The following is a 40678-nucleotide window of genomic DNA, read 5'->3' as shown; positions in this document are numbered from 1 at the left end:
CCCCCCCCCCCCCCCCCCCCCCCCCCCCCCCCCCGCGGCCTTCGTCGCCGGTGCCGCCCGTGTCGCGTGTGCCGGTCGCCACCGCTCAGCCCGCCGCCTTGACGTACCGTCCGAGCGCCATGATCGGGAACACGATCCGGTACATGTGGTACTTGATGTAGAAGTCGCCCGGGAAGCCGGTGCCGGTGAACTGCGGTTCGTCCCAGCCGCCTTCCTCGTTCTGATGCTCCATCAGCCAGCGGACGCCGCGCTCCACCGCGGCGCCGCGCTCACCGGCCGCGAGCAGCGCCATCAGCGCCCACGCGGTCTGCGAGGCGGTCGAGTCGCCCTTGCCGGACCACGACGGGTCGACGTACGAGCGCAGGTCCTCGCCCCAGCCGCCGTCCGGGTTCTGGATGCCGTGCAGCCAGCGGACCGCGCGGCGGATCGCGCTGTGCCGGGGGTCGACGCCCGCGAGCACGAGCGCCGGCACCGCGGCACCCGTCCCGTAGATGTAGTTCGCGCCCCAGCGGCCGAACCACGAGCCGTCCGCCTCCTGGTTGCGCAGCAGCCAGCGCACACCCTCGACGACCTGGTCGCGGTACTCGGCGCCGGACTCGGCGAACATCTCGACGATGTGCGCGGTGACGTCGGCCGACGGCGGGTCGGTGACCGCGCCGAAGTCGCAGAACGGCAGCTTGAGCGGCAGCCCGGCGGTGTTGTCCGCGTCGAACGCCCCCCACGCGCCGTCCTTGCTGCGCATGCCCGCGGTCCACACCTCGGCACGGCCCAGCACCTCGCGCATGCGCTCGGTGTCCGGGTGGGCGGCGTACCGCAGGGCCATCACGACCTCGGCGGTGTCGTCCGTGTCCGGGTAGTAGTCGTTGGCGAACTCGAAGGCCCAGCCCCCCGGTTCGAGGCCGGGGCGGCGGACCGCCCAGTCGCCGTACTCGCGGACCTCCTCGTCGAGCAGCCAGCCCGCGGCCTTGACGACCTGCGGGTGGTCCTCGGCGACCCCGGCGTCGCGCAGCGCCACCAGCGACAGGCCGGTGTCCCACACCGGGGACTGGCACGCCTCGAAGCGCCGCACGGTGCCCTCGTCGGTGTCCTCCCAGATGGTGAACCCGTCGAGACCCTTGATGCCCTGCGCCATCACCGGGTGGTTGAGCGGCATGCCGGTCAGGTGCAACGCGATCAGCGAATAGACCCACGGCGGTTGGATGCCGCCCCAGCCGCCGTCCGCCTCCTGCCGCTCGATGATCCACTGCTTGGCGCGGCGGACCGCGTGGCGGCGGACCGGCATCACGGGGCGCTTGGAGTAGACGTGCAGGACGCGGTCCAGCGCGCGGAAGAACCGCGACCACGGGTCGTCGGCCACCGGCTTGGCGGCCACCGGGCCGGTCGGCTTCAGCTCGTCGAGGCCGAACGGCGCCGGCCGGACCGGCCGCAGCGAGCTGACGATGGTCAGCGGGACTATCGTCTGCCGCGCCCAGCACGCGAAGTCGTAGACGTTGAGCGGGAACCACTTGGGCAGGTAGATCAACTCGGGTGGCATGACCGGGAGTTCGTCCCACGACCACCAGCCGAAGAAGGCCAGCCAGAAGCGCGTGAACACCCGGCTGTGCGCGACGCCGCCGTTCTCGCGGATGTACGCGGCGGCGCGCCGCATGTGGTCGGCGTCGACGGAGTCGCCGGCCAGCTTGAGGGCGACGTACGCCTCGATCGTCGTGGAGAGCTCCGCCGGCCCGCCGCGGAAGGACGCCCAGGTGCCGTCCTCCCGCTGGTTGGCGCGGATCCACCGGGCGGCCTGCTCGGTCTGCTCGGCGGTGCGGATGCCGAGGAACTCCCGGAACAGGAGGTCCTCGGCGTCCATCGTGACGTTGGTCTCCAGCTCGCCCTTCCACCAGCCCGTGTCGTCCTGCAACGACAGCAGATGGGCCACGGCGCGGTCGAGCGTGTCCTTGGCCCGCTCCGGCGCGTCGGTGGATTCGGTCTGGACCGTCACCGTCATCTTCACAACTCCCGAGTCGTAGTGAATGCCGCCAGGGCCGCCAGGTCGGTACGCGTCACCTCCGGGATGCCGAGTCCGTCGAGGCTGCCGAGCGCGCGCTCCAGGTGTCGCTGCGCCTCCACCTCGGTTCGGACGCGGCCACCCGCCTCCTCCACGAGCCTTGCGGCCAGGGCCAGTTGATCCTCCGTCAGGTCACCGGGGGTGGTGTAGAGGTCGGCCAGCCGGTCCGCCGCGGCGCCACCGGAGGTGAGCGCGGCGACCACCGGCACCGACTTCTTGCGCTGGCGCAGGTCGTTCCATGCGGGCTTGCCGGTCACCTCGGGGCGGCCCCAAATCCCGAGCAGGTCGTCGACGGCCTGGAAGGCGATGCCGAGGTGGTGGCCGAACGCGTACAGCCGGTCCACGGTCGCCTGCTCCGCACCGGCGAGCGCGGCGCCGATCGCGCTCGCGCAGGCGAGCAGCGCACCGGTCTTGTTGCCGGCCATCGACAGGCATTCCTCGACCGTGACGTCCATGCGCGTCTCGAACGACAGGTCCTGCGACTGGCCGTCGATGAGCGCGGCGGTGGCGTCGGTGAGCAGCTTGGCGGCCCGGTCGCCCTGTCCGGACGACTCCATCAGCACCTGCTCGGCCAGCACCAGCAGTCCGTCGCCGGCGAGCACCGCGAGCCCGGGGCCGAACGCCTTCCAGGCGGTGGGCCGGTGCCGCCGCTCCTCGTCGCCGTCCATCAGGTCGTCGTGCAGCAGCGAGAAGTTGTGCACCAGTTCGACGGCGACCGCGCCCGGGACGCCGGTCTGCGTGGCGGCGCCGACGGCCTCGGCGGAGAGCAGCGCGAGCGCGGGGCGCAGCGCCTTGCCGCCGTTGCCGGGGACCGGCCGGCCCTCGGTGTCGGCCCAGCCCATGTGGTAGGCGGAGACGCGGGCGAGCGGCGGTTCGAGGCGGGCGACGGCGGTGCGGAGTGCGGGCTGCGTGGCCTCGCGGGCTCGGTCAAGTACAACGGGGGCGAGTGAGCTGTCGGCTACGGTCACGGTGTCGTCGTCCTCTCCGGGAAGGCACCAGATGGGGTCGTCGGCAGTACACGCCCGGGATCCAAGTCCAGGCTGGGCAGGGTGACGTGGGCCGCGGCCAGGCCGCTGCGGACAGCCGACTCCATGGTCGCGGGCCATCCGGTGGCGGTCCACGAGCCGGCGAGTGCGAGTCCGGGTAGTGCGGTGCGCGCGTACGGTCGGAGTCGGGCCGAGCCGGGGGCGGCTCGGAAGGTCGCGGTGCGCTCCTTGGTCACGACGAACTCCTCGACGCGCGCCGAACGCGTGGCGGGGAGCAGCCTTTCGAGCGCGGGCAGGAACCGGTCCCGGAGTTGATGCTGCGTCAGGTCGATCACGTGGTCGGCGGCGGACAGCGACACCGCGAGGTATCGGCCGCGTTCGAGCCCGAGATTGTCGCTGCGGTCGAAGACCCACTGCACGGGACTGCCGAGGCCGGCCGCGAAGTCCCCGGTGAACACCGGTCGGTCGTAGATGACATGCAGGTTGACGATCGGCGAACTCCCCAGTCCGGCAAGGACGGTGGGGTCGGCCGGGCGATCGTCCAGGAGCAGGGCGCCGGCGGGGAGCAACCGCGCGGCGTCCTCGTGCGGTACGGCGACCACGACGCCGTCGGCGTGCAGCGTGCCGCCGTCGGCGTCGACGGAGAACCCGCCGCCGGGCAGCGGCTCGACGGCGGCGACCCGGGAGCGGAGGCGTACGTCGACCTTCGCGTCCTCCAGCGCGCGCTGGGCGGCGTCGCCGTGCAGCTTCTGGAGCGGCACCTTGCTCCAGCCGATGTCGGCGCCGTCGTTGGTGTCGAGCAGCCCGGTGCGGAAGACCTTGGCGGCGACGGCGAGCGAGGCGTGCTCGGCCGTCAGGTTGATGGTGGCGACGCCGACCAGGTCCCACATCGCGGCGCGTTCGCGGGCCGTGACGCCGAACCGGTCGAGCCAACTGCCGAACGTGACCTCGTCGAGGCGCGGGTCCTCGGGGTCGAGGCGCTTGAGCGCGAGCGCCGCGACGCCGACCCGGGCGCGCCCGGCGAGGGTCAGGAAGGGGTAGCGGGAGAGCGCGGCGGACAGGTGCAGCGGCGAGGGCAGCGCGCTGCGGCGCAACCGCCCGGCGGTGCCCCAGGGGGTGAGGACGGGGACGTCGAGCCGGTCTTGCAGGACCGTGTCGCCCGTCGACCCGATGCGGTCGAGGAACCGGCGGTACTCCGTGCAGCAGCGGAGGAAGACGTGCTGTCCGTTGTCGAGCCACCGTCCGTCACGGCGGAAGGAGAACGTCGCGCCGCCGAGGCGCGGGCGCCCCTCCAGCAGCGTCACGGACGCGCCGGCATCGGCCGCGGTGAGCGCGGCGGTGATGCCGGCGAGTCCTCCCCCCACCACGATCAGACGACGTGTCATGAGCCCTCACGTACCCAGAAGATCACTTGGCCTACTCCCCCTTGAAGTGTTTTTCGTCGGAACGTGTTCCCCGTGTGAGGAATTTTTCCGTCGCGGACGTCACACTCCCGTCGCCCGTCTCGTCGGCACCGGCCGGGGGTGGGGGGGTCGCCCCCCGCGAAGACGCCGCGTCGGAACGTGTTCCCCGTGTGAGGAATTTTTCCGTCGCGAACGTCACACCCCCGCCGCCCGTCTCGTCGGCACCGGCCGGGGGTGCGGGGGTCGCCCCCCGCGAAGACGCCGCGTCGGAACGTGTTCCCCCTGTGGGGAAACCTTCCGTGGACGACGTCGCACTCCCGGTGCCGGCCTCATCGGAACCGGCCCGGGATGCGGGGGTTCCCCGCGGGCGGAGGCGCTGCGGCAGATGCGTCGGGACCGCCGCGAAGGCGGAGCGTTCGCCGACCGGGAGGCCCGAGAGGCCGCGTACCGCGATCTCGGCCTTCTCCCAGCCGGGGAGCGACTGGCGGCCGGTCAGCACGATCGACGGCTCGGCCACGATGCGGGTGAGCAGGCGCCGGTAGATTCCGGCCATCGCGCCGGTGCAGGCGGCGCTGCGCCGGTCGAGCAGCGGCAGCAGGCGCAGGCCCTCGTCGAACAGCCGCCGGGCCCGCTCGCCCTCGAAGCGCACCAGGTCGTCGAACGCCGCGCCCGGCACGAACGTGCCCTCCGGCTGCCAGGCGTCCTCCAGCCCGAACTTCGCCAGGTCCTCGCGCGGCAGGTAGACGCGGCCGTTCTCCTTGTCCTCCTTGATGTCCCGGAGGATGTTGGTCACCTGGAGTGCGATGCCGAGCGTGTCGGCCAGTTCCGGGGCCTGCGGCGCGTCCGCCGAACCGAAGATGCCGAGCGAGAGGCGCCCCACCGCGCCCGCGACGCACCGGCAGTACACGGTCAGTTGCTCGAAGGTCTGGTACTGCGTCTCCTTGAGGTCCATCTCGACGCCGTCGATCAGCTCGTCGAGCGCGGACAACGGGATGGGGTAGCGGTGCGCGGCGTCCGCGAGCGCGGTGCAGACGGGGTCGCGGTACGCGGCCAGGTCCTCCAGTTGGGCACGCATGCGCCCCAGCTCGGAGATCTTGGTCTCCAGCGGCAGGTCGCCGTCGCCGATGTCGTCGACCTCGCGGGCGAAGGCGTACACCGCGCTGAGGGCGAGGCGCTTGGGTTCGGGCAGCAACCGGATGCCGTAGTAGAAGTTCCGCGCCTGGTTGCGGGTCAGCCGCTCGCAGTACGCGTACGACGCGTCGACGTCCATGTGGCTCCTCACCGTTTCCGGGCCAGCACGCGGACGAGTTCCCGCAGCAGGCCGGCCTTTCCCGGCCGGGGGCGATGCCCCAGCACGTCGTGGTCGACGGCGGCGATCGCCGCGAGTGCGGCGCGTCCGCCGGCGGCGAATCCCGCGACCGCCAGGCGCTCCCGTCCGCGCAGCGAATCGATCAAGGGCGCACCGGCGCGGAGCAGGTTAGCCGCGCGCCCCGCCTCGAACGCAACCAGTTTTCGCAGGTGGGGGCCCGCCGAGGAGGCCGTCAGGTCGGCCTCGGCGACGCCGAAGCGGGCCATGTCCTCGGTCGGCAGGTAGATGCGGTCCTTGCCCAGGTCCTCGGCGACGTCCTGGAGGTGCTCGACGATCTGCAACGCGGTGCAGATCTGGTCGGACCAGGCGAACCGCTGCTCGTCGGCACGGCCGAACACGTACAGGACTATGCGCCCGACGGGGTCGGCGGACAGTTTGCAGTAGTCGACCAGGTCGGCGTACGTCGCGTAGCGCCGCACCTGCTGGTCCTGCCGGTTCGCGTCGATCAGCGCGACCAGCGGGTCGGCCGGCATGCGGGTCTCGGCGACCGTGGCGCGCAGCGGGCGCAGGACCGCGAGGTGCGGTTCGTTGCCGTCGAAAATGCGCTGTACGTCCTTCTCGACCTCGTCGAGCTGGGCGAGCCGGTCGCCGGCGGCCTCGTCGCCGATGTCGTCGACGAGGCGGGCGAATCCGTAGACCGCGAGCAGGTGGCGCCGGTGTTCGGGACGCAGCACGCGCGAGGCGACCGGGAAGTTCTCGTCCTTGGCCTGGGCCATCACCACCGCGGGGTCGACGACCGCGCGGTCCGGTTGTTCCCCGCCGCCTACTTCCGCAGCGTCGCCTCCGGTGTCATCGGGACCTGCCTGACCGCCGGAATTGCGCTCCATCTCTCTCCCTGGACTGCTGGGAACCGAAGTCCCGGGAGCATCGGATCGCGCCCCGGCTTCGATTCCAACACGACAGTTGGCCAGGAACTCGGCTTGTCCCGGTCGGTCTGACGGTTCAGCTTGCCTGATCACCGATGTGCCGATCAAGCACCGGGTTGACGCGTGTCAGCCCGCATCCGCGACTTTCCCGTGCCGAAACCCCGCCGTTATCCATGGCCACGGAACCCGCTATCCTCGGGCGCGGGCGCCTGTCACCCCCTTGGCTGTCAGGACGCCGGTTCCAGGGGCGTGGTTTCACCGGAAGCCCCGATTTTCCGCGGGTTGCCCGGCGTTCGGACCAACCGGAGGTTGCGATTCCGCTAATTCCGCCGCACGGGCAATTGGCGAAATAGGAATCGTTTTGTTGACGTATCGGGTGAGTGTGGTTCTCGACACAAAGTCGCCGCGCTACTCCGGGCACACGGAAGGCACGTCACCGCGGCAAGTCTTCGGCGCACGTCCCGGCGGCGGCCGACAGTGATCGACGGCACACCGGCAGGCCGGACCGATCTTCCCGGCAAAGCGGGACCTTAGCCCCTGAATACCGCCGCGGGCCGCGGTCATCCTGGGACACATGACCACGACACCCGCTCCCGTGCTCGAGGAGCTGACCGCCTCCGAGGCACTCCGCCTGATGGCCGGCGTGCCGGTGGGACGTGTCGTCTTCACCCAGGGCGCGCTGCCGGCGATCCGCCCCGTGCCCTTCTTCCTCGACTCGGCCGGTCCCCTGGACCCGGCCGCTCCCGTCGACCCGGCCGCCGCCGCTCCCGCCGCGCGCCCCGGCCCCGCCGCCATCGTCTTCCGCGTGATCGGCGACCGGCACCTCGCCGCCACGCTGCACAAGTCGGTCGTCGCCTTCCAGGCCGACGACTGCGACACCCAGCGGCACGGGGGCTGGTCGGTCACCGCGACCGGGCACGCCGTCCGCGTCGACGACCCCGCCGAGGTCGACCGGCTCACCCGCCGCCTGCCCGCCGCCTGGGCGGACCACGGCGTCGTCTTCCGCATCGAGCCGGAGCTGGTGGCGGGACGCCGCCTCAACCGCTGACCTCGGCCTCCTCGGCGTGGTGGCACGCCACCTCCGCACCGGCCAGCAGCCGCGGCACCGGCACCTCGGTCCGGCACCGATCCGTCGCCAGCGGGCAGCGCGGGTGGTACGAGCAGCCCGGTGGCGGCGCCACCGCCGACGGCACCTCCCCCACCGCCCCCGACACCGCGTCCCGCGACCGGGCCGGGCCGGTTCGCGCCCGGTCCGGTTCGGGCACGCTGGCCAGGAGCATGCGCGCGTAAGGGTGCGCGGGCGTGTGCAGGACGTGCGACGCCGCGCCGATCTCCGCGATCCGCCCCAGGTACATCACCGCGGCCCGGTCCGCGAGGCGCCGCGCGATGTCGATCTCGTGGGTGATGACCACGACGGCCAGGCCCAGTTCGTCGCGCAGCCGCAGCAGCAGGTTGACCACCGTGGCCTTGACGCTCGCGTCCAGACTCGCGGTCGGCTCGTCCAGCACCAGGACGCGCGGCCCGACCAGCAGCGCGCGGGCGAGCACCATGCGGGCCAGCTCGCCGCCGCTGAGGTCGCGCGGCATGCGGTCGAGGTGTTCGTCGGACAGCCCCACCCGGCGGACCGTCTCCAGGGCCAGGCGCTCGCGCTCCTTCGGATCCGCCGCCAGGCCGTGCACCCGCAGCGGCTGGTGCAGGGCGTGCCGGATGCCGCGGCGCCGGTTGAAGGCGGCGCGCGGGTTCTGCGTCACGAGCTGGACGAGCCGCTGGTCCTCGGCGCCGCGCCGCGCGGGCAGGTCGCGGCCGTCCAATTCGACGGTGCCGGAGGTCGGTTCGCTGAGCCCGGCGAGCATGCGGGCCACCGTCGACTTGCCGCAGCCGGACTCCCCGACGATCGCCAGGATCTCCCCAGCCGCGACGTCGAACGAGACGTCCTCGACGGCGTGCACGCGCTCGCCGGGGCCGCGCCTGCCCAGCGGGCGCGGGAGGGTGAAGTACCGGCGCAGGTGACGAACCGTCAGAAGCGGTGTGCGGCCGGTCATTCGGCACCGCCGTCGGAGGGCCAGTGGCAGGACACCGAGGCGTCGCCGTGCCGGACCGGCGCCGGCATCTCGGTGCGGCAGACGTCCGTGGCCTTGGGGCAGCGGGGTGCGAAAGGGCACCCGTCCAGCAGGTTCGCGTCCTCGGCGGTGCCTGGGATCGGGCGCAGCGGCTCGTTGTCAGGCGTGGTGGACGGCATCGCGGCCACGAGCGCGCGGGTATAGGGGTGCCGCGGGGCGGCGAAGATGTCGTGCACGGGCGCGGTCTCCACGAGGCGCCCGCCGTACATGACGCCGACGCGGTCGCAGATCTGCGCGACGACGGCCAGGTCGTGCGACACGTACAGCACGGCCAGGCCCAGGTTCTCACGCAGCGTCAGGAGCAGCTTGAGCACCTGCGCCTGGACGGTGGCGTCGAGCGTGGTGGTGGGCTCGTCGGCGAGCAGCAGGGCCGGTTCGTGGGACAGCGCCGCGATGGCGATCACGAGGCGCTGGAGCTGGCCGCCGGAGAACGCGCCGGGCAGGTCGCGCGGGCGGTCGAGGACCGCGCCGAGGCCGATGGCCGCCAGCGTCGCGCGCAGCTCGGGGTCGTCCATGCGGTCGCCGAGGTACCAGCGGAGCTGGCGCCCGACGGGCGTGGTCGGTGAGAGGGAGGTCATCGGCTGCTGCGGGACGAGGGCTATGCGGTGGCCGCGTACGCGCCGCATCTCGCGCTCGCGCAGCCGGGCGAGGTCGCGGCCCTCGAAGTCGATGCCGTCGGCCTCCCGGCGCGCGCCGTCCGGCAGCAGGCCCATGACCGCGGCGCACACGCTGCTCTTGCCGCTGCCCGACTCACCCACCAGGCCGAGGACCTCGCCGGGCCGCACCTCGAACGACGCCTCGCGTACCGCCGTGACCGGTCCGCGCGCGGACGGGTACGTCACGGACAGCCCACGCACGCGCAGCAGCGCCGCCGGGTCCGGCCCGCCCGCGCCGGGGTCGGGAGCGGCTTCGGCGGCCGTGCCGGGCTTGGTGCCCGAACCGATGGTGGTGGCCATGGGGTGTCCGTCCGTTTGCGGGTGGGCGGAGGTGTGCCTTCCCAGTGTGCGGTCCGCTTCCCGGGGGCGGGACGCGGCGGCGTGGTCAGCCGGTGAAGCGGAGGGTCTGCGGGGACAGGCGGCAGACCTTGAGCTGGGCCGCGTTCAGCGGGCTCAGCTCGCGGCGCTGCGCCACGATCAGCTCGGGGTAGACAGGCGGGAAGATCACCGCGTCCTCGGCGAGCGCGCGGTCGACGGTCTGGAGGGCGGCGGTGCGGGCGGCGGTGTCCGTGGTCTGCCACACGGTGTCGATCGCCTGGTCGACGGCCGGATTCTTGTACCCGCACGCGAGCACGTTGCTCGACGAGGCTGGCGCGAGGGTCAGGTAGTTGGCGGGGCCCGAGGTGAAGCCGGACATGAAGGTGTTCATGAGCATGTCGTAGTCGCGCGAGAGCCACTTGTTGGACCACGGGCCGCCCGCCAGCTGCTCGATGGTGACCTTGACGCCGATCTTGTCCCACCCGGCGACCAGGACCTGGGCGATGTCGCGGACGGTCTGGCTGGCGCCGACGGTGAGGGTGAAGGAGCGCTTGGTCGTCGTCGCGCGGTCCAGGTGCTCGCGTGCCTTGGCCAGGTCGGGGGTCGCCGGGTAGACGGACAGGGCGGCGTCGTACCCGAGCTCGCCGGGGCCGATCGGACCCTGGCCCGGCTTGCCCTTGCCGCCGTACACGCGCTGGAGGACGCCGTCGCGGTCCATGGAGTAGGCGACGGCCTTGCGGAACTCCGGGTCGTTGAACGGCTCGCGCTCGATCATGACGTACGTCAGCACGTCCAGCGGTGCGACCGCAGTCACCACCGCAACGCCCTTCTCCTTCTCCAGGATCGGCACGGTGGTCTGCGCGGGCGCGGTGATCAGGTCGACCTTGCCCTGCTTGAGGCTGACCGCGCGCGTGTTGCCGTCGGTGAAGACGGTGTACTCGATGCCGTTGAACGCCGCGCCCGCCGGCATGTCGGCGAACGGCGCGCGGTACTGGCCGCCGTGGTAGCGGTCGAACTTCGACATCGTGAAGCTCTGCCCAGGCACGTAGCGGTCCAGGCGGAAGGGGCCGGTGCCCATCATCGTGTCCTTGCGCGACACGAAGTCCTTGTGCGTGACCGGCAGGTTGGTCAGGTGCGAGCGGAGCAGGCCGTACGGCTTGGCCAGCCTGATGCGCACGCTCCGCTCGTCGGCCTTCTCGAAGGACGCGACGTAACCGAGCATGTACGTGATCCACTCGCTGCCCGCCGACATGTCCAGCATGTGCGTGAGCGTGGCCACCACGTCGTCGGCGGTGAAGGGGTCGCCGTTGTGCCAGAAGATGCCGCTCTTGAGGCGCACGGTCCAGGTCATCCGGTCGGGCGACACCTCGGGTTCGCCCTCGGCGAGCAGCGGCACCGAGTTGAGCTGGTCGTCGTACGCGTACAGGCTCTCCATCACCGGCTCGGCGATCCACCGCGTCACCTCGGCGCCGGAGTCGAGCGGGTTGAGGCTGCTGGGGGCGGCCGCGACGCCTATGCGCAGGATCCCGTCCTTGTGGCGGTCGCCGACGCGCGCCCCGGAGTCGCCGGAGCTGCACGCGGTCAGCAGGCCGGTCCCGCCGAGGGCGAGGCCCGCGGTCAGGCCGAGGAACCCGCGCCGGCTCGGACCGGACCCGTCGCCGCTGCCGCCGGTTGCCGTACGGGCCCTCCACGCTCCGCGCGTCACTTCGTCTCCTCTGTCGCGTACGCGGCGGGGGCGCCGCTCTTGCTCGTGCCTGCGCGCTTCAAACGCGCGAGGCGGGGGCTCCGGTTCCGGTCCCCGTACGCCTCGCCGAGCAGGTTGAAGCCCAGGATGCCGAGGACCAGCACGGCGCCCGGCAGCGTGGCGTACCACCACGCGTCGCCCAGGATCTGGCCGCCGGCGTCGGCGACCAGGTTGCCCAGTGTCGCGTGCGGCGGGGGGACGCCGAGCCCCAGGAAGCTCAGGCCGCCCTCGGCGAAGACCGCGATGGCCATCGCCAGGAACGCCTGGCCCAGCACCGGGGGCATCACGTTGACCAGCACCTCGCGGAACAGGATCTCGCGCGGCGGCACGCCGAGGCCGCGCAGGTTCACCACGTAGTCCTCGTTCAGCTCCACCACGGTCGCGGCGCGCGCGACGCGGGCGAAGTAGGGGACGAAGCCGACGCCGATCGCGAGAGCGACCCGCACGCCGTTGCTGACCGTGATCGGGCCGAAGTGCATGTCGGCGGTGCCCATGAGGCCGATGACGAACATCACGAAGATGAACTGCGGGAGGGCCTGCACGGTCTCGACGCCGCGCATGAGGAGACCGTCTAGGCGTCCGCCGTACCGGTATCCGGCCAGCACGCCGACGGCGGTGCCGACGACGAGCGCGAAGCCGATCGACGTGACGCAGATCCACAACGACGTCCACGCGCCCTCGGCGGTGCGCGCGAGCAGGTCGCGGCCGAGGTGGTCGGTGCCGAAGGGGTGGTCGAGGGACGGCGCCTCGGGGCCGAGCGCGACCAGCTCGGTCGGGCTGCCGTGCAGGCGTCCGACCGTGGCGACCAGGAGATAGAGGACGACCATGACCAGGCCGGTCCAACCCACCGCGCCGAGGTTGCCGAGGTGCTTGCGCAGGCCGCGCGCCCGGGTTCTGTCAGGCACGGACCAGCCCCTGTCGCGTGCGGGGGTCCACGACGAGGTAGAGGAGGTCGACGACCAGGTTGAGCACCAGGAAGATGGCCGCCGTGGCGACGCAGCCGCCCAGCGCGAGCTGGTAGTCCTGGCGCTGGAACGCGGTGACCATGAGCTGCCCGAGCCCGGGGACCTGGAAGACGCTCTCCACCAGCACGGTCCCGGACAGCAGTCCGCCGATCAGCACGCCGGCGACGGTCAGCGTCGGAACCACCGCCCCGCGCAGCGCGACGCGGCGCAGCACCTGCGCGCGCGAGGAGCCCATCGCGCGGGCGAAGGCGACGTGGTCGGAGGTGTACGCCTCGACGAGCCCGCCGCGCAGCGACCGCGTGATCATCGCGAACGCCGCGAGGCCGAGCACGACCGCGGGCAGCAGCAGGACCTGGAGGTTGCGGACGGGGTCCTCGGAGAAGGCGACGAAGCCGCCCGCGCCGGGGAGGTAGTCGGGGTTTTCGACCAGGACGAGCATCACGACGGCGATCCAGTAGCCGGGCAGCGACATGGCGACCACGGTGACGACGCGGGTGGCCTGGTCCACCGCGCGGCCCTGGCGCAGCGCGGACCAGGTGCCGAGGAGGACGGCGGGGACCACGGCGAGCAGGGCGGCGAGGAAACCGAGTTCGAGCGATACGGGCAGCGCGCGGCCGATCTGGTCGGCGACGGAGGAGCCGTCGTACAGCGAGGTGCCGAAGTCGCCGGTCAGCAGGCCGCCGAGGTAGTCGAGGTACTGCACGACCAGGGGGCGGTCCAGGCCCATGCGGTGTTCGACGGCGGCACGGGCGACGGGGTCGGCGGCGACCTGCGGGGCGAGCTGGTTGACCGGGGAGACCGGGGACGCGTGCAGCAGCAGGAACATGCCGGTGACGACGGCGAACATCACCACGAGCACGCCGACCGCGCGCCGCAGGATGTAGGTGGCCATCTTCCGCTCCTGTTGAGTTGCCGTGCCGGTCCGCGCTGCCGGACCGCGCCCCGGGACCGCGCCCCGGGACTGCGCTGCGAGACCGCGGTGCGGCGGGGGCGGCGGGTGGTCCGCGTGCTCCCCCTCCGCCGTCCCTCCGCTATCCCACCCCACGGCGGATGCGCGGGCGCACCCGGGTCAGTCCTTGCGCCACTGGTCCATGGCGGCGCCGAGGTCGCGCAGGACGGCGCTGTTGACCTCGTACGCGTACAGCACCTCCTCGATGATGCGCTCCTTCTCGTCGTCGTCCCACGGCGCGGCGTCGAGCGCGGCGCGGTAGCCGGTCTTGAACGCGTCGAGGTCGCCGACCGCCTCGAAGTTGTAGAACTCGGTGCCCTGGTGGCCTTCGAGGCCGAAGTGACGGCGCATCAGCTTGGCGATGTGCTGGCCGCCCGACATGTCGCCGAGGTAGCGGGTGTAGTGGTGCGCGACATAGCCGCCGGGCCAGTCGAAGCACTTCTCCCGTATGCGCTGGATGTAGCGCTCGGTGCCCGCGTTGGCCGGGTACTTCTCGCGCCAGTCAGGACCGGCCAGGAAGAGCATGTCGGCTTCGAGGGCGGCCATGCGGTCCAGGCTCTCGGGGCAGAACGGCGCGGCGACCTCGTCGGCGCGCATCACGACCGAGGCCTGCTCCAGGACCTCGTACGCCCAGTAGTGCTGGGCGACCATCGCGGTGTAGCCGTCCCGGGTCAGACCGCCGCGCATCAGCACGTCGAGGAATCCCTCGCCCTCGGCGCTCTGGTGGCTTCCCCAGGAACGCTTGCGGATGGTCGCGGAGAACGTCTCTTCGGCGGTCTCGGCGGTATCGGTCGTGGTCATCGTGTGAGTCCCCTTGGAACGGCCCTTGAGCGGCGTCGGAAGCGGCGTCGGTACGACAAGCTGCCGAACCGCAGTGTGTGCGGCCGCGGATGCCCGCGTCAAGAACTTACCGACATCTTGTCGGAACGATGTCGGAGGGTGCATCCTTGGGCTCCAAGGGGTGCCGGGGACGGCCCCGGCGATGTGCACCATAGCGATGAGGGTAGCCTAACCTCCACAACGAACGTACGCCGGAGTACAGGCCGTTGACCTGGGAGTTAGCAGCGTGAGCACACATCGGACCCGCCGCCGCCGCGCGGCCTCGCTGCCCGCGCTGCTGCTCGGGCTGCTGCTCGGCCTGCCCGTCGCGCTGCTCGCCGGCGCGGGCACCGCGCATGCGGAGAGCGTCAGTCTGACGGCGACCAAGACCACGGGCCTGGACCCGGCGGGCGAGGTCATCACCGTCACGGGCAAGGGCTTCAAGCCCGGCATCAAGCTGTTCCTCACCGTGTGCGACCCGGCCCAGCCGGCCGGACGCGCGTGCGACGTCGTCAACTTCAAGCTCGTCGACACCGACGCGAGCGGCGGCTTCGTCGCCGACTACAAGCCGGCCGCGAAGTTCGGCGTCACCGACTGCCTCGCCACCCCGTGCGCGCTCCAGACCAGTTGGGTCGGCAACGGCAAGGACCGCACCCAGGAGGGCACCACGGCGATCGGCTTCACCGGCGGCGTGGCCCCCACGCTCCCGGCCCGCCCCCAGGAGAACGCCGGTCCGCCCGGAGCCACCGGCCCCGCGGCCCCGGGCACCGCACCGAACTCCGCTCCCGCACCGACCGGCGCCGACGACCCCACGCCGACCGTGCCGCAGACCCCGCCCTCCGACGCCGCCGCGTCGGAGAAGGACGACGACTCCGACTCGTCGGTGTGGATCATCGTCGGCGTGGTCGCCGCGGTCGTCGTCGCGGGCGCGGGAACGTTCGTGTTCCTGCGCCGCCGGGCGGCCGCCTGAGCCGCAGCCGCACCTTCGATCGTTCCTCAACCGCCCGACCGCCTTCGGAGGCGAGCATGACCACCACCCCCGCCGCCCCGCAGGGTGCCGCGAACCCGTTCGGCCCGGACGTCGTCGCCGCGATCACCAAGCACATGAACGACGACCACCCCGCCGACAACCTCCTGATCGTGCGCGGCCTCGGCGGCAAGGGCACCGCGACCTCCGCCCGCATGAGCGGACTCGACGGCCTCGGCGCCGACTTCGTCGCGGTCGTCGACGGCGAGGAATCCGACGTACGCATCCCCTGGGAACGCGAACTCACCGAGCGCCGCGAGGTCCGCGTCGAGGTCGTACGCCTCTACAACGAGGCGTGCGCGGCCCTCGGCATCGAACCCCGCCAGGAGGGCGAGCACTGACACGACGGTGCCCCACAGCGGACACTGCGATTGGCCGATGACAGCCGGCGGTCCCAATCGCCGCGCTGTGGACGTGCGAGCCCGTCGCCCACGGACCGCGTTGCCGCCGTCGCCGTTGCCGACGAACTGACGGGCCGACGGGCCGACGGGCCGACGGGCCGACGGACTGAAGGGCTACCACGGCCCGGCAGGCCGAGCGTCGTGACGGGCACCCCGTGCTGCGCATCGCGGCCGGTGTGGCTTGGGACACAGTTGCGGCCCGGGAGGAATTCCTGCCGGGCCGTGGTCGTTGCGTCAGCTTGGCGCAAGCCGGTTCGCGTACGACGCACGCCTCGGTCCGGTCCGTTCGACCGGGGTGACACGCCCGACTGCTCCCGCTTCATCCGTTCCGCTCCCAGGAGTCCGCCCGTATGGCATCACCCGGCCGATCCGGCCTGCCCGACCTCAACCAGAAGTTCGTCGTCGGTGCCGTGTTCGTGGCCGCGATGTTCGTGAACATCCTCGACATCACGATCATCAACGTCGCGCTCCCCGCCATCGGCAAGGACTTCGGGGTCGGCCCGTCCGAGCTCGGCACCGTGGCGGTGGGATACCTGGTCAGCCTCGCGGTGTTCATCCCCGCGTCCGGATGGCTGGGCGACCGGTTCGGCAGCAAGCGGGTGTTCCTCTTCGCGCTGGCGGTGTTCACCGGCGCCTCGGCCCTGTGCGGCCTCGCCCAGACGCTCGACCAACTGGTGCTCTTCCGCATTCTCCAAGGTGTCGGCGGCGGCCTGCTGACCCCGGTCGGCATGGCGATGATGTTCCGCGCGTTCCCGCCGGAGGAGCGCGTACGGGCGTCGCGCGTCCTGATGGTCCCGACCGCGATCGCCCCGGCGCTCGGCCCCGTCCTCGGCGGCCTTCTCGTCGACAAGGCCTCGTGGCACTGGGTCTTCTACATCAACCTGCCGGTCGGCGTGGTGGCCCTCGTCTTCGGCGCGCTGTTCCTCAAGGAGCACCACGAGCCGGGCACGGGCCGCTTCGACCTGCCGGGCTTCCTCCTCGCGGGCGTCGGCTTCGCGCTGCTGATGTACGCGCTCAGCGAGGGCCCTGGCAAGGGCTGGAACTCGCCGCTCATCATCGGCACCGGCATAGCCGGGGCGATCCTGCTCGTCACCATGGTCTGGTACGAGCTCCGCATCGCCGAACCCATCCTCAAGCTCCGCCTCTTCGGCGACCGCCTGTTCGCGAGCACCAACACCGTCTCGCTGCTCGGCTCTGCGGGCTTCCTCGGCCTGCTGTACGTCTACCCGCTGATGTGCCAGCAGGCGTTCGGCTGGAGCGCACTCAAGACCGGCCTGCTGACCTTCCCCGAGGCGTTCGGCGTGATGATCACCTCGCAGGTCGTCTCCCGCATCTACCCGAAGGTCGGGCCGCGCCGCCTGATGGCCGTCGGCCTGACCGGCATAGCCGCGGCGGCCGCGATGCTCAGCCTGACCGACCAGAACACCGCTCCCGCGATCTTCGCCGCAATTCTCTTCTTCACGGGCGTCGCACTCGCGTTCAACATGATCCCGATGCAGGCGGCCGCGTTCGCCAAGACCAAGCCCTCGGACAGCGCCGCGGCTTCGACGCTGTTCAGCACGCAGCGGCAGCTCGGTTCCGCGCTGGGCATCGCGCTCCTCAGCACGGTGATCACGGCCGTCGGGGCGTTCACCACGACTTCGGCGGGCGTCGTGACGCCGAACCTGGACGCCTACCGTGCGGCGTTCTGGACCGCCGCCGGCATCGCGCTGGTCGGTGCGCTGGTCGCTCTGACCGTGCGGGACGAGGACGCGGCGGCGACGATGCGCAAGGTCGAGGCGGCGGAGGAGACGGGGCCGGTGGGGGAACCGGACGCTGTGAAGGCTTGACGGGTCGGGCGGGCTCCTCGGTGGCGGCCCGCGCGGTCGCACGCCATTGACCACCCACGGTGGCCCGGCGCGCGAGACTTGGCGCGTGAGCAAGGATCAAGAACGGCGCGGGTCGGCGTCCTCCCAGGCGCTCGTGCGGGCACGCGCACGGGCGCAGGCGCTTGCAGGCGGGGTTCGGGAACGTTCTGCCGCGGATGTCGTGCGGCGTGTGTTTGCCATTCAGGCGCAGGACGCGGTCGCCGCAGAATTGGGCATCCGGGTCCGCGCCGTGGGCCTCGCCGCGCGGGACGTGCGGGCCGCGTACGAGGACGAACGCTCCATCGCCACCGGCTGGTTCATGCGCGGCACGCTGCACACCGTGCCCGCGGAGGACGTGCGCTGGCTGCTCGCGCTGTTCGGCCCGCGCAACGACGCGGCCAACACCCGCCGCCACCGCGAGCTCGGCCTCGACGAGGCGCTCCGCGACCGCGCCGCCCGGGTGATCCGCGAGGCCGTGGCGACCCACGGGCCTCTCACGCGCGCGGAGCTGACGGAGCACCTGGCGGCGATCGGTGTCGAACCGTCCGGGCAGGCACCGTTCCATCTCATCCGGCACGCGGCGCTGCGCGGTCTCGTGTGCCACGGACCGCGGCGAGCGGGCGAGGCCGCATTCGTGTTGCCGTCCGACTGGCTGCCGGAAGGCGACGCGGGCCCCGAGGGCGAGGAGGCGGCCGCCGCGGAGTTGGCGCGGCGGTACGCGCGGGCGTTCGGGCCCGCCGGCGCCGCTGACTTCGCCCACTGGTCGGGGCTGCCGCTGCCGCTTTCGCGGCGTGCGTGGGCGGCCGCGGCGCCGCGGGTCGTCGCCGATGGGCCGGGCCCGGGCGACGGCTCGGACGCGTCCGACTCGGCGTCGCCCGACGTGCGGCTTCTCCCCGCATACGACAACTACCTCCTCGCCTACCGCGACCGCGCCCCGGTCGTTCCGGCCGCTCACGAACGCACCGTCCGGCCCGGCGGCGGGGTCATCCGGCCTGTCGTCCTGGCCGACGGCGTCGCGGTCGGGGGCTGGGGGCGCAAGGGTGCGGACGTGCGGGCGACGGCGTTCGAACCGTGGCCGCGTTCGCTCGAACGAGGAGTTGCCGAGGAGTCCGCGGACGTCTCCCGATACTTGACCGAGACCGCACAACCGCAGGTCAAAGCCCTGACGCCGACCGGAATCGGCTTGTTGGGGGCGGCCCGAAACCCTCCCCCACAAGGACTATTCATCGCGTCTATACACTCGGTGTATAACCCGCGTGTATAGTCATTCTCATGATTAGCCACACGCTCCTGGGCCTGCTGGAGTCCGGCCCCCGCCACGGGTACGACCTGAAGCGCGCCTTCGACGACCGCTTCGGCCAGGGCAAGCCGCTCGCCTACGGGCAGGTGTACGCGACGCTGTCGCGGCTGCTGAAGAACGGCTTCGTCGAGGTCGACGGGATAGAGCATGGCGAGGGCCCGGAGCGGAAGCGGTATGCGATCACCGCGGAGGGGCTGACCGACGTCGAACAATGGCTCATGCGGCCGGAGAAGCCGGAGCCGTATCTACAGAGCACCCTTTATACGAAGGTCGTCATCGCGCTGATGACCGGGCGCAGCGCAGGGGATCTCCTCGACACGCAGCGCACCGAGCACCTGCGGCTGATGCGCGAGCTGACCGAGCGCAAGAAGGGCGGCGACCTCGCCGACCAACTGATCTGCGACCACGCGCTGTTCCATCTGGAGGCGGACCTGCGGTGGCTGGAGCTCACCGAGGCCCGCCTTGACCGACTCAAGTCCGAGGTGGCGCCATGACACCGAGCAATCCGTCGAAGTCCGGACCGTCGGCCGCCGGAGGGCGCGCGTCCGTGGGCACCGGCGCCGCCGGTGGCGCACCGGATGCGTCCGATGCCTTCGGCGCGCCGGGGCCGCTGCTGGTCGCGAGGGGGCTGCGCAAGGCGTACGGCCCGACGACCGCGCTGGAGGACGCCTCGTTCGACATAGCCGCGGGCGAGATCGTGGCCGTCATGGGCCCGTCCGGCTCCGGCAAGTCGACGCTGCTGCACTGCCTCGCCGGCATCGTGCCCCCGGACGGGGGCGAGTTGCGGTACCAGGGGCGCGACATGGCCGCGATGACCGACCGCGAGCGCAGTGCGCTGCGGCGCCGCGACTTCGGATTCGTGTTCCAGTTCGGCCAGTTGGTTCCGGAGCTGACCTGCGGGGAGAACGCCGCGCTGCCGCTGCGCCTCAACGGCGTCAAGCGCCGCGAGGCCTTTCGGCGTGCGGCGGACTGGCTCACCCGGCTGGAGGTCGACGACGTGTCGGGCAAGCTGCCGGGCCAGATCTCCGGCGGCCAGGGGCAGCGCGTGGCGATCGCGCGTGCGCTGGCGGCCGGACCGCGGGTGCTGTTCGCGGACGAACCGACGGGCGCGCTGGACTCGTTCAACGGAGAGCGCGTGATGAACCTGCTCACCGACGCGGCCCGGGAGTCCGGGGCGGCGGTGGTGCTGGTGACGCACGACGCCCGCGTGGCGGCTTACTCGGACCGCGAGGTCGTGGTGCGCGACGGCCGCTCCCGCAGCCTGGGGCGGGCGGCGTGAGCACGGTCGGCGCCGGTCGGGTCGGCGCGGGTTCGACCGGGGCGGGTTCGACCGGTGCGGGTTCGACCGGTGCGGGTTCGACCGGTGCGGGGGCGGTCGGTGCGGGGGCGGTCGGGAGCGGCTCGGTCGGCGCGGGGGCGCTCGGGACTGCCCGGCAAACCGGTCCCGGCGGGCCGGCGGGTCCCTCGGGTCCGACAGGTCCCGGCGGCTCGGGCGGATCGGGCGGATCCGGTGGCTCGGGGGCCTGGGGCGGCGGGACCGGTCCGGATCGAGCGGGCTCACGGGCGGACTCGGTCGGGGTGACGGGCTACCGGCTGTGGTTCCGGGACCTCGCCATGGGTGCGCGGTTCGCGGGCGCGGGCGGTCGGGCGGGCAAGCTGCGCACCGCGTTCACCGTGCTGGGCATCGCGCTGGGCACCGCCCTGCTGCTGCTGGCCACCTCCGTTCCGAATCTCCTGGAGGCACGTGACATCCGCGGCGCCGCGCGGATGGAGAGCACCGTGCCGACGGACACAGCCGCGGGGCCGCACACGCTGCTGGTGATGTCGGCGGACACCCAGTTCCACGACGAGGAGATCCGCGGCCGCCTGATGCAGGCGGAGGGGGCCGACCCCGAGATCCCACCCGGGCTGCACCAACTCCCGCCCGCCGGAACGATGGTGGTCTCCCCCAAGCTTGACGAGCTGCTGAACTCCTCGGACGGCAAGCTGCTGCGCGAGCGGCTGCCGTACGAGATCACCGGGCACATCGCGGACTCCGGCCTCACCGGCCCGTCCGAGCTCGCGTACGTCGCGGGGAGCACGTCACTCACGACCGACACTGCCGAACGCGTCGACGGGTTCGGCAAACCGCGCATCTCGTCGCCGCTCGGGGCGCTGTTGACCCTCCTCGCGGTGACCGTCTTCGTCGCGCTGCTCGCCCCGGTCGTGGTCTTCGTCGCGGTCGCCTCGCGGTTCGGGGCGAGCACCCGCGACCGCCGGATGGCGGTGCTGCGCCTGGTCGGTGCCGACCGGCCGATGCTCCGGCGCCTCACCGCGGGCGAGGCCCTGGCCACGGCGCTGGGCGGCACGGCGGTGGGCGTGGCCTTCTTCCTGATCGGACGGCAGTTCGCGCGGTTCGTGGTGCTCTGGGACGTCAGCGTCTTCCCGGGGGACATCACTCCCCCGGTCGGCCTCGGGGCTCTCGTCCTCGTCGCGGTCCCGGCCGCCTCCGTCGCCGCGTCGCTCATCGCGCTGCGCGGCGTCACGGTGGAGCCGCTGGGCGTCGCCCGCCGGGTGGCCGTGGAGCCGAAGCACTCGTGGCTGCGCCTGCTGCCCGCCGTCGGCGGTCTGCTGCTGCTGTTGCCGATGCTGCGGGACGCGCGTGCCACGGAGACGGTGAGCGTCTACCGACTCGCCTTCGGCATACTCCTGATCCTGATGGGCGTGACGGCGATACTGCCGTGGGTGGTCCGCGCGCTCACGGCGCGGCTCGGTGCCGGCCCGACCCCCTGGCTGCTGGGGATGCGCAGGCTGCGCGCCGAGACGTCCGCCTCGGTTCGGGTCGTGAACAGCATCGCCGTGGCGGTGGCCGGGGCGATCGCGGTGCAGACGCTGCTGTCGGGACTGGAGTCGTCGTTCACCAAGTCGACCGGCTACGAACTCGATCGTGCGGACTCCTTTGTGAGCCTGTCCGCCAACGACCGCAGTCTGGAACGCCTGGGCGAACTGGCCGCGACACCTGGCGTCGCCTTGCTGGTGCCGTTCGCCGAGAGCGCCGCCGCGCTGCCGGGCGACGCCGCCTCCATGCAGACGGTCGTCGTTGCCGACTGCCCCGCGCTGCGCGAGCTGGTGAGCGGCGTGACGGACTGCGTGCCCGGCGACGTCTTCACGGTCGGCCTGGCCGCGGCGCAGACCCGCGACTCCGGCTCGCCCGGCCCGATCCGGGAGGCCGGGGACGGGCCGGGCCGCCCCGACCCGTCGGAGGCGGCCCCGGGCATCGTCACCCCGGGCTCGCTCCTCCAGGTCCACCTGCCCGGCGGGGCGGAGCAGTCCGTCCCGTGGACCGTCCCGGCGACGGCGAAGGAACTCCCGGCGGGCGACGGGCTGACGGTCGCATCGGGCCGCGGCGTGTACGCGACTCCCGAGGCGCTGGCGGGAACGGGTTACCGGATTCTGCAAGCCCGCGCGTACGCGAAGCTCGACCCCGCCGTCCCGGACGGCATCGAGCACCTGCGCAACGCGGTGGCCCAGGCCGATCCGGGCGGGCAGGTCTACTCGCTCAAGGAGACGACCGAGGTCCGGAAGTACACCAACATCAAGCGCGGGCTGTTCATCGGCGCCACCCTGACGCTGGTGCTCATCGGCGCGAGCATGCTCGTGTCGACGCTTGAACAACTGCGCGAACAACGGCGTCCGCTCGCGGTGTTGGCCGCGCTGGGCACGTCCCACCGCACCCTGGCGTTGTCGGTGCTGGCGCAGACCGCCGTGCCGCTCGTCGTGGGGCTGACTCTCGCGGCGGCGAGCGGAATCGGCCTGGGGATGCTGCTGCTGGGCCTTGCCGGGCGTCCGCTGCTGGTGGATTGGACGTACGTCGGCGCGATCACCGGTCTGGGCGGCGGCGCCGTCCTGGCCGTGGCCCTGGCCGGACTCCCACCGCTGTGGCGGCTCGTGAGACCGGAGAACCTGCGCACCGAGTAGCGGGCCTCACTCACAACTCATTACTCACAACTCATTACTCACAACTCACACCTGCAACTCACCCACAGGCCATCGGCGAAAGGACCGACGTGGCTTCTCCTTCGCATGACCCCATACGGAACGAATCCTCCTCGAACCCCGACTCCACACCCGGACAACCCGCCTTCGGGCGCCCCAATCGGGCACGCACGCGTTCGGAACCGGACGGCCGTCGCCGACGGGTCCCCGTGGTACTGCTCTGGGTGGGCGCGGTCACGGTGTCCACCGGCATAGGCACGGCGCTGGGCGCGACACTGTTCGGCGGCGATGACAACCGGACCGTGAGCATCGCGGTCACCGCGTCCGGAACCACACCGGCCGGCGGCGCGGGCGGCACCGCTCCCAAGGGTGCGCCCGGGGCGCCGAACCCGCGCGTCACGCCCGCCCCCGCCGTGCCCCCCAGGGACGGGGGTCCGTCCGCCACCCAGACGTTCACGCTGCGGTGTGACGGTGCCGGTACCGGCGAGGGCGATCTGCCGGATCCGGACGCGACCGATCCGAGCAAGCTGGCGGCCTCCGCGCGCGGCGCGTACGAGGAGATCCGGAAGGCCATGGCGGCGGCGGACATCGAGTTGTCGCTGCGTTCGGGCGCGCGCTCGTACCAGCACCAGCAACTGCTGTGGGAGACCGAGGTCGCCTGCACGGGTTCGACGGCCGAGGCCCGCAAGCGCGTGCTGCCGCCCGACGAGTCGTCGCACGTCAAGGGGACCGCAATCGACATCGCCCCCAAGGCGGCGCAGACCTGGCTGGACAAGAACGGCTCGCGGTACGGCTGGTGCCGCACGTACGACAACGAGCCGTGGCACTTCGAGTACGCCGCGAGCCACAAGTCGGGATGCCCGGCCCGCGCGCCGCACCCCTGAGCCGCACACACACGAGCCGCACACCCGAGTCGCACCCCTGAGCCACGAGCCCCGGCCGCGTCCCCGCCGAACTCTCGTTTCGGCACGCCGTGCCCGATACCGTCGGGTTCCGCCGTCCGGCGTCCAGGGATGTATCGGGAGGAACCCCCATGGAGCAAGCGCTGTCGTACGCGTCCGGCCCGACCGACTCGCCGCTGCTGGACGAGACCATTGGGGCGAACTTCGCCCGCACGGTCGCCGCGTATCCGGACCGGACGGCGCTCGTGGACAGGGCGGCGGGGACGGCGTACACCTACCGGGAGTTGGCCGCGGCCGTGGACGCGTTCGCCCTCGGGTTGCTGGCCCGGGGCATCCGCCCCGGCGACCGGGTGGGCATCTGGGCGCCGAACCGGGCGGAGTGGGTGCTGACGCAGTTCGCGACGGCCCGGATCGGGGCGGTGCTGGTGACCGTCAACCCCGCGTACCGCACGCACGAACTGGAGTACGTGCTGCGGCAGTCCGGCATCCGCCTGCTGGTCTCCGCCCCGGTGTTCAAGACCAGCGACTACCGCGCGATGGTCGCCGAAGTTCGGGACGCCTGCCCGGAGTTGGCGCAGGTGGTGTTCCTGGACGGCCCCGACTGGGACGACGTCGTGGCGGCCGGACGCGGGACCGACCCGGCCCGCCTCGCCGAGGTCGCGGCCACCCTGCACCCGGACGACCCGATCAACATCCAGTACACCTCTGGGACCACCGGGTTCCCCAAGGGCGCGACGCTCACGCATCGCAACATCCTCAACAACGGCTGGTTCGTGGCCGAGTTGCAGGGTTGGACGCACGAGGACAAGGTGTGCCTGCCGGTGCCGTTCTACCACTGCTTCGGCATGGTGATGGGCAACCTCGGTGCGGTGGCGCACGGTTCGTGCATGGTCATCCCGGCCCCGGCCTTCGACGCGGAGGCCACGCTGAAAGCGGTCGAAGCGGAGCGGTGCACGGTGCTGTACGGCGTCCCGACGATGTTCATCGGGGTGCTCGCCGACCCGGGGTTCGCCTCGTACGACCTGTCCGGCCTGCGCACCGGGGTGATGGCCGGCGCTCCGTGCCCGGTCGAGGTCATGAAGCGCGTGATCAGCGACATGGGCATGACGGACGTGACCATCTGCTACGGCATGACGGAGACCTCGCCGGTCTCGACGCAGACCAGGGTCGACGACAGCCTCGCCCAGCGGGTGTCCACGGTCGGTGCGGTGCACCCGCACGTCGAGATCAAGGTGGTGGCCCCGGACTCCGGCGAGGTCGTGCCGCGCGGCGAGGCGGGCGAGTTGTGCACGCGCGGGTACTCCGTGATGAAGGGCTACTGGGACGAGCCGGAGAAGACCGCGGAGGCCGTCGACGCGGACGGCTGGATGCACACGGGCGACCTGGCCGTGATGGACGCGGACGGGTACGTGAGCATCGTCGGGCGTATCAAGGACATGGTGATCCGGGGCGGCGAGAACATCTACCCGAGGGAGATCGAGGAGTTCCTGTACACGCACCCGGACATCGTGGACGCGCAGGTCGTGGGCGTACCCGACGACAAGTACGGCGAGGAGCTGATGGCCTGGGTGAAGGTGCGCCCGGGCGCGGAGGCACCGACGGCGGAGTCGCTGCGCGCCTTCTGCACGGGCAAGTTGGCGCACTACAAGATCCCGCGCTACGTGCACGCGGTCGAGGAGTTCCCGATGACCGTGACCGGGAAGATCCGGAAGGTGGAGATGCGGGAGCGGTCGATCGAGCTGCTGGGACTGTAGGCCGAACGCAAAGACGCGGTCCGGCCGGAGCATCCATGTGCTCCGGCCGGACCGCGTTTCCCGGCAAGGCCGTTGGCCACGGCCCCGGAGAGGCCGTCAGCCGCAGGTCATCAGGCGCATGCCGTCAGGCACAAGCCCCTCAGGCCGGACGTCAGGCGGTGTTCGCCCGGCGGCGCAACAGGTATCCGCCGACCACGAGCGCGGCCGCGGCGGCGAGGATGCCGCCGACCGCGATGGCGCCGGTGGAAGCGAGCGAGCCCCCGTCGCCGTCGGTGTCAGCACCACCGGTGGTGGCCGGGGCCTCGGAGGAGGCTCCCGACGGAGCCGCCGACTGCGTGCTCGACGGCGTATCGGACGGCGACGGGGAGGATGTCCCCGGCGGCGTGGTGCCGGTCGTCGGCGGCTTGCTCGTCGCCGGCGGCGTGGTGGCCGGCTTCGTGGTCGGCGGCTTCGTGGTGGCCGGCGGCGTCGTGGACGGCGTGCCGGGGCAGGTGTGCGACAGGTTGAAGAACTTCACCGGTTCGCCCTGGGTCTCCGCGCTGGCCGCGACCAGCTTGGCCCCGACGGGCGAGAAGGCGTACGCGTGCTTGTCCGTCGGCGGACCGAAGTCGGTGATGACCTGCTGGCCGCCGGGCTCGAAGGTGACGGTCAGCTTGGTGAAGACCGTGGTGTTGTCGCTGCCCGGGAGGACGAAGTGCCAGCCGTCCTGGCCGGCGGAGATACCGGGGCACCCGCCCGGCCCCTGCTGCTCCACGCCCTTGTCGGTGGCGGTGATCGGCAGGTCCTGGTGGAACGGCGGTTCGGACGTCTCGTTGCCCGTGGCGTGCGCGGGCGCGAGGCTCGCGGCCAACGCGAGGGCGGGCGCCGCGAGTACGACGGCCCAGCGGGCTGTGGAGCGGTTGGACATCGAGGGAGCCCCCGGGGATCGAGGACGCGGCCCGGCCGGGTAAGCGGCGGGCGGCGCGTGAGGACCGATGGTTTCAGGACAAGTCCTGGATTTATCGTCGGCCCGGGTGCTCGGTCAAGATCGGATTGTCCGTTTGGCTTCCGACGCCCCAATTGACCGCACAGGCAATGACAACAATTTGCACCAACCAGGCGTTGTCCACGGCGATTTGGGACAACCACCGCTCGGCCTCCACACGAACGACGGCGGACGTCCCGCCAACCGGACAGGCCCGCCGTGGACCGCCGCTCGGCCCAGCGACCCCGTCGTGGAGAACGTCGGCCAAAGGCCGAAAGTCTCTGGTTAGACTGCGCCGCCATGGCGACCTCCTTGCCCCCAGATGGCCCTCACCCGGGTCACACTCGCGGCATTCACGGCCTGCAGGGCAGTGATTCCGACGACGGTGAGCAGATATTCGTCGACACCAGCGGACGCCGGAAGCGGTGGACGCGGCGTGCGGTACTCCTCCTGTGCCTGCCGCTGGCCGCCTACCTGGGACTCCTCGCGACCGGCATCGTCTCGTCGTCGCCGCTCGGCACACCGCCGTGGGTCGCCGACCAGCCGCAGAAGCCCGAAGGCGACAAGCCCGCCGACAGCGGCGCGGACACCTCGCCCAAACCCTCGGCCACCGGCAAACCAGGGGCATCGTCGAAAACTCCGCGCCCGACCGGAGGCGCCCCGGCCGCCCGCACCCCCGCGGGCGGCGCCGCCGCGTCCCCCGCCGGGACGACGGGCTCCACGTCCCCCGGCAATCCTCAGACTCCCGGGGCCACTCCGACCGGATCGCCCGACGCCGGAGCGACGTCCACCAAGCCGGGAAACGCCCCGGTGGAACCGCCCGGTCAGACGCGTCGGCCCACGTCGGCCAACACCAACAAGGGCGGGCACTGAGTGGCCGGTCGCCGCCGCAAGGGGCGGGGCGTACCGGAGCCGAGACCGTCCGTTCCACCCGCTCCACGACCGGCCGACCCGTCGCACCCGAGTCCGTCATCCTCGCGCCCGGCGGCGCCGAGTCCGGCGACGCCGAATCCGCCGGCCCCCGCTCCCTCACCGCCGGCTCCCCCGCGCTCCGGTCCGCCGCCGCAGCCCAAGCAGCCGCGTCCGCGCGAGCCGAAGGCGCACTGGGTCCTCCTGGCGTTCGTCCTGACGGTGGTGGCCTCCGCGCTCCTCCTCGACGGATACGCCCGGCACACGGTCGGCGCGTCCGGCAGCAGCAAGTCGGACGACGCGTCCTGCGCGCCCGCCCCCGACGGCGTGCGCGGCGGCGGACCGGTCATCCGTACGACGGATTCGGGCACGTCGTCGGCGTCGATGCCCGACCGGACCATCGCGCTCACCTTCGACGACGGCCCCGACCCGACGTGGACGCCGCGTGTTCTGGAGGTACTGGCCCGGCACAACGCGAAGGCAACCTTCTTCATGGTCGGCGCCGAGGCGGCCGAACACCCGGGTCTGGTGGCACGCGTCCACGACGCGGGCCACGAACTCGGGACGCACACCTACACGCACGCGGACCTCGGATCGCTGGCGGACTGGCGCGCCGACCTCGAACTCTCCCTGACCGACAACGTGCTGGCCGGCGCCGCGGGTGTGCGCCCGCGCCTGCTGCGTCCCCCGTACTCCTCCGTGCCGTCCGCCCTGTGCGGGCGCACCTGGGAGGCCGTCCAGCGGGCGGGTACGCACGGCTACCTGACGGTGGCCACCGATCTGGACTCCAAGGACTGGCAGCGTCCCGGGGCCGCGAAGATCGCCGAGTCGGCGACACCGCGCGACGGACGCGGCGCGGTGGTCCTGCTCCACGACGGCGGCGGCGACCGCGCGCAGACCGTCGAGGGACTGGACCTGCTGCTGACCTCGTTGGAGAAGCAGGGCTACCGGTTCACCACCGTGTCGGAGGGTCTGGGGCTGCCGCCGGCGCCGCGCGCGGACAGCGGTGCCCAGTTGCGCGGCGACGCGATGATCTGGGCGCAGCGGGCGGCCCGTGTGTTCGCCGTCGGGATGTCGTGGGTGCTCGGGGTCGCGGGTGTGCTGACCGTGATGCGCCTCGTGGTGCTGCTCGTGGTCGCGCGCATCCACGTACGCCGCGTGGCGCGTTCGCAGAAGCGCCGGTTCCGGCTGCCCGAAGTGTGGGAGCCGGTCTCGGTGATCGTCCCGGCGTACAACGAGTCCGCGGGCATCGAGGCGACATTGCGCTCGCTGGCCGCCTCCACTCATCCCGAGGTCGAGATCGTCGTCGTCGACGACGGGTCGAGCGACGGCACGGCGGACATCGCGGAGTCGCTCGGCCTGCCCGGCGTCTCGGTGATCCGGCAGCGCAACGGCGGTAAGGCGTCCGCACTCAACACCGGCATCGCCTGGTCGAGCCACGAACTCGTGGTGATGATCGACGGCGACACGGTCTTCGAACCGGACGCCGTCCACCGCCTCGTGCAGCCGTTCGCCGACCCTGCGGTGGGCGCCGTGAGCGGCAACACGAAGGTGGGCAACCGGCGTGGCATCCTGGGGCGTTGGCAACACCTGGAATACGTGATCGGGTTCAATCTCGACCGCCGCATGTTCGACGTCCTGGAGTGCATGCCGACCGTGCCGGGTGCGATCGGCGGCTTCCGGCGCAGCGCCCTCAACGGCGTCGGCGGGGTCAGCGAGGACACCCTCGCCGAGGACACCGACCTGACCATGGCCTTGTGTCGCGCCGGCTGGCGGGTCGTGTACGAGGAACGCGCGCTGGCTTGGACGGAGGCCCCGGAGTCGTTGCGGCAGCTCTGGCGGCAGCGCTACCGCTGGTGCTACGGGACGTTGCAGGCGATGTGGAAGCACCGCGGCGCGCTGCTCGAACGCGGCGCGGCCGGCCACCTCGGCCGCCGGGGGCTCCCGTACCTGTTCCTGTTCCAAGTGCTCATGCCGCTGTTGGCACCCGTCGTCGACGTGTTCGCGCTGTACGGTCTGCTGTTCCTGGACCCGTGGCAGAGTCTGGGGATCTGGTCGGCCTTCATGGTCGCGCAGTTGCTCACCGCGATGTACGCGCTGCGCCTGGACCACGAGCGCATGACGCCTGTCTGGACGCTGCCGCTCCAGCAGTTCGTGTACCGGCAGTTGATGTACCTGGTGGTGATCCAGTCCGTGGTCACGGCCGTGCTGGGCAACAGGCTGCGTTGGCACCGCATGCACCGCACCGGCTCGGCGGGCGCCCAGCTCGCGCAGACGGCGGGGCCGAGGACGGGACTCGGCGCGGATCCGGACGCCGCCGCGAGCAGCCCTCCAGGCGGGTCGCCGAGTCCGCTCCGGTGACCCGCGCGCCCGCCCGGGCCCGTCCGCGGCGTGCCGGACCACACACGAAACCGCACGGGATTGTTCGACCCCGCCCCGGTAACGTCGCGGTGATCGGTACGCAGGCGCGGGGTGCGGGAACGGAGCGGACGCGGATGAGCACGAACGTGGTGTGGCACGGCAGCGGCGTGGGACGGCTGGAGCGCCCCTGGCGCGGTGCCACGGTGTGGTTCACGGGCCTGTCGGGCTCCGGCAAGTCGACCGTGTCGGTGGAGACCGAGCGGCTGCTCGTGGCGCGCGGGATCGCGGCGTACCGGCTGGACGGCGACAACCTGCGGCACGGCCTCAACGCCGACCTGGGCTTCGGCGAGGCGGACCGGACCGAGAACATCCGCCGGGTCGGCGAGGTGGCGCGCCTGTTCGCGGACGCGGGCGTCGTGGCGCTGGTCCCGGTGATCAGCCCGTACCGGGCGGACCGCGACCGGGCCCGGGAGCTGCACGAGCGCGACGGCGTGCCGTTCCTGGAGGTCTTCGTCGACACCCCCATCGAGGTGTGCGAGAGCCGCGACCCCAAGGGCCTGTACGCGAAGGCGCGGGCGGGCGAGATCCGCGACTTCACCGGTATCGACGCACCGTACGAGGCGCCGGTGAAGCCGGAGCTGCGCCTGACCCCGGAGGACGGCACCCCGGCCGAGCAGGCCGCGCGCCTGGTCGCGGAGTTGGAGCGGCTGCGCGGCTGACGCGCGTGATGCCTGGTGGGCGGCGGTGCCGGTGGGCGGCGGCGTCGGTGGGCGGCGGCGTCGGTGAACCGACCGTGCGCCTGACGCGCGTAATGCTTACGCAAAAAATCCCCCACGGCACACGAGAAGATCCCCCGGGACGCCCGTCCCGGGGGATCTTCTTGTCCGAAGCTTTGCTTCAGCGAGGCGAACGACTCGCCTCAGCAGGCAAAGGCCTGTGCCTCAGCCGACGTCAGCCGACGCCGGCCGACGAGCGAGCGTCAGGCGTTCGCGGGCTCCTTGGCCGCCGCGCCCGAGCCGCCGTCCGGGACCGCGCCCTCGTGGCCCAGGCCGCCGGTGGCCTTGTTGCGCCCGTGCTTCATGACGATCGCGATGGCGAGGCCGAGGAGGCCCGCCACGAGGGCCAACCAGAAGCCCTGCACGTAGGCGTCCGTCGTGTACACCTGCGGGATCTCGTTGGTGGTGATCTGCTGGGTGGCCGGGTTCGGCACCGAGACCTCGAAGGCGTTGCGGGTGAAGATCGGCGACAGCAGCGCGACACCCACTGAGGCGCCGAACGACTGGGCGACGACGAGCATGCTGGACGCGATGCCCTGCTGCTCCTGCGGGACCGCCTCGATCATGAGGTTCGGGGCCGCCGAGTAGTACATCCCGAAGCCGATGCCGTAGACGACGCCGCAGATCAGCATGACCTGCCAGTTGTTGTGCAGGAAGACGTACATCAGCATGCCGGCGGACAGCAGCGACATGCCCGCGATCATCGGCTTGCGCAGGCCGCTGCGCTGGCCCCAGGCACCGGCGACCGGGCCCGAGATCATGCTGCCGATGGACTGCCAGATGGCCAGGTGCAGGGCCATCGCGAGCATCGAGAACCCGAGCGCGTAGTTCAGGTCGTCGTTGAAGCCGATGCCCTGACGCATGCTCTCCAGGAGGCCGCCGATCATGCTGTCCGGGGTGCCCGCGGCCCGCGCCCCGGCCTCGGTCTGGGCGAGCGTGCCCGCGGTGATCTGGCCCTTGAGCTCGTCCGACTCGGGCGTCTGCGCCATGTAGCTGGTCAGGTAGTTCTGCATGCCGATGATCATGTTCGCCAGGAAGGCGATCGCGATGACGGCGGCGACCTTCGGGGCGGTCAGCAGCTTCATGTCGATCAGCGGCTGGTCCTGGCGCTTCTCCCAGACCACCCACAGGCCGATCACGATCAGGCCGCCGACCGCGTAGCCCCAGGCGGTGGGCTCGCTCCAGCCCCAGTTCTCGCCCTGGCTGATGTAGAGCAGGATCATCGCGAGGCCGACACCGAGGACGACCGCGCCGACCCAGTCGAGCTTCTGGTGCACGCGCAGCTTGGTCTCCGGCACGAACATGACCAGCAGCGGGATCGCCACGATCATGAAGATCGCCAGGAACCAGAACAGCGAGCGCCACGAGTAGTGGTCGGTCAGCACGCCGCCGAGGACCGGGGCGAGGGCGGCGGAGAGGCCGAGGCCGGTGGCCGAGACGCCGATGGCGACCGGGATGAACTTGCGCGGCATCAGGTCGCGGATGAGGCCGTAGACGATGGCCGTCATGCCGAACGCGACCGCCTGGAGCGCACGGCCGACCAGGAACATCGTCCAGTTGTCGGTGGTCGCGCACAGGAGGGTGCCGGCCAGGAAGGCGACGCTGCACGCGAGCAGCATGCGCTTCTTGCCGTACAGGTCGGACAGCTTGCCGATCAGCGGGCTGACCGCACCGCCGGTCAGGCCGAGGATGACGATCATCCAGGAGATGTTCTCGCCCTGCTCGGGGAACGAGGGGGCGATCTTGGGGACCGCGGCCGAGATCATCGCGTACTGGAGGGGCACGACCTCGGAGAAGAGGACGATGATCGCCAGGATGCCGAAGAGCTTGCCCTTCGAGGCACCGTCGAGGCGTCCGGTGTCGTCCGAGACCTGTGGGGGAGGTCCTGCGTCGGGTGCTGCGGTCTCAGACATGTGGGCCTGTCCGTTCTGTGCTGTGCATTAAGCCGTGTGCGAAGCGAGCCGAGCGTGCACGTGACACGTGTCACCACGAGGGCGCACGTGTCCGCTTTTGACAAAACAAGGGGTGGCCGGACGGCGGTTCAGCGCTCTTCCGAGAGCTGCCAACCGAATCCCTGTTCGGGAATCCGATCCGACTGGTTGACAGTGTTTAGCATGTCGTCACGGTCCTGTGAAGACACATCTCCGCGCAGAGTGGTGTTGTGTCACGTCTGTGAGCGCGGTCATAACTGACACACCGTCAGGTGAACAGCATCACTCCTGTCGGTGAAAAGTCAAGGTCTGGACGTGATGGCCGCTACGGGGGCACAATCCTGGGCGGTCGTGCCCGTTTCACGGCCCGCAGGCGGAGGGGGACGCGTGGTGGACGGCGACGGCGGCGGTGCGGACGGCGGGCCCGGCAGCGGCTCCCACGGCGGCCCCGACAACGGCACGTACGACCTGGTCGGCAAGGTGGCGGTGGTCACCGGCGGCGCGTCCGGCATCGGCTACGCGACCTGCCGCGCGCTGATCGACGCCGGGGCCCAGGTGGTCGTCGCCGACATCGACAACGCGGCCGGGCAGCGCGCCGCGGACACGCTCGGCGCCTGGTACGGCGAGCTCGACGTCACCTCGCCCGCCCACTGGACGCGTCTCGTCGAGAACGTCACCAAGGTCTTCGGCGGCATCGACATCGGGTTCCTCAACGCGGGCGTCGACACCGGCGGTGCCGGAATCGCCTCGCTCACCGACGCCCAGTACCGCCGCATCATGGCGATCAACGTCGACGGAGTCGTCTTCGGCGCCCGCGCGCTGGTCCCCGCGCTGGAGGCCCGCGGCGGTGGACGGCTGGTTGCCACGTCGTCCCTCGCGGGCCTGGCCGCGTTCCCGCGCGACCCCGTCTACACCGCGACCAAGCACGCGGTGGTCGGGCTCGTCCGGTCGCTGGCCTCGGACCTGGCCGAACGGGGCATCACCATCCACGCGGTGTGCCCCGGGCTGACCGACACCCCGCTGCTCGGCGGCGCCAAGGCGTACCTGGAGGCCCAGGGCATGCCACTGCTGCGCGCCGAGGACATAGCCGCCGCGGTGCTGGGCTGCCTGGCGTCGACGGACACCGGACGCGCGTGGGTGGTGCAGGCGGGGCGGGAGCCGGTGCCGTACGACTTCCGCGGTGTGCCGGGTCCCGCGGGCGGCGTGAAACCGCCTGCCGGGTTCGGCGATCCGTCGTTGTGATCACGGCGGCGTCCGACCGATCGCGGTCTCGGGTGGGCTTTTTCTGACACGTCCGGGCGGGGCGCGTCACCCGTTGGGGTGGTTTCCGGAGAAGTGCGTGCCGGTACCGGGGCTCGGAGGTTGACTGGTTCGCTCACTGCCTTCCGGTCGATTCCCGAGGAGGGGACGCGGCATGAAAATCGGCGACCCGGTCATCGCCAATTCCGACATCGAGAGCTGGAGCAAGCCCTATGTCCCGCAGAACGCGGAGGGGGTGGTCACCAGCGTCGGGTTCCGGGGGGTCTCGGTCGCATTCACGGTCCCAGGCGTCATGGGGGGCACGCGCCAGGTGACGGTGACGGTGCGTCCGGACCAGGTGCTCCCGCTCTGAACTCCGGTGCCGGCCGGGCCGGTTGCCCGGAGGGAGCCCGATCGGCGCGTCGTCCCCGAGCGACGACGCACCGACGCGCGGCCGAATTCCGGCCGCGGAGCGGCCCTTTGGTACCCGCGTCGCCGACCGCGGGGTACGGTCCGCGGTGCGGCGGGAGGCGGGCGGGCCCGGACCTACGCCGTGCCGTCGCCGACGACAGGGCTCGCGTACTTGCCGCCGCCTCGTGCGGCGGCCGTTGCCGTGATCTCGATGCTCTTCACGTCGTTCATCCTGCTCAGCGGCGGTACGCGCAACAACGGCAGTTCTCGTAACGACCGTTAAGCGAGGCTTCACGAACAGCAGCACGGGTTGGTTGCCGCCACCCTGACGTCGCCCTGACGTCGCCCTGACGTCGCCCTGACGTCGCCCTGACGTCGCCCGGACGCCACCGGTCGCCACCGGACGCCACCGATCGCCACCGGATTGGACGCCGTGTGGAAAACAATCCGCGGCAGCGATGAGTTCGGGTGCGGCCCGCCGTCCTAACTGGTGACACGGCAGGCAGCGCACGGACCCATCGGAGGCACCCACCATGAGGAAGATCACCGCCGGACTGTTCATCTCGCTCGACGGCGTCGTCGAGAACCCGCACGAGTGGCACTTCCCCTACTTCAACGACGAGATGGGCGAGGCCGTGGGCGCGCTCGCGACATCCGCCGACACGATGCTGTTCGGCCGCGAGACGTACGAGAGCTTCGCTGGGGCGTGGCCCGAGCGCGAGGCGGGCGGGGGCGAGGACGCGGGCTTCGCGAAGGCGCTCGGCGACATGCGCAAGATCGTCGCGTCGCACCGCGAACTGACGTTCACCTGGCGCAACTCCGAGCAGCTCCGGGGCGATCTGGTCGAGTCGGTCACCGCACTGAAGGCGGAACCGGGCGGGGACATCTCACTGAGCGGATCGGTGTCGGTCGTACGCCAGTTGCTGGCCGCCGGACTGGTGGACGAGCTGCACCTGCTCGTTCACCCGATCGTGCTGCGCAAGGGCCTGCGGCTGTTCGGCGAGGGCGAGACCGCGCTGCCGTTGGCACTCAAGTCGTCGACGACTTTCGGCACCGGTGTCGTCCACCTCGTGTACACCCCGGCTGCGGCCCCCGGCGACGCCGGATACGACGAGGCGAAGGCGCACCTGGTGCAGGGTCAGTAGCTCCACCGAGTACGCGAGTGGGCCTGGTCCGAGCGCTCGGAGCAGGCCAACTCGCGTGTTCGGGCGGAGAGTTGAGTGCCGCAGACGGACGGCCGGTCGGGGAACCGACCCAGGAGCTAGTCCGACAGCTTGCGCCAGTCGGCCGCCACCGCGGCCCAACGCTCCACATCCGCGGGTGAGTTCCAGGTGCTCACCGCCGAGTACGCGATGAGCCGGTCTGCCGCGCCCCGGTAGCGGTCGGCGAGTGCGGCGGCGAGGCCGTCCCAGGGCGCCGAGACGGTGAGCGCGTCCAGCACCTCGTCGGTGACGGCGGCGGCCATGCCCGCGGTGTCCTTCGCGGCGAACAGGCGGTTGAGGGACGGCTGGAGGTCGTCCCATCCGTGCGTCTCGAAGACCTTGGCGTAGCCGGGTGTGGACCCGTAGAACGCGAGCCGCATGCGGAGCTTGTCGCGCTGCGCGGCGATCTCCGCCTCGGTCTCGCCGGTCGCCGTCATGACCGGGACGACCACCGTGACGTCGGTGGCGGTACGCCCGACGCGCGCGGCTCCGGCGGCGAGTTCGGGGCGTACGACCTCGTCGAGGTAGCGGGTGCTGTGCAGCGGGTGCACGTGCAGGCCGTCGCCGAGCTCGCCGATCATGCGGAGCATCCACGGGTTGACGCCGGCGAGGTAGATCTCCGGGTCGGGCAGGTCGGTCGGGCCCGGCGACCACTCCGGGGTCATGAGGCTGAAGCGGTAGAACTCGCCCTGGTAGCGCAGGCGTTCCTCGCCACGGAAGGCGCGCCAGATGGCGCGTACCGACTCGACGTACTCGCGCAGGCGGGGGCCGGGGTGGTCGAACTCGGCGGAGTAGCGGCGCTCGACGTGCGCGCGGACCTGGGTGCCCAGGCCGAGGACGAAGCGGCCGCCGGTCGCCTCCTGGAGCTCGCGGGCGGCGGCCGCGGCGATCATCGGGCTGCGCGCGAACGCGACCGCGATCCCGGTGCCGACGGTGAGCGAGGAGGTGGCGAGCGCGGCGGCGGTCGCGGCGCCGAACGCGGTACGCCCGCCCTCGGTCAGCCACAGTCCGTCGAACCCGGCGCGCTCCGCGTCGGCCGCGGTGGCACCGGTCTCGCGCAGGCCCTTGCCCGCGGCCATGACGTCAAGAGGGGGAAGTTTCGGCACAGTTCGGCTCCTGAGAGGTTGAGAAGTGGAGTGGATTCAGGACGTGGAGGGCGCGCCGGGTGGCTCCGGGTCACCGGTGCGGCGCTCCATCTCCCGCACGCGGTCCCACTCCTCCGTCACCCTCGCCGTCCACTCCGGCGGGCGGCGTTCCATCCAGGCGCGGGGGCCCTCCTTCGCGTCCGGGGTGCCCATGAGCAGGCGGTGGTACGCCGTCTCCAGCTCCTCGATACGGTCCCCCTCCCCCGTCTCGTCCAACCACAGCAGGCGCTTGCTCAGTGCCGACGACAGGGGGTTCACGTTCTCGGCGATGTCCCGCGCGGTCGCCAGGGCCGCCGGCAGGACCTCGTCCGCGGGGAGCGCGCGGGAGGCGACGCCCAGGGCCACCGCCTCGGCGCCGAGGAAGGTGCGGCCCGTCAGGAGGATGTCCGCGGCGACCGCCCGGGAGGTCGCGCGGGCCAGCGTCCAGTGCGACCGGGCGTCCGGGACCATGCCGCGCCGCACCTGCGGCACGGCGAGTTTCGCGTCCGCGGCGACGTACCGGATGTCGCACTCCAGCGCGAGCGTGAGCCCGATGCCGATCGCGTGCCCGTTGATCGCGGCGATCACCGGCTTGCGCACCCGGAAGGCCGGCGGCGAGATCGGCGAGGCGGTGAACTCCCCCGGGGATGCGGGCGCGTCGAAGCTGCCGGAGGACGGCGCGATGTCCGCCCCCGCGCAGAATGCGCGTCCCGCACCGGTCAGCACCACCGCGCGCACGCTGTCGTCCGCGTCGCATCGGGCATACGCTTCGCCGAGGGCGACGCCCATGCCGCCCGAGAACACGTTCAGCCGGTCCGGCCGGTCGAGGGTGACGACGGCCACGCCGTCGGATACGTCGAGCCGAACTGGCGGCCCACCTGCGGAAGTGCTTGTCGTTGTGCCCACCCGCCGACGCTAGGCAGCACTCTTGACCGTGTCAAGCGACGGTTATACGTTGACCACGCTCCCGCACCACCCTGGAGGAGATGCCCACATGACCAGCCCGTTCAGCTACGCAGGCAAGCGCGTCGTCGTCACCGGCGGCTACTCGGGAGTCGGCGCGGCCCTGGTCGAGCTGCTCGCCGAGCTCGGTGCGGAGCACATCACGGTCCTGGACGTCAAGGAACCCACGGGCTCTGCCCACAAGTTCGTGCAGACCGACCTGAACGACCCCGCCTCCGTGGACGCCGCGATCGCCGCGATCACCGCCGACGGGCCGCTGGACGTCCTGTTCAACAACGCGGGCGTGGCCGGAACGCTCCCCGCCCCGGTGGTCTTCGGCGTCAACTACCTCGGCCTGCGCCGCCTCACCGAGGCCCTGGTCGACAACGGCACGGTCCGCGAGGGCGGCGCGATCGTGAACACCGCCTCCATCGCCGGCTTCGGCTGGGGACCGCACCTGGAGGACATCAAGGCGCTCATCGCGATCGACGGCTGGGACGAGGCCCAGGCGGAGCTGGCGACGCGCGAGGTCGAGGCGTACTCCTACTCCAAGGAGATCGTGCAGGTCTACACGATGCACTACGCAAAGACCGCAGCCGCCAAGGGACTTCGCGTCAACAGCATCTGCCCGTCGCCGATCGACACGCCGCTGCTGCCGGACTTCCGCAAGACGATGTCCGACAAGGTCATCGACTGGAACGTGTCGCAGGGCAACGGCCGCCTGGCCACCGGGCTGGACGTCGCGCTGGGCCTCGCGTTCCTGGGGGCTGACGCGTCCGGCTTCATCAACGGCGTCAACCTCAACCTGGACGGCGGCTTCAACGCGAGCCTCACGGTCGGCAACGTCGACTTCTCCGGCCTGGCGTAACCGGCTGCGCGGACAACGGCACACAGCCGAAGGCACAACAGGCGAACCGCCCCGGTGGCAGCATCTGCCCCGGGGCGGAAGCCCGCCGCCGCTCAGGCGGACTCGTCCTCGACGGTCCCGTGCAGCTCGGTCGCGGCCATGTCCTCGACGAAGCGGTTCAGCAGCACCGCGAACGCGGCGCGGTCCTCCTCGCTCCACTTCGACAGCATCTCGTTCAGGTGCTGGTCCATCACCGACGTGAGGCGGCGCCGCACCGCGTCGCCGCGCGGCGTCAGCGAGACCAGGCTGACGCGGCCGTCGTCGGGGCTCGGCGAACGCTTGACGTACCCCTCGCGTTCGAGCTGGCCGACCTGGCGGGCGGTGGCGCCCGGGTCCATGTTGGTCAGCCGGGCGAGCTCGCCCATCGGCAGCGGCCCGGCCTTCTTGACGCGGCGCAGCAGCACGTACGCGGGCTGCGAAATGGTGGCCCCGGCGACCGCTGCCTGGCGCGCGTAGACTCGGCGGCTGGCGTTGCGGCGGAAGAGGGCTTCCAGTGCCCGCTGGATCGCGTCGACATTGTCGGTGGAGTTCACGGTGCCATCGTACCAGTACTTGACTTCGTCAATTGAATAATCCGATTTCCGGAACGTCGCGCCGGACCGGGAAATCCCCGCCCGCAATCCCCGGCGGCCGCCTCGGTCTCGACGGAGGAAACGAGACCGAGACGGCCTGTCGGCCACGGCAAGCCGTACGGGTCATTCCGTCCGGCCCGCCGAAAATTCGGGGTCCTTCCGAACCATCTCCGAACTATGGCAGCGCCCGCCCGTTCAGACAATGGCAACCGGGTTGATGGGGCTGCCCGTTGCCCCGGTGACCGGGAGCGGTGTCACGGTGAGCAGACACGACCATGTGCCGGCCTCGGCCATGCCCGCGGCGAGGTCGGTCAGCCACAGGTGCTCCATGAGCGGTACGCCGGACTCCACCAGCAGCGCGATGTGCACCGCGAGGAACGTTTCGTCGTCGAAGGGGATGACCTCGATCGCGCTGTTGTCCGAGCCGACCGCGCTGATGTCGTGGTCGCGGATGTACGACACGGCGTCGAGCCCCAGCCCCGCCTGCGCGAACGACACCTCGCGCCCGGCCGACGTCTCGGTGCGCCAGTTGTCCAGGTGGCCGGTGCGCACCAGCAGCGCGTCGCCCGCGCGTACCTCCACACCCTGCGCCTCGGCGCATCCCTCCAGGTCGGCGCGGGTGATGGTGGCCCCCGGCTCCAGGAAGTCGACGCCCTGGTGGCGGGGCAGGTCGAGCAGCACCGCGCGGGTGGCGAACGCCCCCAGCTTCTCGATGCCGCAGCGCTCGGCACCGGTGTGGGTGCGGAACGTCGACGCGTCGAACCCGTTGTAGAACTTGCCCCGGTGCTGCACGTGGCACAGCGCGTCCATGTGCGTGATGCTGTGCGACGCGATGACCAGGACGTCTTCGTTCGCCCCGACCTCCTTGCCGCCGGGGAAGTCGTCGAACATGTTGTCCGTCTGGCTGGTCAGCGTCAGCCGTTGGGGCGCGCCCCGGTAGTCGAAGACGGGCGCGCCCTCGCGCTGGATGGGCAGGCCGAGCGCGTACGCCTGACCCGTCCGGACCTCGTGCGCCGCCGCGGCGACGCCCTTCGGCTCGATCAGGTTGAGCGTGCCGCGCTCGTCCTCCTCGCCCCAGCGGCCCCAGTTGCCGATGGCCGTGCCGGACTGCTGTTCCATCTGATCCTCCCCGAACCTCGGTGGAACGCGTTCTCAATATTCGGACACGGCCGACCGGCTCCGGTCAGAAAGCAAGTACGCCGCGCGCGATGCGGCCGTTGTGCATGTCGTCGAGAACGTCGGTGAATGCGTTCGACGGATAGACCTTGGACACCAGCGCGTCGAGGTCGAACTTCCCCTGCCGGTAAAGCTCGACGATCGCCCGGATGTCCTCGTGCGGCCGGACGCCGCCCGCGCGCGTACCCAGGATTCCGCGGTCGCACTGGAGGAGATTGGCGATTCGGATGTTCGCGGTGGCGGTCTGCGAAGGCTGCCCGACCGCGATCAGCGTCCCGCCCCAGTCGAGGGCTTCGAGGGCGTTCTCCAGAACCGCCGGAACACCGGTGCATTCGAAGATCCAGTCCACGCCGCCCGCGCCGAACGTGCCGACCTTCTGGTCCTCGCTGTACGGGAACAGCGTGCGGATCTCGTCGGCGACGTCGACGCCCTTGCCGGCCTGTACGAAGTCGGTCGCGCCGAACTGCCGGGCCAGGTCGAACTTCCCGGGGACCGTGTCAATGCCGACCACGCGCCCCGCGCCCTTGAGGCGCAGCGCCTGCACCGCGGCGAGGCCGACGCCGCCGAGTCCGATCACCGCGGCGGTCTGACCGGGCAGCACGTTCGCGCGGTTGAGCACCGCGCCGGCGCCGGTCACCACGCCGCAGGGGACCAGGCAGGCGGAGGTCAGCGGCACGTCCTTGGGGATCGTGACGCACTGGATCTCCTTGACC

At 71.7% G+C, this 40678-nt stretch carries 35 protein-coding genes; 17 read left to right on the top strand and 18 right to left on the bottom strand.

Annotated elements, in window-relative coordinates; all coding sequences use genetic code 11:
• Window positions 1-85: 85 nt before the first annotated feature.
• From shc to hpnC, 5 genes are read right to left on the bottom strand one after another with little or no spacing between them, the layout of a single operon-like run.
• Complete coding sequence (gene shc, locus ACRX5S_RS29540) at window positions 86-1990, bottom strand: squalene--hopene cyclase (protein ID WP_436776200.1); 1905 nt, start codon at window positions 1988-1990, stop codon at window positions 86-88.
• Between the two features lie 2 nt (window positions 1991-1992).
• Complete coding sequence (locus ACRX5S_RS29535; RefSeq protein WP_436776199.1) at window positions 1993-3018, bottom strand: polyprenyl synthetase family protein; 1026 nt, start codon at window positions 3016-3018, stop codon at window positions 1993-1995.
• Complete coding sequence (gene hpnE, locus ACRX5S_RS29530; protein ID WP_436776198.1) at window positions 3015-4421, bottom strand: hydroxysqualene dehydroxylase HpnE; 1407 nt, start codon at window positions 4419-4421, stop codon at window positions 3015-3017. The genes ACRX5S_RS29535 and hpnE overlap by 4 nt, the downstream gene beginning before the upstream one ends.
• A 31-nt stretch (window positions 4422-4452) precedes the next feature.
• Window positions 4453-5709 (bottom strand): presqualene diphosphate synthase HpnD, encoded by a 1257-nt coding sequence (gene hpnD / locus ACRX5S_RS29525; protein WP_436776197.1) that lies wholly within the window; start codon window positions 5707-5709, stop codon window positions 4453-4455.
• Between the two features lie 8 nt (window positions 5710-5717).
• A complete protein-coding gene (gene hpnC, locus ACRX5S_RS29520; protein WP_436776318.1) occupies window positions 5718-6524 on the bottom strand; it encodes a squalene synthase HpnC in 807 nt (268 codons plus the stop codon).
• Between the two features lie 724 nt (window positions 6525-7248).
• Between hpnC and ACRX5S_RS29515 the strand changes: the two genes are divergently transcribed.
• Window positions 7249-7722, top strand: a complete 474-nt coding sequence (locus ACRX5S_RS29515; protein WP_436776196.1) for a pyridoxamine 5'-phosphate oxidase family protein — start codon at window positions 7249-7251, stop codon at window positions 7720-7722.
• On the opposite strand, the gene ACRX5S_RS29510 is transcribed toward ACRX5S_RS29515, so the two are convergent.
• The 6 genes from ACRX5S_RS29510 to ACRX5S_RS29485 form a co-directional block, all read right to left on the bottom strand.
• A complete protein-coding gene (locus ACRX5S_RS29510) occupies window positions 7712-8716 on the bottom strand; it encodes an oligopeptide/dipeptide ABC transporter ATP-binding protein (RefSeq protein WP_436776195.1) in 1005 nt (334 codons plus the stop codon). The genes ACRX5S_RS29515 and ACRX5S_RS29510 overlap by 11 nt on opposite strands.
• On the bottom strand, window positions 8713-9750 hold the full coding sequence (locus ACRX5S_RS29505; RefSeq protein WP_436776194.1) for an ABC transporter ATP-binding protein: 1038 nt from the start codon (window positions 9748-9750) through the stop codon (window positions 8713-8715). The genes ACRX5S_RS29510 and ACRX5S_RS29505 overlap by 4 nt, the downstream gene beginning before the upstream one ends.
• Before the next feature lie 85 nt (window positions 9751-9835).
• Window positions 9836-11473 (bottom strand): ABC transporter substrate-binding protein, encoded by a 1638-nt coding sequence (locus ACRX5S_RS29500; protein WP_436776193.1) that lies wholly within the window; start codon window positions 11471-11473, stop codon window positions 9836-9838.
• Window positions 11470-12417, bottom strand: coding sequence for an ABC transporter permease (locus ACRX5S_RS29495; RefSeq protein WP_436776192.1), 948 nt, complete (start codon window positions 12415-12417; stop codon window positions 11470-11472). Before ACRX5S_RS29495 ends, ACRX5S_RS29500 begins: the two co-directional genes overlap by 4 nt.
• Window positions 12410-13369, bottom strand: coding sequence for an ABC transporter permease (locus ACRX5S_RS29490; protein ID WP_436776191.1), 960 nt, complete (start codon window positions 13367-13369; stop codon window positions 12410-12412). Before ACRX5S_RS29490 ends, ACRX5S_RS29495 begins: the two co-directional genes overlap by 8 nt.
• 177 nt (window positions 13370-13546) lie before the next feature.
• Window positions 13547-14227 carry a heme oxygenase (biliverdin-producing) gene (locus ACRX5S_RS29485; RefSeq protein WP_436776190.1) on the bottom strand — a complete coding sequence of 227 codons (681 nt, stop codon included), beginning with the start codon at window positions 14225-14227 and terminating at the stop codon, window positions 13547-13549.
• Window positions 14228-14492: 265 nt separating this feature from the next.
• On the opposite strand from ACRX5S_RS29485, the gene ACRX5S_RS29480 reads away from it, so the two are divergent.
• The 9 genes from ACRX5S_RS29480 to ACRX5S_RS29440 all read left to right on the top strand — a co-directional run bounded on the left by ACRX5S_RS29480 (window position 14493) and on the right by ACRX5S_RS29440 (window position 25451).
• Window positions 14493-15215: a neocarzinostatin apoprotein domain-containing protein gene (locus tag ACRX5S_RS29480; RefSeq protein ID WP_436776189.1), complete on the top strand. Its 723-nt coding sequence runs from the start codon at window positions 14493-14495 to the stop codon at window positions 15213-15215.
• 56 nt (window positions 15216-15271) lie between these two features.
• Entirely contained in the window at window positions 15272-15613 is a 342-nt protein-coding gene (locus tag ACRX5S_RS29475) for a DUF2470 domain-containing protein (RefSeq protein WP_436776188.1), read from the top strand.
• A 410-nt stretch (window positions 15614-16023) separates the two neighbouring features.
• A complete protein-coding gene (locus ACRX5S_RS29470) occupies window positions 16024-17502 on the top strand; it encodes an MDR family MFS transporter (RefSeq protein ID WP_436776187.1) in 1479 nt (492 codons plus the stop codon).
• 208 nt (window positions 17503-17710) lie between these two features.
• Window positions 17711-18784, top strand: coding sequence for a winged helix DNA-binding domain-containing protein (locus ACRX5S_RS29465; protein ID WP_436776186.1), 1074 nt, complete (start codon window positions 17711-17713; stop codon window positions 18782-18784).
• An 8-nt stretch (window positions 18785-18792) separates the two neighbouring features.
• On the top strand, window positions 18793-19314 hold the full coding sequence (locus tag ACRX5S_RS29460; protein WP_436776185.1) for a PadR family transcriptional regulator: 522 nt from the start codon (window positions 18793-18795) through the stop codon (window positions 19312-19314).
• Complete coding sequence (locus ACRX5S_RS29455) at window positions 19311-20099, top strand: ABC transporter ATP-binding protein (protein ID WP_436776184.1); 789 nt, start codon at window positions 19311-19313, stop codon at window positions 20097-20099. The genes ACRX5S_RS29460 and ACRX5S_RS29455 overlap by 4 nt, the downstream gene beginning before the upstream one ends.
• A gap of 299 nt (window positions 20100-20398) precedes the next feature.
• On the top strand, window positions 20399-22777 hold the full coding sequence (locus tag ACRX5S_RS29450) for an FtsX-like permease family protein (protein ID WP_436776183.1): 2379 nt from the start codon (window positions 20399-20401) through the stop codon (window positions 22775-22777).
• 227 nt (window positions 22778-23004) lie between these two features.
• Window positions 23005-23679, top strand: coding sequence for a D-alanyl-D-alanine carboxypeptidase family protein (locus ACRX5S_RS29445; RefSeq protein WP_436776182.1), 675 nt, complete (start codon window positions 23005-23007; stop codon window positions 23677-23679).
• A gap of 149 nt (window positions 23680-23828) precedes the next feature.
• Window positions 23829-25451 (top strand): AMP-binding protein, encoded by a 1623-nt coding sequence (locus ACRX5S_RS29440; protein WP_436776181.1) that lies wholly within the window; start codon window positions 23829-23831, stop codon window positions 25449-25451.
• A gap of 151 nt (window positions 25452-25602) precedes the next feature.
• Here the strand turns inward: ACRX5S_RS29440 and ACRX5S_RS29435 are convergent, their stop codons facing one another.
• Window positions 25603-26358, bottom strand: coding sequence for an LPXTG cell wall anchor domain-containing protein (locus ACRX5S_RS29435; RefSeq protein WP_436776180.1), 756 nt, complete (start codon window positions 26356-26358; stop codon window positions 25603-25605).
• A 357-nt stretch (window positions 26359-26715) separates the two neighbouring features.
• Between ACRX5S_RS29435 and ACRX5S_RS29430 the strand changes: the two genes are divergently transcribed.
• The 3 genes from ACRX5S_RS29430 to cysC all read left to right on the top strand — a co-directional run bounded on the left by ACRX5S_RS29430 (window position 26716) and on the right by cysC (window position 30404).
• On the top strand, window positions 26716-27288 hold the full coding sequence (locus tag ACRX5S_RS29430) for a hypothetical protein (protein ID WP_436776179.1): 573 nt from the start codon (window positions 26716-26718) through the stop codon (window positions 27286-27288).
• 261 nt (window positions 27289-27549) lie between these two features.
• Complete coding sequence (locus tag ACRX5S_RS29425) at window positions 27550-29685, top strand: bifunctional polysaccharide deacetylase/glycosyltransferase family 2 protein (protein ID WP_436776178.1); 2136 nt, start codon at window positions 27550-27552, stop codon at window positions 29683-29685.
• Between the two features lie 134 nt (window positions 29686-29819).
• Window positions 29820-30404 carry an adenylyl-sulfate kinase gene (gene cysC, locus ACRX5S_RS29420; RefSeq protein WP_436776177.1) on the top strand — a complete coding sequence of 195 codons (585 nt, stop codon included), beginning with the start codon at window positions 29820-29822 and terminating at the stop codon, window positions 30402-30404.
• Window positions 30405-30664: 260 nt separating this feature from the next.
• Here cysC and ACRX5S_RS29415 read toward each other — a convergent pair whose 3' ends face one another.
• Complete coding sequence (locus tag ACRX5S_RS29415; protein WP_436776176.1) at window positions 30665-32374, bottom strand: MFS transporter; 1710 nt, start codon at window positions 32372-32374, stop codon at window positions 30665-30667.
• A gap of 405 nt (window positions 32375-32779) precedes the next feature.
• On the opposite strand from ACRX5S_RS29415, the gene ACRX5S_RS29410 reads away from it, so the two are divergent.
• From ACRX5S_RS29410 to ACRX5S_RS29400, 3 genes are all read left to right on the top strand, one after another.
• Window positions 32780-33634, top strand: coding sequence for an SDR family oxidoreductase (locus ACRX5S_RS29410; RefSeq protein ID WP_436776175.1), 855 nt, complete (start codon window positions 32780-32782; stop codon window positions 33632-33634).
• A gap of 172 nt (window positions 33635-33806) precedes the next feature.
• The gene (locus ACRX5S_RS29405) at window positions 33807-34004 is read left to right on the top strand and encodes a hypothetical protein (protein ID WP_436776174.1); all 198 of its coding nucleotides are present in this window, start codon (window positions 33807-33809) and stop codon (window positions 34002-34004) included.
• Between the two features lie 571 nt (window positions 34005-34575).
• Complete coding sequence (locus tag ACRX5S_RS29400) at window positions 34576-35187, top strand: dihydrofolate reductase family protein (RefSeq protein ID WP_436776173.1); 612 nt, start codon at window positions 34576-34578, stop codon at window positions 35185-35187.
• Between the two features lie 116 nt (window positions 35188-35303).
• Here the strand turns inward: ACRX5S_RS29400 and ACRX5S_RS29395 are convergent, their stop codons facing one another.
• Together ACRX5S_RS29395 and ACRX5S_RS29390 are read right to left on the bottom strand one after the other, a co-directional pair.
• A complete protein-coding gene (locus ACRX5S_RS29395; protein ID WP_436776172.1) occupies window positions 35304-36350 on the bottom strand; it encodes a TIGR03617 family F420-dependent LLM class oxidoreductase in 1047 nt (348 codons plus the stop codon).
• Window positions 36351-36386: 36 nt separating this feature from the next.
• A complete protein-coding gene (locus tag ACRX5S_RS29390) occupies window positions 36387-37274 on the bottom strand; it encodes an enoyl-CoA hydratase/isomerase family protein (protein ID WP_436776171.1) in 888 nt (295 codons plus the stop codon).
• Window positions 37275-37362: 88 nt separating this feature from the next.
• On the opposite strand from ACRX5S_RS29390, the gene ACRX5S_RS29385 reads away from it, so the two are divergent.
• Window positions 37363-38178, top strand: coding sequence for an SDR family oxidoreductase (locus ACRX5S_RS29385; RefSeq protein ID WP_436776170.1), 816 nt, complete (start codon window positions 37363-37365; stop codon window positions 38176-38178).
• Between the two features lie 92 nt (window positions 38179-38270).
• Here the strand turns inward: ACRX5S_RS29385 and ACRX5S_RS29380 are convergent, their stop codons facing one another.
• From ACRX5S_RS29380 to ACRX5S_RS29370, 3 genes are all read right to left on the bottom strand, one after another.
• Window positions 38271-38750 (bottom strand): MarR family winged helix-turn-helix transcriptional regulator, encoded by a 480-nt coding sequence (locus tag ACRX5S_RS29380; protein WP_436776169.1) that lies wholly within the window; start codon window positions 38748-38750, stop codon window positions 38271-38273.
• Window positions 38751-38984: 234 nt separating this feature from the next.
• On the bottom strand, window positions 38985-39908 hold the full coding sequence (locus ACRX5S_RS29375) for a cyclase family protein (protein WP_436776168.1): 924 nt from the start codon (window positions 39906-39908) through the stop codon (window positions 38985-38987).
• 64 nt (window positions 39909-39972) lie between these two features.
• Window positions 39973-40678: zinc-binding dehydrogenase (locus ACRX5S_RS29370; RefSeq protein WP_436776167.1), on the bottom strand; the 706-nt coding region annotated here is incomplete at its 5' end.

The organism is Yinghuangia sp. YIM S09857 (assembly GCF_051388915.1).
Classification (GTDB): Bacteria; Actinomycetota; Actinomycetes; order Streptomycetales; family Streptomycetaceae; genus Yinghuangia.
Note: the sequence above shows the minus strand (reverse complement) of the source record. Positions and strands in the feature narration are given on the sequence as shown.

Coding starts and splice junctions, on each gene's coding strand:
- ACRX5S_RS29405 (WP_436776174.1), top strand. CDS start 33,807: ATGAAAATCGGCGACCCGGTCATCGCCAATTCCGACATCGAGAGCTGG.
- hpnC (WP_436776318.1), bottom strand. CDS start 6,524: ATGGCCCAGGCCAAGGACGAGAACTTCCCGGTCGCCTCGCGCGTGCTG.
- hpnE (WP_436776198.1), bottom strand. CDS start 4,421: ATGACACGTCGTCTGATCGTGGTGGGGGGAGGACTCGCCGGCATCACC.
- ACRX5S_RS29455 (WP_436776184.1), top strand. CDS start 19,311: ATGACACCGAGCAATCCGTCGAAGTCCGGACCGTCGGCCGCCGGAGGG.
- ACRX5S_RS29485 (WP_436776190.1), bottom strand. CDS start 14,227: ATGACCACGACCGATACCGCCGAGACCGCCGAAGAGACGTTCTCCGCG.
- ACRX5S_RS29375 (WP_436776168.1), bottom strand. CDS start 39,908: ATGGAACAGCAGTCCGGCACGGCCATCGGCAACTGGGGCCGCTGGGGC.
- ACRX5S_RS29460 (WP_436776185.1), top strand. CDS start 18,793: ATGATTAGCCACACGCTCCTGGGCCTGCTGGAGTCCGGCCCCCGCCAC.
- ACRX5S_RS29400 (WP_436776173.1), top strand. CDS start 34,576: ATGAGGAAGATCACCGCCGGACTGTTCATCTCGCTCGACGGCGTCGTC.
- ACRX5S_RS29510 (WP_436776195.1), bottom strand. CDS start 8,716: ATGACCGGCCGCACACCGCTTCTGACGGTTCGTCACCTGCGCCGGTAC.
- ACRX5S_RS29440 (WP_436776181.1), top strand. CDS start 23,829: ATGGAGCAAGCGCTGTCGTACGCGTCCGGCCCGACCGACTCGCCGCTG.
- ACRX5S_RS29470 (WP_436776187.1), top strand. CDS start 16,024: ATGGCATCACCCGGCCGATCCGGCCTGCCCGACCTCAACCAGAAGTTC.
- ACRX5S_RS29505 (WP_436776194.1), bottom strand. CDS start 9,750: ATGGCCACCACCATCGGTTCGGGCACCAAGCCCGGCACGGCCGCCGAA.
- ACRX5S_RS29415 (WP_436776176.1), bottom strand. CDS start 32,374: ATGTCTGAGACCGCAGCACCCGACGCAGGACCTCCCCCACAGGTCTCG.
- ACRX5S_RS29385 (WP_436776170.1), top strand. CDS start 37,363: ATGACCAGCCCGTTCAGCTACGCAGGCAAGCGCGTCGTCGTCACCGGC.
- ACRX5S_RS29430 (WP_436776179.1), top strand. CDS start 26,716: ATGGCGACCTCCTTGCCCCCAGATGGCCCTCACCCGGGTCACACTCGC.
- ACRX5S_RS29475 (WP_436776188.1), top strand. CDS start 15,272: ATGACCACCACCCCCGCCGCCCCGCAGGGTGCCGCGAACCCGTTCGGC.
- ACRX5S_RS29490 (WP_436776191.1), bottom strand. CDS start 13,369: ATGGCCACCTACATCCTGCGGCGCGCGGTCGGCGTGCTCGTGGTGATG.
- ACRX5S_RS29435 (WP_436776180.1), bottom strand. CDS start 26,358: ATGTCCAACCGCTCCACAGCCCGCTGGGCCGTCGTACTCGCGGCGCCC.
- hpnD (WP_436776197.1), bottom strand. CDS start 5,709: ATGGACGTCGACGCGTCGTACGCGTACTGCGAGCGGCTGACCCGCAAC.
- ACRX5S_RS29515 (WP_436776196.1), top strand. CDS start 7,249: ATGACCACGACACCCGCTCCCGTGCTCGAGGAGCTGACCGCCTCCGAG.
- cysC (WP_436776177.1), top strand. CDS start 29,820: ATGAGCACGAACGTGGTGTGGCACGGCAGCGGCGTGGGACGGCTGGAG.
- shc (WP_436776200.1), bottom strand. CDS start 1,990: ATGACGGTGACGGTCCAGACCGAATCCACCGACGCGCCGGAGCGGGCC.